At 72.0% G+C, this 57,003-nt stretch carries 48 protein-coding genes (2 of these 48 cut by a window edge); 17 read left to right on the top strand and 31 right to left on the bottom strand.

Features of this window, described 5'->3' with window-relative positions:
- Positions 1-207, top strand: partial view of an NAD(P)/FAD-dependent oxidoreductase gene (locus tag ASF18_RS07055; protein ID WP_056350433.1) — the end only. Its footprint begins 882 nt before the window's first position; 207 of the gene's 1,089 nt are visible here — the last part of the coding sequence; the start codon falls outside the window, past its left edge; it ends in the stop codon at positions 205-207.
- A gap of 240 nt (positions 208-447) precedes the next feature.
- Here ASF18_RS07055 and ASF18_RS07050 read toward each other — a convergent pair whose 3' ends face one another.
- The 4 genes from ASF18_RS07050 to ASF18_RS22835 all read right to left on the bottom strand — a co-directional run bounded on the left by ASF18_RS07050 (position 448) and on the right by ASF18_RS22835 (position 2,517).
- On the bottom strand, positions 448-873 hold the full coding sequence (locus ASF18_RS07050) for a GFA family protein (RefSeq protein WP_056350431.1): 426 nt from the start codon (positions 871-873) through the stop codon (positions 448-450).
- A gap of 82 nt (positions 874-955) precedes the next feature.
- A complete protein-coding gene (locus tag ASF18_RS07045) occupies positions 956-1,678 on the bottom strand; it encodes an FAD-binding oxidoreductase (protein ID WP_056350429.1) in 723 nt (240 codons plus the stop codon).
- Entirely contained in the window at positions 1,671-2,276 is a 606-nt protein-coding gene (locus tag ASF18_RS07040) for a sulfite oxidase-like oxidoreductase (protein ID WP_056350427.1), read from the bottom strand. Before ASF18_RS07040 ends, ASF18_RS07045 begins: the two co-directional genes overlap by 8 nt.
- A 76-nt stretch (positions 2,277-2,352) precedes the next feature.
- Positions 2,353-2,517, bottom strand: coding sequence for a YqaE/Pmp3 family membrane protein (locus tag ASF18_RS22835; protein ID WP_082487210.1), 165 nt, complete (start codon positions 2,515-2,517; stop codon positions 2,353-2,355).
- A gap of 174 nt (positions 2,518-2,691) precedes the next feature.
- Here ASF18_RS22835 and ASF18_RS07035 point away from each other — a divergent pair, with 174 nt between their 5' ends.
- Both ASF18_RS07035 and ASF18_RS07030 read left to right on the top strand, forming a co-directional pair.
- A complete protein-coding gene (locus ASF18_RS07035; RefSeq protein ID WP_056269750.1) occupies positions 2,692-3,660 on the top strand; it encodes a DUF2336 domain-containing protein in 969 nt (322 codons plus the stop codon).
- Positions 3,661-3,673: 13 nt separating this feature from the next.
- Positions 3,674-4,420 (top strand): hypothetical protein, encoded by a 747-nt coding sequence (locus tag ASF18_RS07030; protein ID WP_056350425.1) that lies wholly within the window; start codon positions 3,674-3,676, stop codon positions 4,418-4,420.
- A 60-nt stretch (positions 4,421-4,480) separates the two neighbouring features.
- Here ASF18_RS07030 and ASF18_RS07025 read toward each other — a convergent pair whose 3' ends face one another.
- The 5 genes from ASF18_RS07025 to ASF18_RS07005 all read right to left on the bottom strand — a co-directional run bounded on the left by ASF18_RS07025 (position 4,481) and on the right by ASF18_RS07005 (position 11,870).
- On the bottom strand, positions 4,481-5,755 hold the full coding sequence (locus ASF18_RS07025) for a DUF4167 domain-containing protein (RefSeq protein WP_056350422.1): 1,275 nt from the start codon (positions 5,753-5,755) through the stop codon (positions 4,481-4,483).
- A 473-nt stretch (positions 5,756-6,228) separates the two neighbouring features.
- Positions 6,229-7,095: a peptide chain release factor N(5)-glutamine methyltransferase gene (gene prmC / locus ASF18_RS07020; RefSeq protein ID WP_056350420.1), complete on the bottom strand. Its 867-nt coding sequence runs from the start codon at positions 7,093-7,095 to the stop codon at positions 6,229-6,231.
- 23 nt (positions 7,096-7,118) lie between these two features.
- Positions 7,119-8,204 carry a peptide chain release factor 1 gene (gene prfA, locus ASF18_RS07015; protein ID WP_056217096.1) on the bottom strand — a complete coding sequence of 362 codons (1,086 nt, stop codon included), beginning with the start codon at positions 8,202-8,204 and terminating at the stop codon, positions 7,119-7,121.
- 99 nt (positions 8,205-8,303) lie between these two features.
- Positions 8,304-10,568, bottom strand: coding sequence for a phosphoenolpyruvate--protein phosphotransferase (gene ptsP / locus ASF18_RS07010; RefSeq protein ID WP_056350418.1), 2,265 nt, complete (start codon positions 10,566-10,568; stop codon positions 8,304-8,306).
- A gap of 66 nt (positions 10,569-10,634) precedes the next feature.
- Complete coding sequence (locus ASF18_RS07005; protein ID WP_056350416.1) at positions 10,635-11,870, bottom strand: aspartate kinase; 1,236 nt, start codon at positions 11,868-11,870, stop codon at positions 10,635-10,637.
- A 221-nt stretch (positions 11,871-12,091) separates the two neighbouring features.
- On the opposite strand from ASF18_RS07005, the gene ubiG reads away from it, so the two are divergent.
- From ubiG to ASF18_RS06990, 3 genes are all read left to right on the top strand, one after another.
- Positions 12,092-12,874 carry a bifunctional 2-polyprenyl-6-hydroxyphenol methylase/3-demethylubiquinol 3-O-methyltransferase UbiG gene (ubiG, locus tag ASF18_RS07000; RefSeq protein ID WP_056269735.1) on the top strand — a complete coding sequence of 261 codons (783 nt, stop codon included), beginning with the start codon at positions 12,092-12,094 and terminating at the stop codon, positions 12,872-12,874.
- A gap of 50 nt (positions 12,875-12,924) precedes the next feature.
- Positions 12,925-13,485, top strand: a complete 561-nt coding sequence (locus tag ASF18_RS06995) for a YbhB/YbcL family Raf kinase inhibitor-like protein (protein WP_056350413.1) — start codon at positions 12,925-12,927, stop codon at positions 13,483-13,485.
- 71 nt (positions 13,486-13,556) lie between these two features.
- Positions 13,557-14,531 (top strand): NADPH:quinone oxidoreductase family protein, encoded by a 975-nt coding sequence (locus tag ASF18_RS06990; protein ID WP_056350411.1) that lies wholly within the window; start codon positions 13,557-13,559, stop codon positions 14,529-14,531.
- Positions 14,532-14,616: 85 nt separating this feature from the next.
- Here ASF18_RS06990 and ASF18_RS06985 read toward each other — a convergent pair whose 3' ends face one another.
- The 3 genes from ASF18_RS06985 to ASF18_RS06975 all read right to left on the bottom strand — a co-directional run bounded on the left by ASF18_RS06985 (position 14,617) and on the right by ASF18_RS06975 (position 17,250).
- Entirely contained in the window at positions 14,617-15,630 is a 1,014-nt protein-coding gene (locus ASF18_RS06985) for an adenosine kinase (RefSeq protein WP_056217114.1), read from the bottom strand.
- A gap of 290 nt (positions 15,631-15,920) precedes the next feature.
- A complete protein-coding gene (locus ASF18_RS06980; protein WP_056350410.1) occupies positions 15,921-16,247 on the bottom strand; it encodes a hypothetical protein in 327 nt (108 codons plus the stop codon).
- 76 nt (positions 16,248-16,323) lie between these two features.
- The gene (locus ASF18_RS06975; RefSeq protein ID WP_056350408.1) at positions 16,324-17,250 is read right to left on the bottom strand and encodes a protein-methionine-sulfoxide reductase heme-binding subunit MsrQ; all 927 of its coding nucleotides are present in this window, start codon (positions 17,248-17,250) and stop codon (positions 16,324-16,326) included.
- A 247-nt stretch (positions 17,251-17,497) separates the two neighbouring features.
- Here ASF18_RS06975 and ligA point away from each other — a divergent pair, with 247 nt between their 5' ends.
- Positions 17,498-19,957 (top strand): NAD-dependent DNA ligase LigA, encoded by a 2,460-nt coding sequence (gene ligA / locus ASF18_RS06970; protein ID WP_056350590.1) that lies wholly within the window; start codon positions 17,498-17,500, stop codon positions 19,955-19,957.
- 90 nt (positions 19,958-20,047) lie between these two features.
- The gene (locus ASF18_RS06965; protein WP_056350406.1) at positions 20,048-20,923 is read left to right on the top strand and encodes a 3'-5' exonuclease; all 876 of its coding nucleotides are present in this window, start codon (positions 20,048-20,050) and stop codon (positions 20,921-20,923) included.
- A 62-nt stretch (positions 20,924-20,985) separates the two neighbouring features.
- Here the strand turns inward: ASF18_RS06965 and ASF18_RS06960 are convergent, their stop codons facing one another.
- Positions 20,986-23,190, bottom strand: coding sequence for a 3-hydroxyacyl-CoA dehydrogenase NAD-binding domain-containing protein (locus ASF18_RS06960; protein WP_056350403.1), 2,205 nt, complete (start codon positions 23,188-23,190; stop codon positions 20,986-20,988).
- A 119-nt stretch (positions 23,191-23,309) separates the two neighbouring features.
- Here ASF18_RS06960 and ASF18_RS06955 point away from each other — a divergent pair, with 119 nt between their 5' ends.
- A complete protein-coding gene (locus ASF18_RS06955) occupies positions 23,310-24,110 on the top strand; it encodes an EAL domain-containing protein (RefSeq protein ID WP_056217457.1) in 801 nt (266 codons plus the stop codon).
- Between the two features lie 30 nt (positions 24,111-24,140).
- On the opposite strand, the gene ASF18_RS06950 is transcribed toward ASF18_RS06955, so the two are convergent.
- The 3 genes from ASF18_RS06950 to ASF18_RS06940 all read right to left on the bottom strand — a co-directional run bounded on the left by ASF18_RS06950 (position 24,141) and on the right by ASF18_RS06940 (position 27,944).
- Positions 24,141-24,641: a hypothetical protein gene (locus ASF18_RS06950; RefSeq protein WP_056217132.1), complete on the bottom strand. Its 501-nt coding sequence runs from the start codon at positions 24,639-24,641 to the stop codon at positions 24,141-24,143.
- 101 nt (positions 24,642-24,742) lie between these two features.
- Positions 24,743-25,951 (bottom strand): acetyl-CoA C-acetyltransferase, encoded by a 1,209-nt coding sequence (locus ASF18_RS06945; protein ID WP_056350401.1) that lies wholly within the window; start codon positions 25,949-25,951, stop codon positions 24,743-24,745.
- A 205-nt stretch (positions 25,952-26,156) separates the two neighbouring features.
- The gene (locus tag ASF18_RS06940) at positions 26,157-27,944 is read right to left on the bottom strand and encodes an acyl-CoA dehydrogenase C-terminal domain-containing protein (protein ID WP_056350399.1); all 1,788 of its coding nucleotides are present in this window, start codon (positions 27,942-27,944) and stop codon (positions 26,157-26,159) included.
- 284 nt (positions 27,945-28,228) lie between these two features.
- Here ASF18_RS06940 and ASF18_RS06935 point away from each other — a divergent pair, with 284 nt between their 5' ends.
- Both ASF18_RS06935 and ASF18_RS06930 read left to right on the top strand, forming a co-directional pair.
- Positions 28,229-31,579: a tetratricopeptide repeat protein gene (locus ASF18_RS06935; RefSeq protein ID WP_056350397.1), complete on the top strand. Its 3,351-nt coding sequence runs from the start codon at positions 28,229-28,231 to the stop codon at positions 31,577-31,579.
- A gap of 162 nt (positions 31,580-31,741) precedes the next feature.
- Complete coding sequence (locus tag ASF18_RS06930) at positions 31,742-32,179, top strand: DUF3429 domain-containing protein (protein WP_056217143.1); 438 nt, start codon at positions 31,742-31,744, stop codon at positions 32,177-32,179.
- Between the two features lie 129 nt (positions 32,180-32,308).
- Here ASF18_RS06930 and pdeM read toward each other — a convergent pair whose 3' ends face one another.
- The 3 genes from pdeM to ASF18_RS06915 are packed head-to-tail and all read right to left on the bottom strand — an operon-like array spanning position 32,309 to position 36,556.
- Positions 32,309-33,022: a ligase-associated DNA damage response endonuclease PdeM gene (gene pdeM / locus ASF18_RS06925; protein ID WP_056350395.1), complete on the bottom strand. Its 714-nt coding sequence runs from the start codon at positions 33,020-33,022 to the stop codon at positions 32,309-32,311.
- Positions 33,023-33,065: 43 nt separating this feature from the next.
- Positions 33,066-35,597: a ligase-associated DNA damage response DEXH box helicase gene (locus ASF18_RS06920; RefSeq protein WP_056350588.1), complete on the bottom strand. Its 2,532-nt coding sequence runs from the start codon at positions 35,595-35,597 to the stop codon at positions 33,066-33,068.
- The gene (locus ASF18_RS06915; RefSeq protein ID WP_056350586.1) at positions 35,594-36,556 is read right to left on the bottom strand and encodes an alpha/beta hydrolase; all 963 of its coding nucleotides are present in this window, start codon (positions 36,554-36,556) and stop codon (positions 35,594-35,596) included. Before ASF18_RS06915 ends, ASF18_RS06920 begins: the two co-directional genes overlap by 4 nt.
- Before the next feature lie 332 nt (positions 36,557-36,888).
- Between ASF18_RS06915 and ASF18_RS06910 the strand changes: the two genes are divergently transcribed.
- Entirely contained in the window at positions 36,889-37,236 is a 348-nt protein-coding gene (locus tag ASF18_RS06910; RefSeq protein ID WP_056350393.1) for a DUF6460 domain-containing protein, read from the top strand.
- Positions 37,237-37,307: 71 nt separating this feature from the next.
- Here ASF18_RS06910 and ASF18_RS06905 read toward each other — a convergent pair whose 3' ends face one another.
- The 6 genes from ASF18_RS06905 to ASF18_RS06880 all read right to left on the bottom strand — a co-directional run bounded on the left by ASF18_RS06905 (position 37,308) and on the right by ASF18_RS06880 (position 43,538).
- Positions 37,308-37,973: a L,D-transpeptidase gene (locus ASF18_RS06905; RefSeq protein ID WP_056217160.1), complete on the bottom strand. Its 666-nt coding sequence runs from the start codon at positions 37,971-37,973 to the stop codon at positions 37,308-37,310.
- A gap of 191 nt (positions 37,974-38,164) precedes the next feature.
- A complete protein-coding gene (gene nadC / locus ASF18_RS06900) occupies positions 38,165-39,028 on the bottom strand; it encodes a carboxylating nicotinate-nucleotide diphosphorylase (protein ID WP_056350391.1) in 864 nt (287 codons plus the stop codon).
- A gap of 68 nt (positions 39,029-39,096) precedes the next feature.
- Complete coding sequence (locus ASF18_RS06895) at positions 39,097-40,641, bottom strand: L-aspartate oxidase (RefSeq protein ID WP_056350389.1); 1,545 nt, start codon at positions 40,639-40,641, stop codon at positions 39,097-39,099.
- Positions 40,638-41,663 carry a quinolinate synthase NadA gene (gene nadA, locus ASF18_RS06890; protein ID WP_056269690.1) on the bottom strand — a complete coding sequence of 342 codons (1,026 nt, stop codon included), beginning with the start codon at positions 41,661-41,663 and terminating at the stop codon, positions 40,638-40,640. The genes ASF18_RS06895 and nadA overlap by 4 nt, the downstream gene beginning before the upstream one ends.
- A 154-nt stretch (positions 41,664-41,817) precedes the next feature.
- Positions 41,818-42,816 carry a hypothetical protein gene (locus ASF18_RS06885; RefSeq protein ID WP_056217172.1) on the bottom strand — a complete coding sequence of 333 codons (999 nt, stop codon included), beginning with the start codon at positions 42,814-42,816 and terminating at the stop codon, positions 41,818-41,820.
- 158 nt (positions 42,817-42,974) lie between these two features.
- Positions 42,975-43,538, bottom strand: coding sequence for a sugar O-acetyltransferase (locus ASF18_RS06880; RefSeq protein WP_056350387.1), 564 nt, complete (start codon positions 43,536-43,538; stop codon positions 42,975-42,977).
- Positions 43,539-43,693: 155 nt separating this feature from the next.
- Between ASF18_RS06880 and thiE the strand changes: the two genes are divergently transcribed.
- The 3 genes from thiE (at position 43,694) to ASF18_RS06865 (ending at position 45,956) form a co-directional block, all read left to right on the top strand.
- Entirely contained in the window at positions 43,694-44,404 is a 711-nt protein-coding gene (gene thiE, locus ASF18_RS06875) for a thiamine phosphate synthase (RefSeq protein ID WP_082487182.1), read from the top strand.
- Between the two features lie 29 nt (positions 44,405-44,433).
- Positions 44,434-45,240 carry a bifunctional hydroxymethylpyrimidine kinase/phosphomethylpyrimidine kinase gene (gene thiD, locus ASF18_RS06870; RefSeq protein ID WP_056350385.1) on the top strand — a complete coding sequence of 269 codons (807 nt, stop codon included), beginning with the start codon at positions 44,434-44,436 and terminating at the stop codon, positions 45,238-45,240.
- An 86-nt stretch (positions 45,241-45,326) separates the two neighbouring features.
- Positions 45,327-45,956: an XRE family transcriptional regulator gene (locus ASF18_RS06865; RefSeq protein ID WP_056217184.1), complete on the top strand. Its 630-nt coding sequence runs from the start codon at positions 45,327-45,329 to the stop codon at positions 45,954-45,956.
- Between the two features lie 28 nt (positions 45,957-45,984).
- Here the strand turns inward: ASF18_RS06865 and ASF18_RS06860 are convergent, their stop codons facing one another.
- The 5 genes from ASF18_RS06860 to ASF18_RS06840 form a co-directional block, all read right to left on the bottom strand.
- Positions 45,985-46,578: an ABC-type transport auxiliary lipoprotein family protein gene (locus tag ASF18_RS06860; protein ID WP_056269677.1), complete on the bottom strand. Its 594-nt coding sequence runs from the start codon at positions 46,576-46,578 to the stop codon at positions 45,985-45,987.
- Positions 46,579-46,681: 103 nt separating this feature from the next.
- Complete coding sequence (locus tag ASF18_RS06855; protein ID WP_056217193.1) at positions 46,682-47,764, bottom strand: MlaD family protein; 1,083 nt, start codon at positions 47,762-47,764, stop codon at positions 46,682-46,684.
- A gap of 68 nt (positions 47,765-47,832) precedes the next feature.
- Complete coding sequence (locus tag ASF18_RS06850) at positions 47,833-48,555, bottom strand: ABC transporter ATP-binding protein (protein WP_244472617.1); 723 nt, start codon at positions 48,553-48,555, stop codon at positions 47,833-47,835.
- Positions 48,556-48,680: 125 nt separating this feature from the next.
- Positions 48,681-49,823: an MlaE family lipid ABC transporter permease subunit gene (locus ASF18_RS06845; RefSeq protein WP_056217196.1), complete on the bottom strand. Its 1,143-nt coding sequence runs from the start codon at positions 49,821-49,823 to the stop codon at positions 48,681-48,683.
- Between the two features lie 60 nt (positions 49,824-49,883).
- Positions 49,884-51,059, bottom strand: coding sequence for an MFS transporter (locus ASF18_RS06840; protein WP_244472605.1), 1,176 nt, complete (start codon positions 51,057-51,059; stop codon positions 49,884-49,886).
- Positions 51,060-51,258: 199 nt separating this feature from the next.
- On the opposite strand from ASF18_RS06840, the gene ASF18_RS06835 reads away from it, so the two are divergent.
- Positions 51,259-52,383, top strand: a complete 1,125-nt coding sequence (locus tag ASF18_RS06835) for a hypothetical protein (RefSeq protein ID WP_056350383.1) — start codon at positions 51,259-51,261, stop codon at positions 52,381-52,383.
- Between the two features lie 82 nt (positions 52,384-52,465).
- Positions 52,466-52,930, top strand: a complete 465-nt coding sequence (locus ASF18_RS06830; RefSeq protein WP_244472604.1) for a DUF1489 domain-containing protein — start codon at positions 52,466-52,468, stop codon at positions 52,928-52,930.
- Positions 52,931-53,014: 84 nt separating this feature from the next.
- On the opposite strand, the gene ASF18_RS06825 is transcribed toward ASF18_RS06830, so the two are convergent.
- On the bottom strand, positions 53,015-57,003 hold the final stretch of the coding sequence (locus tag ASF18_RS06825; protein ID WP_056350381.1) for a hypothetical protein. The gene runs 4,072 nt beyond the window's last position; only the last 3,989 of its 8,061 coding nucleotides appear in the window; its start codon lies beyond the right edge, outside the window; the stop codon is at positions 53,015-53,017.

Raw genomic sequence — 57,003 nt, 5'->3', positions numbered from 1 at the left:
CTGCCCGACGGAGTGCTGACCCCGGACTATGCCGGCATCCGCCCGAAACTGACGGGACCGGGCGAGTCCGCTGCCGATTTCCGGATCGACGGCCCGGCCGAGCACGGGCTCCCCGGCCTGGTCCACCTCTTCGGCATCGAGAGCCCGGGCCTGACCTCGAGCCTGTCCCTGGCCGAGGAGGTCGCGGATCGGCTCGTCGGGGGCTGAGCGAAACGGCGCACGAGCCCGCGACGCTGCCGAGCGGGCCGCCCGCGCCAGCCCCGTCGCCGCGACGGCAGTCGATTCGCTCGACGCTGTGGCCTTGTTCCGCTGCGATCGTCGCCCGCTTCCACGCGCCCGCCCGCGCGCCCTGACCACCGGCACCATGCCTCGGGGCCTGGGGCATGCGTCCGGCCGCGACCGTCGGGAGGCGGCCGCGGCCGGATTCGTTGCGGCGGGGAGGGGCGACTAGCGCGCGGGGACGAAGCGCAGCGTGCCGGCCAGCCGGCTCGATCCGCCGGTGTCGTTCGGGTGGTTGACGCCATCGACCACCGGGACCTCGGCGAAGTCGAAGGGACTGAGCCCGTCGAGGCAGGCGACGTTGATGCCGTACTGGTCGGGATTCGAGCGGCGCTGGTGGTGCGTGTAGATCCCGCAGCGCGAACAGAAGAAGTGCTGCGCCATGCCGGTGTTGAAGCGATAGCGGGTCAGCAGGTCCGCGCCCTGCAGGATCTCGACGCCGCCGGTCTCGGCCGAGACGACGACCGCCCCCCGCATCCGGCAATACGAGCAGGTGCAGCGCCGGACCGTGTCGAGACCCTTGCTCAGCGTCGCACGGAACCGGACGCCGCCGCAGTGACACTGCCCCTCGCGCTGATCGAGCTGCGCTGACATGGCATCTTCCTCCGTCTGCCGAGACCTTCCGGGTCCGTGATCCGTGGCGGGACCGGGTCGGCCCGCGCCCCGCGATGGCAACTCAGCCGCCGAAGCGCTCGGTCCGGACGCGGGCGGGGTCCACCCCGGCGTCGAGGAGGAGGTCCGCCACCGCCCCGACGAAGGGATTGCCGCCGCAGAGATAGGCATGGCGCGGCGGTCCGAGCCGGTCCAGCGCCTCCGCGATCATCGCCGCGTCGACCCGGCGGCCGCCGGCGCGGGTCAGGTTGAGCATCAGCTGGAAGTGCGGTTCGTCGCGGGCGCGCACCGCCAGCTCCTCGGCGGCGATGATCTCGCCGGCGTCGCGCACGGAATAGAGGAGGAGGGCGGGTACCGCCGGCGCCTTCGCCGCGCGGTGGCGCAGCATCGACAGGAGGGGCACCACGCCCGACCCGCCGCCCGCCAGGAGAAGGGGCCCGCCGTCCTCGGGGCGCCAGACGAAGGAACCGCCGATCGGGCCGCGCAGCTCGATCGTGTCGCCGACCGCCGCCACCGCGTCGAAGAAGCCCGAGACCTCGCCGTCCGGCAGGCCCTCGATCAGCAGTTCGATGGTGCCGTCGCCGTCCGGTGGCGAGGCGATCGAGTAGCTGCGCTGGGCCTGGTAGCCGTCCGGGGCGGTGAGGCGCACGTCGACGTGCTGCCCGGCCAGCATCGGCCGATCGAAGGCGACCCGGAAGCGGTAGCTCTTCACCCGCCGCGTCACCGGCCGGATGGCCGTGAGGATCGCGGTCTGCCAGGGGAGGGGGCCCGGGGCGGGATCAATCACCGGTGAAGCGCTGTTCGCGCCAGGGATCGCCGTACATGTGGTAGCCGCGCAGCTCCCAGAAACCGCCCTCGTCCCGCTGGGTGAAGCGCAGGCCCTTCACCCACTTGGCGCTCTTCCAGAAATACAGGTGCGGCACCAGGAGCCGGGCCGGGCCCCCATGGTCCACCGGGATCGGCGCGCCGTCGTAGTGGGTCGCCACCATGCCCTTGCCGCCCGTCAGGTCGGCGACCGGCACGTTGGTGGTGTAGTCGTCGTAGCCTTCGGCGAGCAGGAAGGCGCTCGGCGCCGCGATGCCGGCATCGGCCAGGAGGTCGTCGAAGCGCACGCCCTCCCAGGCGGTGTCGAACTTCGACCACTTCGTCACGCAGTGGATGTCGCCGCCCCAGCGGCTGCGGGGCAGGGCGTTGAAGGCGTCCCAGCTCCAGCTCTTCAGGGGCCGCGCCCCCTCGCGCAGGGTGAACGACCAGGTCGCGAGGTCGATGCGCGGGTTGGGGCCGATCTGGAGCACCGGGAAGTCCTCGGTGAGGTACTGGCCGGGGGGCAGACGCTCGCGGGTCGCCTCGGGCGGCTTGCGCCCCGTGAAACCTCGTGTGCTCATGCTCCCCTCGCGCTCGTCAAACCGTTCGCGGCGACCGTGGCTCGACGATCAGCCCGCGCGGCAGGCTAGCATTCCCTCAGCGATCGCGCAGCACCAGCCACAGGGCGTGAATGGTGCCCGGCAGCACGCCCATCAGCGTCAGAAGGATGTTGAGAAGGAACTGCAGGCCGATGCCCGTGGTCATGAGGACCGCGATCGGCGGCAGGAAGATCGCGAGGATGATGCGGACGAGGTTCGACACGGTCACTCCGGGTAGGCGGCGCGCGCGGGAATGCGATCGCAACCGCCCAACCGCAACGGGATCGTCGCGGCCAGGTTCCCCCGCCGGGCCGACGGGAATTTCAGTTTCTTAATCTCTGCGTCCCCAGGATGGTCTGGACATTGCCGAAGGACGGACCGCGCAGGAATTCCGCGTATGATCGAAACCCTCATGCGCGATATCGAGCAGGTGGTCCGCTCCGGCGGCCTGCTCCAGCGCGGACGGGTGCTGCAACGGCTGTCGATGCTCTTCACGGAGCGGGCCGCCGGGCTGCGCGAGGCGCAGGTGGAGGTGTTCGACGCGGCGATGCTGCCCCTGGCCCGCGCGGTCGATGGGGCCGCCCGCGTCCTCCTGGCGGACGGCTTGGCGGATGTGCGCAACGCACCGCGTGCCGTGGTGCGCGACCTGGCCTTCGATCCGGACATCGCGGTGGCCCGGCCCGTCCTTCAGCGCTCGCCGCGCCTCGACGAGGCCGACCTCGTCACCGTCTCCGAATCGCGGGGGCAGGAGCACCTGCGGGCCGTTGCGCAGCGGCCGACGCTCGGCGAGCGGGTCACCGACGTCCTGGTGGCCCGCGGCGACCGGCAGACGGTGCACGTGGTCGCGGGCAATGCCGGCGCGCATTTCTCCGGCGCGGCCTACACCACGCTCGGGGAACGGGCCCGTGGCGACGCCGTCCTGCGGGCCATGCTGGTGACCCGCGCCGCGCCGCGGGGACAGCCCGCGGCGTTGGCGGCCGGCCTGCGGGGAAGCCAGACCCTTCCGCGCGCGACGGATGCGGATGAACGGCGCATCGACGACCTGGTCCGGGCCGGCGACCTCGACACGGCTTTGGCCGAGGTCGCGCGCCTCGCCGCGGTGTCGCCCGCCTTCGCCCGGCGCGCCTACGATGCGGCGGACCACGATCCCCTGCTGTTTCTCCTGCGCTCGATCCGCCTCGGGTTCGGAACCCTGAAGCTGTTCTTGCGGACCAAATCCGGCCCGGTGCGGCCGCCCGAGGCCTGGACCGGGATCCAGAGCGCGTTTCAGGCCCTGTCGGTGACCACGGCGCAGCGCGTGGTCCGCCTCTCGGCGCAGGCGGGCGGCGCGCCGGACGCGCGGGATCCGTCGGGCCCGGGCCGCTGATCCGGGGGCCCAAGTGCTCGTCGAACTCCTCCACCTCCTCGTCACGCCGGTGCCCTTCGCCCATCGCCGGAGGGGCCACCTGCGCGAGAGCGTCCTGCTGATGTCCCGGGGGCGCCGCTGCCGCAGCGCCTGGGCCCCCCATCTCGCCGCGGCGCGGGCCGCGATTCTGGATGCCTGCGACGGGCTTCCGCAGCGGCGCGTCGCCGTGGTGCTCGGCTCGGGCCTCCTCCAGGATGTCCCGCTCGCGGACCTCGCGGCGCGTTTCGCGCGCGTCGACCTTGTGGATGCCGTGCATCTCTGGCCGGCCCGCCTTCGGGCGCGGGCTCATCCCAACGTCCGGCTCGTCACCGCGGACCTCGCCCTCCGAACCGATCGGACCGATCGGCCCGATCCTTTGGCCGCCCTGTGCGGCGGCGCGGACGTCGACTTCGTGGTCTCGGCCAATCTCCTGTCGCAGTTGCCGATCCTGCCCCTGGACCGGCCCGGCTTCGTGCCGCCGGATCTCGGAAACCGGATCGTCCGGGCCCATCTCGACGGCCTCGCGGGTTTGCGGGCCCGGGTCTGCTTGGTCACGGACGTGGAACAGATCGAGGAGGACCGGACCGGACGCGTGACCGAGCGGCTCGACCTGCTGCACGGGGTGCGCCTGGGGACGCCCGACCGGCGCTGGACCTGGGACCTCGCGCCCTTCGGCGAGGCGACGCCCCACCGCCGGCTGATCCATCGGGTCGAGGCCTTCCTCGACTGGCGCAGCCCCTAGAAACGCGAAGAAGCCGCCCGTTGGGGCGGCTTCCAGCCGGTTCGCGCGGTGGGACCGCGCTTACTCGGTGACCGGTGTCGGATCGTCGGCGCCGACGACACCGTCAGAACCCTCGAACCGGGCGCGGCGGCGGCGGCGGGGCTTGGGGGCCGGTGCACCGTCATCCTGTGCCGCCGAGGTCGAGTCCTCGGGAGCGTCGTGCTGCCCCGCCGGCTCGGCGACGGGAACCGGACGCGGCGGCGTCATCAGGAAGGCGGGCAGGGCGGCCACGTCCTCGGCCGGACCGGCGGCATCCCGCTCGTCGCGGCGTCGGCTGCGCCGGGGCGGCGCCTCGTTCGCGCGGGCGGCCCGGGGCGCGTCCTGGCGACCAGATTCCTGTCGTCCGGAATCCTGGCCACCGAACTCACCGCGCGGGGCCTCGTTCACCGGACTCTCCGTGCGCCCGTTCTCGTAACGGGGCGCGTCGGAGCGGGCCGGGGCGGGACGGAAATCCTGTCGCGGCTGATCCTGACGATTGTAGTCCTGGCGAGGGCTCTCCTGACGAGAACTCTCCTGGCGAGGGCTTTCCTGGCGATTCTGGTCCGCCCGGAAATCCTGGCGGTTGCCGTCTTGTCGGTTCGAGTCCTGCCGGTTCGAATCCTGTCGCGTGTAATCCTGCCGGTTGCTGTCTTGTCGGCTGTTGTCTTGCCGGTTGCCGTCCGGGCGACTGAAGTCGTCGCGACGGTTGTTGTAGTCGGGCCGGTTGCCGTCGCGCTGATTGTCGAAGCGCTGCGGACGGTCGCCGCGATTGGCGAAGCGGTCACGGCGGTTCTGACGGTTGCCGTCCGAACCCGAATCCTGCCTGTTCGAATCCTGTCGGTTCGAATCCTGCCTGTTCGAATCTTGCCGGTTGTAGTCCGAGCGGGCGTTCTCGGGGCGGGACTCCGGGCGTGCGTCCTGCCGGGGCTCGTACGCCGTCGGCTGAGGCTGCTGGCTCGGGTCGCCGTAATCCTCGTTGTAGGCATTCGCGCCGTAGCTCGAGGCCGCGTAGCCCTGCGGGGCGCCCTGGCCCTCGTCGTCCCCCTCGTCGCCCTCGTCGTCGAAGCCGCGGGCGTAACCGCCGACCTGCTGACGGGTCTGTTCCTGGGCGCCGGAGATGATCCGGAAATAATGCTCGCCGTGCTGGAAGTAGTTCTCTGCTGCCACCGGGTCGCCGCTGGCCTGCGCATCGCGCGCGAGCTGGGCATACTTGTCGGCGATGTGTTGGGCGGTGCCGCGAATCTTGACGTCCGGTCCGTTGGACTCGTAGGAACGCGTAAGCGGATTGGGACCTTTGGGGCGGTTGCGACCGCGCATCCGTCTATTCTGGTTTGGTCTCATCGGTCTCGATTGACCCTCGTTCGTCTCGGAGCGTCTGATGATGCGGCGGGTTCCAGGCGGCCATGACGCGGCCTGTCATCAGGCTCGTCGCTGGCGCCGCGTGATCCGGGTCCGGTGTGTCCGTGATCGATTTCGCCGTGCTTGCCGTCTCTGTCCGTTGACCAAGGCGCGCTCTGAGCGTCCAGGCGTCCTTCGGTTTTCAGGCACGAAGTTGACCAAGCTCCTGCGCCTCTGCCCGCGCGCGCCAGCCTGATCGTGGGGGGACCGTCTAAGAGCGTCGCGGACCAAAGCCGCCACCCGTCTTACCACGACCCATCCTAATGGATCGTTCGCGATCTGCCTGGGACATTAGCGGCTCGCCGAGGGGGCAACAAGCGTTTTCTGCCTCGATACATCCAACGGGCGCAGTTTTTTCGCGTTTCCCGCAGGATTTTCGGGGCGACGTCCGCTCAGACCGGTCCGAAGCGGACGACGCGGGCGTGCCCGGCGAGATCGTGATGACGCACGGCGGGGGCGAGCCCGGCCTGCCTCCCGAGCATCCCGACGGCCTCGGCCTGATCGTAACCCACCTCGAAGGCGAGCGCGCCGCCGGGGGCGAGGCGGACCGGCCCGACGCTGAGGGCCTCCACGATGCTCCGATAGGCCCCGAGTCCATCCGGGCCGCCGTCGAGGGCCGCCATCGGGTCGTGACCCCTGACTTCGATGTCGAGCCCACGGATCGTGTCGCGGGCGATGTAGGGCGGGTTCGACACGATAAGGTCGAAGGCCCCGCCGAGACCCGCGGTCCAGTCCGCGCAGACGAAGGCCGCTCGGGTTCCGACGCCGTTCCGCACCGCATTCGCGCGGGCCTGGACGAGGGCCGCGTGGGAGCGGTCGAGGCCGATGCCGGTGGCGTTCGGCAACTCGCTCAGCAGCGCCACGAGAATGCAGCCGGAGCCGGTGCCGAGGTCGAGCACCCGCAGCGGGCGCCCGCGGTCGGGATGCAGGGCGAGGGCGGCCTCCACCAGGGTCTCGGTGTCCGCCCGCGGGACGAGGGTCTCGGGTGCCAGCCCGAAGGGCAGGCCCCAGAATTCCCAGGCGCCGACGATCCGGGCCACCGGCTCGCCGGCGACGCGTCGCGCGACGGCCCCTTCGAGCGTCGCGGCCCCCTCCGCGCCGAGGGGCCGGTGGCCCCGCAGGATCAGGTCGGTCGCGCTGAGCCCGAGGAGGTCGAGCAGGAGGAAGCGGGCGTCGCGCGCCGGCAGGCCGTGGGCGGCGAGCGCCTCGCTCATGCGCCGCAGGGCGTCGGTGCGGCTGAGCCCCGGGTCGAGGCGCATCGGCTCCGGCCCGTCCACGGGGCTCAGGCCATGCCCTCGGCGGCCAGCAGCTCCGCCTGGTGCTCGGTGACGAGGGCGTCCACGAGCTCGTCCAGCGCCACGCCGGCCAGGACCTCCTCGAGCTTGTACAGGGTCAGGTTGATGCGGTGGTCGGTGACGCGGGCCTGGGGGAAGTTGTAGGTGCGGATGCGCTCCGAGCGGTCGCCGGAGCCGACCTGCGACTTGCGGTCGGCGGCCCGGGCCGCGTCCTTGGCGGTGCGCTCGGCGTCGTAGAGCTTGGAGCGCAGCAGCGACATCGCCCGGGCGCGGTTCTTGTGCTGCGAGCGTTCCTCCTGGACGAAGATCACGATGCCGCTCGGCATGTGGGTGATGCGGATGGCCGATTCCGTCTTGTTGACGTGCTGTCCGCCGGCGCCCTGCGAGCGCATGGTGTCGATCTTCAGGTCCGCATCGTTGATGACGATGTCGACCTCCTCGGCCTCGGGCAGCACCGCCACGGTGGCGGCGGAGGTGTGGATGCGCCCCTGGGTCTCGGTATCCGGCACGCGCTGCACCCGGTGGGCGCCGCTCTCGAACTTGAGGCGCGCGAACACGCCCTTGCCCTTCACCTCGGCGATCACCTCGCGATAGCCCCCGACGGTGCCCTCGCTCTCGGAGATCACCTCGACCTTCCAGCCCTTGGCGTCGGCGTACCGGCCGTACATGCGGAAGAGGTCGCCCGCGAACAGGGCCGCCTCGTCGCCGCCGGTGCCGGCGCGGATTTCCAGGATGGCGCTCTTCTCGTCGGCGGAATCCTTGGGCAGCAGGATGAGCTGGAGGGCGCGGTGCGCCGCCTCCAGCCCGGCCTCGGCCTCCGGCTTCTCATCGGCCGCGAGCGCCCGCATCTCGGAATCGCTGCCCGGCTCGTCGATCAGCGCCTCGATGTCGGCGAGGTTCTGCGCCGCCGCGCGATAGGCGTGGATGGCGGCGACGACGCCCTCCAGCTCCGACAGTTCGCGCGACAGCTGCACGAAGGTATCGGAATCCGCCGAGCCGGCGCTCAGCGTGGCGGTGACGATGTCGTGGCGCGTCAGGATCGCGTCGAGACGCTCTGCAGGAATGGGGGTCATCGCCCGTGGAAAACTCTCATCTGAACAAGGGCTCGTCGGGCCGGAAGCCGGGTCGACGACGGGGCCGCGGCACGACCCATGGAAATAGGCACGCCGACGCTAGATGGGCACACCCTGCGCCTTCGCGAAGGCCGCGAGGGCCGGGCGGAGGGTGGCGCCGTCTCCGGCGCGGGTCAGTTCGGTGTCGAGCAGCGCCGCCACCGCCTTGACGTCGAGGCCCAGCACCATGGCCTTCACGGGGCCAATGGCGGCCGGCGACATCGAGAGGGCCCGGAATCCGAGGCCGATCAGCGCCATGGCCTCGAGGGGACGCCCGCCGATCTCGCCGCAGACGGTGACGGGGCAGCCGGCGGCGGCGGCGCGCTCGGCGATGACGCGGAAGGCGCGCAGGGCCGGGACGCTCAGGGTGTCGAAGCGGTCCGCGACCCGGCGGTTCTCGCGGTCGACGGCGAACAGGAACTGCATCAGGTCGTTGGAGCCCACCGACAGGAAGTCGGCGGCCCTGGCGATCTCGTCGATCTGGAACAGGAGGGAGGGGACCTCCACCATCACACCGAGCTTGCAGTCGCTCGGCAGGGCATGGCCGTGCCGGCGCAGATGCGCCTTCTCGCGCTCGACGATGGCCTTGGCGCGGGTGAACTCGTCCACCGTCGCCACCATCGGGAACATGATCTTCAGGGGCCGGCCGCCGGAGGCCTTGAGAAGGGCGCGGAGCTGCACCCGCAGCAGGGCCGGCCGGTCGAGGCCGATCCGGATCGCCCGCCAGCCCAGGGCCGGGTTCTCCTCCTCGAGGGCCGGCATGTAGGGCAGGATCTTGTCGCCGCCGATGTCGAGGGTGCGGATCGTGACGGGCAGGTCGCCGGTGGCCGCGAAGACGGCCTCGTAGAGCGCCTGCTGCTCGGCGGCCGAGGGCATGCGCTGGGCCACCATGAACTGCAGCTCGGTGCGGAAGAGACCGATGCCGTCCGCGCCCGTCTCGTGCAGGTGGGTCAGGTCGATAAGGAGGCCGGCGTTCAGCTGCAGGCCGATCGTCGTCCCGTCGAGGGTGACGGCCGGCACGTCGCGGAGCGCCCGGTACTGCTCCTGCCGGCGGGCGCGCAGGCGCACCATCTCGGCATAGGCCGCCTCGATCTCCGGACCGGGCCGGACCTGGATCTCGCCGGTGGCGCCATCGACGATGATCGCGTCCCCGGCATCGCAGAGGGCGGTGGCGTTGGCGATCTCGCCCACCGCCGGGATGCCCAGCGCCCGGGCCACGATGGCGATGTGGCTCGTCGGCCCGCCTTCCTCCAGCACGACGCCCCGGAGCGCCGTGCGGTCGTAGTCGAGGAGGGCGGCCGGACCCATCGAGCGCGCCACCAGGATCGCGTTCTCGGGCAGGACGCGCTGCGCGCCGTTGCCCTCGGCGCCGATCAGCGTGCGCAGCAGGCGGTTCGCCAAGTCGTCGAGGTCGTGCAGGCGGTCGCGCAGGTACGGGTCGCTCTGGCGCATCATCCGGGCGCGGTTGTCCGACTGGACGCGCTCGACGGCGGCCTCGGCGGTGAGGCCCGAATGCACGGCCTCGCGCATCCGGCGCAGCCAGCCCTTGTCGTGCGCGAACATGCGCACCGTTTCCAGCACCTCGCGGGATTCGCCGGTGCCGATGCTGTCGCCGCGCTCGACGAGGTCGTCGATGGCCGAGCGCACCTCGCCGATGGCCTGTTCCAGGCGCTCGACCTCGCGCTCGACGTTCTCGGCGATGAGCTGCTTGATGACGATACGCGGCTCGTGCAGCACCACGTGTCCGAGTCCGATGCCGTCGGCGAGGGCCACGCCGCGCTGGCTCACCGGGCGGCGCGCGGCCGAGCCGGCCCCCGGCGCCAGCGCCTGCAGCTCGCCCGAGGCGATCATCTCCGAGAGCACCATCGCGGTGGTCTGCAGCGCCTCGATCTCCTCCTCGGAATAGACCCGGTAGGTCTTGTTCTGGACGACGAGGACGCCGAGGGTGTTGCCGGCGCGCAGGAGCGGCACGCCCAGGAAGGCGTGATAGGCCTCCTCGCCCGTCTCCGGCCGATAGGAGAAGGCCGGGTGGGACTGGGCGTCGGAGAGCGACAGCGGCTCGGCGGTCTTGGCGATGAGGCCGACGAGGCCCTCGTCGGCCCGCAGCCGGGTCAGATGGACCGCCTCGCGGTTCAGACCCTCGGTTGCAAACAGTTCAAGAATGTTGTCATCGCTGAGCACATAGACCGAGCACACCTCCGCGATCACGTTGGCGGCGATCAGCGTGACGATGCGGTCGAGACGAGCCTGTGGACTGACCGGCTCCGCCATCGCTTCGCGGAGGCGGCGCAGAAGCAGGCGCGGGCCTCCGGGCGCAGCGGGCATGGTCTCCTCGATCCGGCTTCGGCCTCGTGTCCGGTTGGCGCGCAGGCGTTCGCGCGCCCCGGGTCTTCAGGCCTGGTCGAGGCCGTATAGCGAGTGGAGCGTGCGAACGGCAAGCTCCGTGTAGGCGGCATCGATCAGCACGGAGAACTTGATCTCCGAGGTGGTGATGGCCCGGATGTTGATCCCCTTCTGCGCCAGGGCCCGGAAGGCCTTGGCGGCGACGCCCGCGTGGCTGCGCATGCCGACGCCGATGGCCGAGACCTTCACCACGTCGGTGGCACCCTCGATCTGCGCGAATTCGATCGCGCCGCTCTGCGCGTCGAGGATCTTGCGCGCCCGGTCGTAATCGGCCGACGGGACCGTGAAGGTCATGTCGGTGGTCGATTGGTCGCCCGACACGGTCTGGATGATCATGTCGACGTTGATGTTGGCGTCGGCCAGCGGTCCGAAGATCGCGGCGGCGATGCCGGGGCTGTCCTTCACGCGACGAAGCGTGATCTGCGCCTCGTCCCGGGAGAAGGCGATCCCGGTGATGATCTGCTGTTCCACGATGTCGTCCTCGTCGCAGATGAGGGTGCCGGGCCGGGCGTTGTCCGGCGGATCGAAGCTGGAGCGCACCGTGGTGGGCACGCGATGGACCATGGCGAGCTCGACCGAGCGGACCTGCAGGACCTTGGCGCCCAGCGACGCCATCTCCAGCATTTCCTCGAAGGTCACGCGCTCCATGCGCTGGGCCTTCTGCACCACGCGCGGATCGGTGGTGTAGACGCCGTCGACGTCGGTGTAGATGTCGCAGCGCTCGGCGCCGATGGCGGCGGCGATGGCCACCGCGCTGGTGTCGGAGCCGCCGCGTCCCAGGGTGGTCACCCGGCCGGTGGCCTCGTGCATGCCCTGGAAGCCGGCGATGACCGCGACCTCCCCGCGCCGGAAGCCGGCATCGAGGCGGGAGCCGTCGATGCCCTCGATCCGGGCGGAGCCGTGGGCGTCCGAGGTCAGGATCGGGATCTGCCAGCCCTGCCAGGAACGGGCCTTGATGCCGTTCTTCTGCAGGGCGATGGCGAGCAGCCCGGCGGTGACGAGCTCGCCGGAGGCGACCACCGCGTCGTACTCGGCCTCGTCGTAGATCGGATTCGCGTCCTTGACCCAGGCGACGAGTTCGTTGGTCTTGCCGGACATGGCCGAGACCACGACGGCCACGTCGTAGCCGGCGGTGACCTCGCGCGCCACGTGGGCCGCCACGTTGCGGATGCGCTCGACATTGGCGACGGACGTACCGCCGAACTTCATCACCAGACGGGGCATGTTCTCACCAGACGGAGCCTGTCGCGCCCGCGACGCATCGCTTGAGCCGGGGATCGAGCGTGACCTCGGGATTCGGCGGGCCGCGGGACGGATTTCCCGGAACCCGCACGGCCTGCCGCGTCGCTTGGCTGCTGTACCGGACAGGGCTTCGGCGGGTACAAGGGCCGCCCGGGCGTGTCAACAATGGGACGCGCCCACCTCGCACGAGACATGCCGAGACGATGACCGGACCCACAGGCGCCTCCATCGACCGCGACGAGGTCGCCCGCTTCGAAGCCATCGCGGCGACCTGGTGGGACGAGGCCGGACCGATGCGGGTGCTCCACCGCTTCAACCCCGTCCGCCTCGCCTATATCCGCGACACGGCCTGCCGGCATTTCGGACGGGACCGCAACGCGCCCTTCGCCCTGGAGGGGCTGACCCTGGTGGATATCGGCTGCGGCGGCGGCGTCCTGTCCGAGCCCCTGGCGCGCCTCGGCGCCCGGGTCACCGGACTCGATCCGGCACCGACCAACGTCAAGGTGGCGCAGGCCCATGCCGACGCCGAGGGCGTGCCGGTGGATTACCGCGCCCGCACCATCGAGGATGTGGTGGCCGGGGGCGAGCGCTTCGACATCGTGCTCGCCATGGAGGTGGTGGAGCACGTGGTGGACATGCCGGCCTTCGTGGCGCAGGCGGCCCGGGCGGTGAAGCCCGGCGGCCTCCTGTTCGCCGCCACCCTCAACCGGACCTTGCGCTCCTTCGCGCTGGCGATCGTCGGGGCCGAGTACGTCCTCGGCTGGTTGCCCAGGGGCACCCATGACTGGGAGAAGTTCGTGCGGCCCGACGAGCTCGCCCGCGCCGTCGAGGCCGGCGGCCTCATCGTCACCGACACGACCGGGGTGGTGCTCAATCCCCTGGACGGCTCGTGGCGGGCGAGCCGCGACACGGCCGTCAACTACATGATCACGGCGCAGCGCCCCGGCGCATCCGGGCCCCCGGCCGCAGGCGGGCATTCGGCCTGAACCTTCGGGCGCGCACGCGGTTGGTCGGCGTACCCCGTGGGAGACCGACCTTGCTCGAAAAGATTCCGCACGCCGTGGGCGCCGCCCTGTCCGGCCTGAAGGCCGGGCTCGACAAGACCGCCTACCGGACCACCTTCGCCACCGTGCCCGAGGGCCTCGGCCTCACCAGCCTCGCCTTCGCGGACGGGACGGCGATGCTGGCGCGCTTCACCGCCGACGGGGCCGGCGCGTCACCGCCCCTGGCCTGGACCGGCCTGCCCCCCGGCACGGCGCGAATCGTCCTCCTGTGCGAGGATGCCGGCAGCCCCACGCCGAACCCGTTGGTCCACCTGATCGCCTGGAATTGCGATCCCGGCGCACCCCTGGCGGAGGGCGCGGCGAGCCAGGCCGAATCCGGCCTTGACCTCGGCAAGAACAGCTTCCTCAAGCCGGGCTGGCTGCCGCCCGACCCGCCCACCGGCCACGGTCCGCACGCCTACCTGTTCCAGGCCTACGCCCTCGACGGGGCGCTGGCGCTGCCCGAACATCCCGGCCGCGGCGCGCTGCTGGAGGCCATGGCGGGGCGCGTCCTCGCCAAGGGCTGCCTCGTCGGGACCTACGAACGCCCCTGACGGCGTCGAGCGCTTGCGCGGGCGGCTCCGTCGGTGCAAGCGCCGATACGACGACCAGGGGAGGTTTGAGCATGAAGGCGCTGCTGTGTACCCATCTCGGAGGTCCGGAGGATCTGGACCTCGCCGACCTGCCGGACCCGGTGGCCGGTCCCGGCGAGGCCGTGGTGCGCATCACCCTGGCGGCGCTCAACTTCTTCGACACCCTGATCATCGCCGGGCGCTACCAGGTGAAGCCCGAGTTGCCGTTCTCGCCCGGCGGCGAAGCCTGCGGCGTCATCGAGGCCCTGGGCGAGGGCGCCGCGGGCTTCGCGGTGGGCGACCGCGTCATCGTTCACCAGAAATACGGCACCTGCCGCGGGCGGATCGCCGTCGCCACCCGGCACCTCACGCCGGTGCCGGCCGGGGTCTCGGACGCGCAGGCCGCCGGGCTCACCATCACCTACGGCACCTCGCTGCATGCCCTGCGCGACCGGGCCCGCCTGCAGCCCGGCGAGACCCTCGCGGTGCTCGGCGCCTCCGGCGGCGTCGGGCTCGCGGCGGTGGAACTCGGGGCGATCATGGGCGCCCGTGTCATCGCCTGCGCGTCCTCGCCCGAGAAGCTGGCGACGGCGCAGGCCCATGGCGCCACGATGGCGGTGGATTACGCCGCCGAGAACCTGCGCGAGGCCCTGCGCACGCTGACCGCGGGGGCGGGCGTGGACGTGATCTACGACCCGATCGGCGGCGACTACGCCGAGCCGGCCCTGCGGTCGCTGGGCTGGAAGGGCCGCTACCTCGTCATCGGCTTCGCGGCCGGCGACATCCCGCGGATTCCGCTCAACCTGGCGCTCCTGAAGGGCATCGACATCCAGGGCGTGCACTGGGGCGTCTTCGTCGAGCGCGAGCCGGAGGCGCACCGGGCCAACCAGGAGCAGCTTCTCGCCTGGGTAGCGGAGGGGCGCCTCACCGCGAAGGTCCACGGCGAATACCCCCTCGCCGATTACGAGGAGGCCCTCGGCATCCTCAAGCGGCGCGAGGCCGTCGGCAAGGTGCTGCTGCGGCTGTAAGGGGAGGTCGCCCGAGCGGTTCGGCGGCCAGCCTCCCTCGTCCCGCGAAGGCGGACGGTGGGACGGTCCCGCCGAAGGGGCCGCCTCAGAGCAGGCCCTGCGCCTTGGCGAGGGCGACGAGGTCGTGCTGGGGCCGGGCGCCGATGTGCTGGATCACCTCTGCGGCGGCGAGCGCCCCGAGGCGGGCGCTGTCGCGGTGGTCGAGGCCGCGGGCATGGCCGGCGAGGAAGCCCGCCGCGAACAGGTCGCCCGCGCCCGTGGTGTCGACGAGCTCGTGGACCGGCGACGCGGACACGGCCTGCACGGCGCCCCCCTGGATCACGAGCGCACCGTCCGCCGAGCGGGTGACGAGGCCGAGCAGATCCCGACCGCGGGCCGCGCTCTCCTCGCGCAGGGCGCGGATCGCGGCCTCGGCGTCGTCGGTCTCGTAGAGGCTCTGCAGCTCGCCGATATTCGCGAACAGGATGTCGATGCTGCCGTCGCGGATCAGGCCCAGGAACTCCTCCCGGTAGCGCCCGACGCAGAACGCGTCCGACAGGGTCAGGGCCGCGGCGTTGCCGGCGTCGTGGGCGATGGTCACGGCCTTGCGGAACGCATCCTTGGCGGCCGGCGGGTCCCAGAGGTAGCCCTCGAGGTAGACCACGCGGGCGGCGGCCACGGTGGCCGCGTCGACATCGGCCGGCGACAGGCCCTGGCAGGCGCCGAGATAGGTGTTCATGGTGCGCTCGCCATCGGGCGTCACCAGGATGAAGCAGCGGGCGGTGGCCGGTCCGTCGGTGGCGGCGGCCACGGGGAAGCGGACGCCGGTCGCCTTGAGATCGTGGGCGAAGAGGCCGCCGAGCTCGTCGTCGCGGACCTTGCCGACGAAGCCGGTCTTCGCCCCGAGCATCGCCGCGCCCACCGCCGTGTTGGCGCCCGAGCCGCCCGACACGATGGTGGCCGGACCCATGGCGGCGAAGAGCGACTCGGCCCGCGCCTCGTCGATCAGCTGCATCGCGCCCTTCGGTACGCCCTGTGCCGCGAGGAAATCCTCCTCGGTGCGGGCGATGAGGTCGACGATGGCGTTGCCGAGAACGAGGAGGTCGAGGGATTCGGGCATCGGGCCGTCCAGTCTGGCGGTGAGCGGAAACTGCGCCGGGCTGTGGCACCGCCCCTGGCGGGGGTCAAGCGACGGCCGCCGCCAATGCGATCACCTGTTCGAAGCGTCACGGCGGAACTCCCCTCGCACCGCCCCGTCATCCCGGGGCCGCGCAGCGGAGGCCGGGATCCAGAACCATAGGTGGTGCAAAACCTTCCGCATTCGGCGTTTCTGGATTCCGGGCTCGCCTGCGGCGCCCCGGAATGACCGCGCACCCTGCGATGTGACCGTGCCGAAGGCGCCGCGCGTTCCTACTGCAGCGTCTTCACCTCGCACTGCGCGTAGTCGCTGCTCGCCTTCACGTAGGCGTTCAGCGCCTTGACGTAGGCTTCCGCCAGGGGCCGGAACGCGGCGGCCTGCTCGTTGTAGGCCTTGATCGCGTCGTTGTAGCTGTAGGCTTCCCAGCCCGGGCAGCCGCCTTTGGCGTCGAGGCAGGTGGGCTTGACCGGCAGCGGGGGCTTGGTCGGACGGGACGTCGCCGGGGGCGGCTCCGGCAGGGTACAGGCGGCGCGGGCCGCGTTCATCGACAGCAGGGTGCCGAGGCCGAGGGCCGCAGCCCGCAAGATCCGTGTCCGCATGCGGGCTTTCCCCTCCGTGACGACAGGCGCTACATGCGCGTGCGATCGACCGGGAGCAAGTCCGTGCCGGCGGCTGTCACCGCGCGGCCACGGCCTCCCGTGCCGCTACCTGTGCCGATGCCGGGGCGGGGCGTGAAGCCGGTGTGCGCTTCGGCTTGCCGCGTCCGCTCTTGTCCATCCGCGCCCGGACGGCATTGAGCACCGGCACCGCGAGGCCGAGGGCCAGCACCCACCAGGCCGGCCGGATGGTGTCCGGCATGTCGAGATTGGCCGAGAGGACGAGGCTCGCCGGGATGCCGCTCGCCACGCCGTACCAGGCCGCTTCGAGCAGTGCGGTCACAAGGGCGGCCCCTAGAGCGAGGCCCGCCAGGGTGAGCGGGTTGGTCGGCCAGCCGAAGCGCTGCATGGCGCGGTGACCCATCAGCAGCAGGAAGGCGCCGGTCCAGAAGACCGGATCGGACACGTCGATCTTGGCCTGCAGGTAGTAGTGGATCAGGCCCAGGATCGCGATGAGGTAGACGGACTTGTGAAGGCGCGGCCAAGCCTTGCCGAGGCGCCGGATCATCCCGTCCGTGGAGGTTACGCCGAGCACCACGAGGCCGAGAAGCGCCACGAAGCCGATGGTGAGATAGATCCGCGACGCGATCTCGGTGACGACCTTGGTCAGCACGAAGTTCTGGTCGACGACGTAGAGCAACAGGTGGATCAGCCCGTAGGCCAGCACCGTCAGGCCAAGCATGCGCCGGACCAGGATGAGCTTCGGCGCGTGGGCGATGCGGCGCAGGGGCGTCACCGCCAGCGACAGCATGAGGAAGCGCACCGCCCACTCGCCGGTACCATGAAGCAGCGCCGTGATGGGCTTCGCCCCGAGGGCATCGGCCGCGTAGGCGCCGGCGAGCCACAGGCCCGGGGCCAGGGCGAACAGGAAGGTGGCGAGCTTCAGGCCGGAGACGCGTCCGGCGCGGTCGCGCCAGGGCGCGGAGAAGGCGGGCAGGGCTGGCATGGCGATCCGGGATCGGGGAAGCGGTTGAATCGAAAGATAGGGGCCGGGGAGGATCCGTGAGGCGGCGCGGGGTCGCAGCCGGCCCCGACGAGCCACCGGGGCGTCGGGGTGTCGCGATGTATTCGCTCGGCGGCCGCGGGGGTTACAGGCCTGTGCAGAGCTTCGGGCAGCCCGGAACCTTGGCCGGTGCTGCGACGGTTGACGATTGCTATAAGCCGACGCCGCGCCAACGCTCATGAAGCCCCCCATGCCCGCAGACAGCCCCGCCGACAGCCTCGAGACCATGACCGCCGAGACGGCGCGGACCGAGCACGCGGACCTCTCCGAACGGATCGCCGAGGCCGATCGGCTCTATCACCAGGAGGATGCCCCCGAGATCACGGATGCGGCGTACGACGCCCTGCGCCGGCGCCTGGAGCAGATCGAGGCGCGGTTTCCGGATCTCGCCGGAACGGGGGCCGCCAGCGCGTCGGTGGGCGCCAAGCCCTCCGAGAAATTCGCCAAGGTGCGCCACGCGGTGCCGATGCTCTCGCTGGGCAACGCCTTCGCGGACGAGGAGGTGGCGGAGTTCGTGGCCCGCGTCCGGCGCTTCCTGAACTGGCCGGAGGGCGATCCCCTGGCCTTCACCGCCGAGCCGAAGATCGACGGCCTCTCCCTGGCCCTGCGCTACGAGGACGGGCGCCTCGTCACGGCGGCGACCCGGGGCGACGGCGAGGTCGGCGAGGACGTCACGGCCAATGCCCGCACGGTGTCGGACATCCCGCAGCGGCTCGCCGGGACGGACGTGCCGCCGGTCTGCGAGGTGCGCGGCGAGGTCTATCTCAGCCACGCGGATTTCGCCGCCATCAACGCGCGCCAGGAAGCCGCCGGGAAGGCCCTGTTCGCCAACCCCCGCAACGCGGCGGCCGGGTCGCTGCGCCAGCTCGACCCCGAGATCACCCGTTCGCGCCCGCTCAAGTTCTTCGCCTATGCCTGGGGCGAGGTGGTGCCGGCCTTCGACGGCACGCAGCACGGGGTGCTGGCGCGGTTTTCGGACTGGGGCCTGCCCGTCAACGACCGGACGAAGCTCTGTGCCGATTCGGACGCGATGATCGCGCATTACCGGAGCATCGAGGCCGAGCGCGCCGACCTCGGCTACGACATCGACGGCGTCGTCTACAAGGTCGACGACCTCGCCCTGCAGCGCCGCCTCGGCTTCGTCTCCCGCTCGCCCCGCTGGGCGCTCGCCCACAAGTTCGCGGCCCAGAAGGCGCTCACGGTGGTCGAGGACATCGAGATCAATGTCGGGCGCACCGGCTCCCTGAATCCGCTGGCCAAGCTGCGTCCGGTCACGGTGGGCGGCGTCGTGGTGTCGAACGCCACCCTGCACAACGAGGGCTACGTCCAGGGCGTCGGGGCCGACGGCGAGCCGATCCGCGACGGGCGCGACATCCGGGTCGGCGACACCGTCGTGGTGCAGCGGGCCGGAGACGTGATCCCGAAGGTGATGGACGTGGTGCTGGAGAAGCGCCCGGCCGGGTCGAAACCCTACGCCTTCCCGACCCACTGCCCCGCCTGCGGCAGCCGGGCGGTGCGCGAGATCAACCCGCGCACGGGCAAGCCCGACGCCGTGCGCCGCTGCACCGGGGGCTTGATCTGCCCGGCGCAGGGAGTCGAGCGCCTGAAGCACTTCGTCTCCCGCAACGGCTTCGACCTCGAGGGCTTCGGCCAGACCTATATCGAGGTCTTGTTCGAGGCCGGGCTGGTGCGCCAGCCCGCCGACCTGTTCCGCCTCGACTTCGCGCCGCTCAAGGCCGCCATCGTGGCGCGGCGCGAGGCGCTCTCCGCCGAGCGCCGGGCGGAGGGCACCCCCGCCCCCAAGAAGCCGACCAAGAAGAAGGGCGAGGAGGAGGACAAGGCGATCAAGAACCTCCTCGCCTCGGTGGAGGATCGCCGCAGCCTGCCCCTGAACCGCTTCCTCTTCGCCCTCGGCATTCCGGAGATCGGCGAATCCACCGCCAAGGCCCTGGCCAAGCGCTTTCCCGACATGCCCGCCCTGATGGCGGGCGTCGCCGCCGCGGCCGGCGACCAGGCCGGAGCGGACTGGATCGAACTCTCCGCCCTGTCCCGCATCGGACCGACCACCCGCGACCGCCTGCTGGAGCTGGGCTATCCCCGCGCGGGTGGCGAGCCGGAGGCCGGAGAGGACGAGGAGGCGGAGACCCAGCCGCAGGGGCGGGTGCGCCTGTCGGCCCCCCAGCGCGCCAGCCTCCTGAGCCATTACGGCGACGCGGACGCCATCGTGGCGGCCCTCGCGCGGGCGGCCGAGCAGCGCCCCGGCGATGCCTATTGCCACTTCGCCGACGACGGCGAGATCGGCCCGGTGGCGACCGATTCGCTCATCGCCTTCTTCGCCGAACCGCACAACGACGCGGCGGTCCGGGCCCTGCTCGCCGAAGTGAAGACCGAGCCGATGGCCGCCCCGGCCACCGCCACCGCCTTCGCCGGCAAGACGGTGGTGTTCACCGGCAGCCTGGAGCGGATGACCCGGTCCGAGGCCAAGGCCACCGCCGAGCGCCTGGGCGCCAAGGTCTCGGGTTCGGTCTCGGCCAAGACCGACCTCGTCGTGGCCGGGCCGGGCGCGGGCTCCAAGCTGACGGACGCCCAGAAGCACGGCGTCGAGGTCGTCAGCGAGGAGGCATGGCTGGCGCTCGTCGCCGGCGCTTGAGCCGGGATTCGTGGGCGCCTAGACTCGGGGGCGCCCGCATCCGCGGGCGCTTGGCCGCGTCCGGCCGGGACAGGGCCCCGCGATTCCCGCATGACCGTCATCGCCCTCGACTTCGAGACCGCCAACGAGCGGCGCGACAGCGCCTGTGCCGTCGGGCTCGCCTGGATCGCCGGCGGCCGGGTGGTCCGACGCGAATCCCGGCTGATCCGCCCGCCGGAGCTGCGCTTCTCGCCGGGCAACATCCGGGTCCACGGAATTCTGCCGGCGGACGTGCGCGGCCAGCCGGACTTCCCCACCGTGATGGCGGAGTTCCTGCCCGACCTCGCCTCCGGGCTGATCCTCGCGCACAATGCCGGCTTCGACCTCGGGGTGCTGCGGGCCTCCCTGGCCGCGCATGGGCACCGGCCCCCGGCCTTCGCCTATCTCTGCACCCTGCAGATCGCCCGGCGGGTGTTTCCGGCGGAGGAGGGCTGCGGCCTCGGCAAGGTGGCGGCGCGCCTCGGCATCCGCTTCGCGCACCACGATGCGGGCGAGGACGCCTATGCCTGCGCGGAGATCGCCCTGGCAGCCGTGCGGGAGACCGGCGCGCCGGACGTGCCCGGGCTGTCGCAGGCCCTCCGCCTGCCGATCACCACGGTCCCGGCGGGTCCCGATCTCGCCCTGCCTCCGCGCGGCCGGCCTGGCTCCCTGACCGAGCGGGCCCGCCTCGCCGCGGGCGCCCGTCCGGCCTCGGCGCCGGGCCTGCACTTCGCGGTGCGGGGTAGCAGCGGCAACCGCTACGCCGTGACCCTGGAGGATCGCACCGGCGGGCCTCACCTGCGCTGCACCTGCATGGCGGGCCGCTACGGCACCCGGTGCCGCCACGTGAAGGCGCTGCTCGCCGGCGACATCACCGACCTGCTCTCGAGCAACCACGACGACGTCGCGGTGCTGCGGGTCCGGATGACGGCTGCGTCGGTGGGGTGAGGCGGTTGCCGCCGCACCCGTCGTGAGGTCCGCCCGGAGTCGCGCCGGGCGGCGCCCCCGCCTTACGCCGCCTTCTTCGCAGCCGCGTCGCCGTAGAACGTGCCGCCGCGGGCAGCCATGTCGAGGAGGTTCTGCGGCACGGCGAAGCGCGGCCCGTGCTTGGCTTCCAGCCCCTGCGCCAGCGTCACGAAGGCCTGGGCGCCCATGAAGTCGATGTAGGACAGGGCGCCGCCCGTGAAGGGGGCGAACCCGAAGCCCAGGATCGAGCCCACATCCGCCTCGCGCGGATCGGTGACCACGCCCTCGCCGACGGTGCGGGCGGCTTCCAGGGCCTGCACCACGAGAAGGCGCTGCTTCAGTTCCGAGAAGTCGACCGCGTCCGGATCGATTCGGGTCGCCTGCAGGGCGGCGAGGCCCGGCCACAGGCGCTTGGGCGCGCCCTCGGGGTAATCGTAGAACCCCTTCCGGTTCTTGCGGCCGAGCCGACCCTCGCCCTCGACGAGGGTGGTGAGCAGCGCCTTCTGCGCCGGGTCGATGCCGTCGGCCCCGAGCTGCGCCTCCGTCGCCTTGACGATCTTCAGGGCGAGGTCGACCGCGACCTCGTCGGTCAGGGAGAGCGGGCCGACCGGCATGCCCGCCTGGCGGCCGGCATTCTCGATCATCGCCGCCGGGATGCCCTCGTTGAGCATCTTGTGGCCTTCCAGCAGGTAGGCGCCGACGCAGCGGTTGGCGAAGAACCCGCGCGCATCGTTGACGACGATCGGGGTCTTCTTGATCGCACGGACGTAGTCCAGGGCGGTGGCCAGCGCCGCGTCGCCGGTCTGGTCGCCCCTGATGATCTCGACCAGCATCATCTTCTCCACCGGCGAGAAGAAGTGGATGCCGACGAACTGTTCCGGCCGGGCCGAGGTCTTGGCAAGCCCGGTGATCGGCAGCGTGGAGGTGTTGGAGGCGAAGATCGTCTCCGGCCGGATCACGGCCTCGACCTTGGCGATGACCTCGGCCTTCACCGTCGGGTCCTCGAACACCGCCTCGATCACGAGGTCGCAGGCGGCGAGGTCGGCGTAGTCGGCGCTGGTGCGGATGCGGGCGAGGAGGGCATCGCGGTCGGCGGTCTTGGTCCGGCCCTTGTTGATCTGGTCGGTGACGAGCTTGTGGGCGTAGGCCTTGCCCTTCTCGGCCGCCTCCACCGACTGGTCGACGAGGACGACCTCCATGCCCGCCTGGGCGGTGACGTAGGCGACGCCCGCGCCCATGAAGCCCGCGCCGACGACGCCGACGCGGCCGACCTGGGTGGCCGGCACGCCCTTCGGGCGGCGCGCGCCCTTGTTCAATTCGCCCATGGAGAGGAACAGCGTCCGGATCATCGCGGCCGCCTCCTTGGTCCGCAGGATGTGGGCGAAGTACCGGCTCTCGACGCGTAGGGCCTGGTCCATCGGCAGCTGCAGACCCTCGTAGACGGAGGCCAGGATCGCCTTGGCGGCAGGGTAGTTGTCGTGCGTCTCGCGCCGGTAGATGGCGTTGGCCGGCGGCCAGATCATCATCCCGGCGGGCGAGTAGACCTTGCCGGAGGGCGCCTTAAACTTCGGCTGGTCCCAGGGCGCGACGGCCGAGCCGCCGGCGGCGATCCAGGCCTTGGCCTTGGCGACGATCTCGTCCTTGGCCGCGACCTCCTGGGCGAGGCCCATGTTGCGGGCCATCAACGGACGGATCTGCTCGCCCTTGAACAGCATCTGCAGGGCGTCGCCGGTCTGCATCAGGCGCGCGACGCGCTGGGTGCCACCGCCGCCCGGGAACAGGCCGACCTTGATCTCGGGCAGGCCGACGCGGGTCTTCGGATCATCGGACAGCACCCGGTAGTGGCAGGCGAGGGCGAGCTCGAAGGCCCCGCCGAGGCAGATGCCGTTCACCGCCGCCGCGAAGGGCTTGCCGCAGGTCTCGAGCTTGCGGAAGACGAGGCTGAGCTTGCGCGACTCCGCGAAGAAGTGGCGCATCGCCTCTTCCTCGCCGCGCTCGGCCTTCAAGGCCTCGTAGGCGCGGCCGAGGCCCTGGAGCATCGTCAGGTCGGCGCCGCCCGAGAAGTTGTCCTTGCCCGAGACGATGACGCAGCCTTTGATGGCGGGATCCGCCACGACGGCGTCCACCACCTGGCTCAGCTCGTCCATCACCGCGTCGGTGAAGACGTTCATGGAGCGGCCGGGCATGTCCCAGGTCGCCAATGCGATCCCGTTGGCGTCGGTTTCCAGTCGGAAGTTGGTGAGATTCATCGCTGATCCTCGAATGTGCGGCGGGTGAGCGGCTTCGGTGGGCAAGCTTAAGTTCTTGTCAAAACTTGCAGTGGCATCTCGAATTGCCGGGGGGCATGTTGCTGCGACAGGACAAGACCATGACTGCTCGGATCGGCTGCCAGGGCTGCCGCGAGGGAGCCGAACTCGACTTCACGTTCACGATGGCGTTCCAGCCGATTCTCGACCTCGCCGCCCAGCGCGTCTGGGGGTACGAGGCCCTCGTGCGTGGCCCGGGGGGTGAATCCGCCGCGTCGATCCTCGGCCGCGTGACGCCCGAGACCGTCTACCGGTTCGACCAGGCGGCGCGGGTCAAGGCGATCGAGCTCGCCGGCCGGCTGTTTCCCACCGACGACGCGACCCGTCTGTCGATCAACTTCATGCCGAACGCCGTCTACGAACCGGCGGCCTGCATCCGCTCGTCCCTGGAGGCGGCCCGCAAGGCGGGGTTCGCCCACGACCGGATCATGTTCGAGTTCACCGAGAACGAGAAGTTCCGCGACACCGCCCACGTCTCGCGCATCGTCGCCGAGTATCGCCGCCAGGGCTTCCTGACCGCCCTGGACGATTTCGGCGCGGGCTTCGCCGGCCTCAGCCTGCTGGCGAACTTCCAGCCCGACCTCATCAAGATCGACATGGATCTGCTGCGCGGCATCGACACCGACCAGCGTCGTCAGATCATCGTGGCGGGCATCATCGGCATCGCCCGCTCCCTGGACATCGCGGTGATCGCCGAGGGCGTCGAGACGGCGTCCGAGCTGGACACCCTGCGCGACCTCGGTGCGAACCTGTTCCAGGGCTACCACTTCGCCAAGCCCCACCTGGAGGCGCTGCCCCCGGTCCGCGGCTTCCCGGTGGCCGGCTCTCCGGCGGGCGGGTTCCCCCGCGCGCATGTGGCGTGAGCCGGCCATCGGGATCCCCGCCGGTCCGCCTCAGCGCGCCGGCATCGGCATCGGCGCACCGGGGGCACCCGCCGCACCGTTGGCCGCGGAATCGCCGGCCGAGGCGATCGCCAGCATGTTCAGGAGCTTGGTCACCGAGGCCTGCGAGATCGTGGTCACGGTGGAGGCTGGATCGGCATTGACCGCCTGGAACTTCTGGTAGGTCTTGTCGCCGTAGATTTCGGTGAGGTGCTTCAGTTCGTCGAGGCTGAACTTCTCGGCATAGGCCTTCGACAGGCCGTCGAGCATCGTCTCGCGCTGCTTGTCGAACTCGGCGCGGATCTCCTTGCGCACGGCCTCGGCCTTGTCCTCCTTCATCGGCGCCACGGTCTTCTCGAGGGCGCCCGTGAAGCCGACCTCCAGGTTCTTGATCGTGGTCTTCTGCACCAGGTCCTTGGCGACGGCGATGCGCTCGGCGGCATCGTCGGCGCGGGCGGCCATCGGCAGGCAGAGGGCCGTGGTCAGGCAGAGGGTGGCGAGCAGGCGCGTCATCTTGGCGTGTCCTCAGAGATTCTTGTCGTGAGCCCGGCGCCGGGTGGCGGCGGGCGCCGCCCTCTACCCCACTTGGCCCGCGTTTGGGAGGCGGCGCAGGCTCACACCCGTTCGATGATGGTGGCGGTGCCCATGCCGGCGCCGATGCACAGGGTCACCAGGGCGCGCTCCTTGCCGGTGCGCTCCAACTCGTCGAGCACGGTGCCGAGGATCATCGCGCCGGTGGCGCCCAGCGGATGGCCCATGGCGATGGCGCCGCCGCAGACGTTGATCCGGGCCGGGTCCAGGTCGAAGGCCTGCTGGAAGCGCAGCACCACCGCGGCGAAGGCCTCGTTGACCTCGAACAGGTCGATGTCGGACAGGCTCATGCCGGCCCGCGCCAGGACCTTCCGCGTCACGTCCACCGGGCCGGTGAGCATGAGGGCCGGGTCCGAGCCGATATTGGCGAAGGCGCGGATGCGGGCGCGGGGCTTCAGGCCCGCGGCGCTGCCGGCCTCACGCGATCCGATCAGCACGGCGGCGGCCCCATCGACGATGCCCGACGAGTTGCCGGCGTGGTGGACGTGGTTGACGGTCTCGACGTCCGGATGGGCGTCGATCGCCACGGCGTCGAAGCCACCCATCTGGCCCATCTGGACGAAGGAGGCCTTGAGCTGGCCAAGCGACTGCATGTCGGTGGCGGGCCGCATGTGCTCGTCGTTGGCCAGGAGCGTGATGCCGTTGATGTCGCGCACCGGCACGACCGCGTCGGCGAAGCGGCCCTCGGCCCAAGCGGTGGCCGAGCGCTTCTGCGATTCGACCGCGTAGGCGTCGCAAGCGTCGCGGCTGAAGCCGTATTTCGAGGCGATGAGGTCGGCCGACACGCCCTGGGGCATGAAGTACGACTTGATCGCGATGGCGGGATCCACGGGCCAGGCGCCGCCGGAGGCGCCGAGGCCGACGCGGCTCATGGATTCGACGCCGCCGCCCACCGTCAGGTCGTGCTGCCCGGCCATCACCTGCGCGGCGGCGAAGTTCACCGCGTCGAGGCCCGAGGCGCAGAAGCGGTTAATCTGCACGCCCGGCACGTGCGTGCCGTAATCGGCCACCAGGGCCGCCGCCCGGGCGATGTCGCCGCCGGCCTCGCCCACCGGATCGACGCAGCCGAGCACCACGTCGTCGACGCGGCGCGTGTCGAGGTCGTTGCGCTCCTTGAGGGCGCGCAGCGCCACCTCGGCGAGGCGCAGGGCCGTCACCTCGTGCAGCGACCCATCGGGCTTGCCGCGGCCCCGCGGGGTGCGGACGTGGTCGTAGATGAAGGCCTCGGGCATGCGCGTTTCCCTGTTGTCCGCCCGTTCGGGGCGACGGCGTTCAAAAATCCGGTCCGGATCCGTCAGTCCGGGGCCGCGACGCGGAGCCCGGAAGCCAGAACCGCAGGTCGTGGCGAGGTCGCCCGCGCCGGCAGTTCCGGATTCCGGGTTCGCCCTATGGGCGCCCCGGACCGACGCGGCGTCTTCGGATCGCGGTCGTCCCGGTCTAAAACGCCTCGGCGCCGAGCGCCATCGTCGTCTCGGCGCCGGCCTTGATCCGCACCAGCCGGGTCGCGGTCTCGGGCAGCATCCGCTCCATGTAGAAGCGGCCCACCACCAGCTTGGCGGCCATGGCGTCCGAGGCGGCTTCGGCTTGGCGGGCCAGGGCGGCCTTGGCGATGCGCGCCCACATGTAGCCCATGGCCACGAGGCCGAGGAGGTGCATGTAGTCGGTGGCGCCGGCCCCCGCATTGTCGGGCTTCGTGAAGGCGTTCTGCATGAACCACATGGTGGCGCCCTGCAGGTCGTTGAGCCCGGCCTGGAGGGGGGCGACGTAGGGCGTCATGCCTTCGTCCTCGCCGTGGTCCTTGAGGAAGGTCTGCACCTCGCCGAGGAAGCTCATCATGGCCCGGCCGCCGTCCTTGGGCAGCTTGCGCCCGATGAGGTCCATGGCCTGGATGCCGTTGGCGCCCTCGTAGATCATCGCGATGCGGGCATCGCGCACGAACTGCGACATGCCCCATTCCTCGATGTAGCCGTGGCCGCCGAACATCTGCTGGGCCTCGACCGAGTTGGCGAAGCCCCGGTCGGTCAGCACGCCCTTCACCACCGGGGTCATCAGGCCCATGTGGTCCTCGGCGGCCTGCCGTTCGGTCGCGTCGTCGGACCGGTGGCCGATATCCGCCTGGAGGGCGGTCCAGAGCACGAGGGCGCGGGCGGCCTCGTTGAAGGCGCGGATGCCCATCAGGGTCCGGCGCACGTCGGGATGGACGATGATCGGGTCGGCGGCCTTCTCGGGCGCCTTGGCGCCGGTGAGGGCGCGGCCCTGGAGCCGGTCCTTCGCGTAGGCGACGGCGTTCTGGTAGGCGACCTCGGATTGTCCGAGACCCTGGACGCCCACCGCGAGGCGGGCCTCGTTCATCATCACGAACATCGCGTTCAGGCCGCGATTCTCCTGCCCGACGAGCCAGCCCTTCGCCCCGTCGTAGTTCATCACGCAGGTGGAATTGCCGTGGATGCCCATCTTGTGCTCGAGGGAGCCGCAGGAGACGGGATTGCGCGCGCCCAGCGAGCCGTCGGCTTTCACCAGGACCTTCGGCACCACGAAGAGCGAGATGCCCTTGGTGCCGGCCGGCGCGCCCTCGATGCGGGCGATGACGAGGTGGATGATGTTCTCGGAGAGGTCGTGCTCGCCGGCCGAGATGAAGATCTTGGTGCCGGTCAGGCTGTAGGAGCCGTCGCCGTTGGGCACCGCCTTGGTCTTGAGGAGGCCGAGATCCGTGCCGCAATGGGGCTCGGTCAGGTTCATGGTGCCGGTCCAGGCCCCTTCCACCATCTTCGGCAGGTAGAGCGCCTTCTGCTCTTCCGACCCGTGCACCAGCAGGGCCGCCATCGCGCCCTGGGTCAGGCCGGGATACATGCCGAGGGCGAGGTTGGCCCCGGAGGCGAACTCCTGGATCGCGGTGTTCAGGGTGTGCGGCAGGGCCTGCCCGCCATAGGCCTCGGGCATCGACAGGCCCATCCAGCCGCCGCCCGCATAGGCGTCGTAGGCGGCCTTGAAGCCCTGCGGGGTCGTGACGCTCCCGTCCGGATGCCGGGTGCAGCCTTCCCGATCGCCGACGGCGTTCAGGGGGGCCAGGACGGTCTCGGCGAGCTTGGCGCCCTCGTTGAGCACCGCCTCCATCACGTCGGGAGAGGCGTCCGAGAAGCCGCGCAGGTTGTCGTAGCGGTGGAACCCGAGCACGTCGTTCAGCAGGAACAGGACGTCCTCGACCGGTGCCTTGTAGCTGGGCATCGCGCATCATCTCCCGGAAACGGTTGCGTTCCTGGTCGGACTTCCGGCCGCCGGCGCACCTGATGGTTCACATATAAACTAATCCGCGGCGGACGAAAGGGGGGCGCGCGGGGTGCCAACGGGAATCGGTCATCCGCCACCAATCGGTCAGGCCTTAACCGCCTGTTTACCAAGACTACCAAATGTCGGGGCGGACGGATCTGCCGTTAACCCCTCCCTCGCTTTTCGTGTGGCGGGGGGCGCTCGCGGATCGAACCATGGACTTCGCCGGGTCAGGTTGGACGATGACACGCAACGCGACGCTCGACCTCGAAGGCTTCGATCCGGACGTTCTCGAAGCGGCACGGGATGTCGCCCGCCGCGCCGGCATTCCGGTCGAGACCTGGATCGCCTCCATCGTCGATCCCCGGGCGCTCGCGGACAAGGCTGAGCCCGAATCACGGAGCGCGCAACCGCATCCGGCCCCGGTCGCACCGGCCGAGCCGACCCCCGTCGCCGCCGCACCGGCGCCGGTCGAGGTCCGGCCTTCGAGCGCCGCGCCCACCGGGCCGACCGGCAAGAACGCGGCCCTCACCGAGATGATGCGTCGCCTGGACGGCATCGACCAGCGCATCGGCGCCGAGGCGCCCGTGCCGCCGGCGCCCGCCGCCCCGAAGGTCGAGCCGGCCAGCCCGCCGCCCTCCGAGATGGCCCAGCGCCTCGCGGAGATCGAGCGCCGGATGACGGAGATCGGCGCGCAACTGGCCGCGCCCCGTCCCCTCGGCCGCCGCGGCCGCCCGGTCGTGACCGAGATCCGCGACGCGGTCACGGAGATCCGCCAGCGCCAGCGCGAACTGGACGGTACGCCCGCCGCGCCCGCCCAGGCCGCCGCCCCGGCCCCGGTCTCGAACGCCGCCCCGACCCTGGCCGCCCCCGTCATCGCCGAGCTCCAGAGCGAGACGGTGCGGCTGCGCGAATCGATCGGCAGCCTCGCCAGCAGCCGCGACGTCGGCGCGCTGGAGACGGCGATGCAGACCCTGGCGGCCGGTGTCGAGAAGGCGCAGGCCCCCGGCGACCTCGCCGCCATCGCGGCCCCCATCGAGGCGATCCGTGTGCAGGTCGAGCGCCTGGCCGAGGACGTCGCCGACAACGTTCACGCCCGCGTCGCCGCCGATGTCGAGCGCCTGGCCGCCAAGATGAACGGCACGTTCCAGGGCGCGCCCTCCGGCATCGCCGAGCAGGACGTGGTCGCGGGGCTGTTCCGGGAACTCGACGAGATCCGCCGCCTGATCGGCGCCCTCGCCGGACCCGAGCGGATCCAGAGCCTCGCCAACGGCCTCCAGGCCATCAGCACCCAGATCTCGCAGCTCCAGGCCGGCATGCCCGGCGAGACCGCCAGCATGGCGGAGCTCCGCCCCCTGCTGGAGGAGATCCGGATCGGCCTGCGTTCGAACGCCGAGGCCGGCATCGGCGAGCAGATCCAGGAGATGGGCGCCAAGCTCGACGCCCTGCGCGGCGCGGGCCCCATGGCCGCCCACCAGGATTCGGACGTCATCCTGCACCGGATCGATGCCCTGTCGGAGAAGGTCGACCGGGTCAGCATCAATCCCGTGGGCGACCTGATCGGACGCCTCGAAGACATTGGCGCGACCCTGCGCCGGCCGGCACTGCCCGACGAGAACCTCGCCTCGATCCACGGCATGCTGCACGAGCTGACGGTCAAGCTCGATCGCATCGGCACGGGCGAGGGGCCCCGCGACGAGGGCCTCGACGCCCTGGAGCAGCAGGTCCTGGCGCTGGCCGAGCGCATCGACACCCGGGACGCCGATCCGGCCCTGGCCGGGCTCGAGCGCACCATGACCGACCTCCTCGACCAGGTCTCGGCCCTGCGGGCCGAGGCGCCGATGGAGGCCGCCGTCGAGCGCGCCGCCCGCAACGCGGTCGCCGAGACCATGGGCGCGGCCGCCGAGACCGGCGAAGTCGCCCTCCTGCGGGCCAGCCTCGCGGATCTGCGCGCGCATCAGGTCGCCTCCGAGCAGCGGATGCAATCGACGCTGACCGGGGTCTACTCCGCCCTGGAGCGCCTGGTCGGCCGGATCGGCACCGGCGACACGGATGCCGCCCTCCTGACCGGCGCCCGGACCCCGCGGGACGCGTCCGCGAAGGACATCCTGGCCCGGGAGATGCTGGCGCGGGATCTGGCGTCGCGGGACACGGCCAAGGAGTCCCTCCGGGAGCCGGGCGCCGAGCATCTCGCCGGGGGGGCACCGTCGCGCCGGCCGGATGCGGCCCGGACCGAACGCCCCCTGGTCTCGGGTCCCGATCTTCCGCTGGAGCCGGGCGCCGGACGCCCCGGCCGTGAGCGCCCGGGCAGCCGGGTCGAGGCGAGCGAGGCCGCGGGCGCGGCCGACAGCGACATCAAGACCAGCTTCATCGCCGCCGCCCGGCGTGCCGCGCAGGCGGCGCAGGCAGAGGCCGCCGGGCAGGCCGAGGCGCAGGAGGGCGACGGTGTCCGCACCGGTCCCGACGCCGCGCGCCGCGACGGTCGCCTCGCGCGCTTCCGCGAGGGCATCGACCGCCGCCGCAAACCGCTCCTCCTCGGCCTCGCCGCAGTGGTGCTCCTGCTCGGTGCTCTCCAGGCCGTGACCGCCCGCCGGACCGCGGACACCGCGTCATCGGGGACCGAGCCGGTCGCGACGCGCTCGGCGCCCGCCGACATCGCGGCGGCGGCACCTGATGCCGGCCCCGCAGCCGAGGCGGCCGCCAAACAGCCGGACGCCAAGACCCAGGACGCCAAAGCGCCGGATGCGAAGGGCGCGCCGCCCGCCCCGGCCGATCCGCAGACGACGCAGAGTCTCTCCGAAAGCCCGCCCGCCAAGGGCACGGTGCCGGCCGTGGCCGCTCGGTCCGCGGTGCCGCGCGTGACGACGATGGCCGGACTGACCGCGGACCTCGCGGCGGTGCCGCCGAACCTGGTGAAGCTGCGCCAGGCCGCCCTCGGTGGCGACGGCGCCGCCGCCTACGACCTCGGCATGCGGGCGGCCGAAGGGCGCGGCATGACGCGCGACCCGGCGCTCGCCGTGAAGGTGTTCGAGCAGATCGCCGCCAGCGGCTTCGCGCCGGCGCAGTACAAGCTCGGGAGCCTGTACGAGAAGGGCGTCGGCGTGACCCGCGACCTGGCTCAGGCGAAACTCTGGTACGGCCGTGCCGCCGAACTCGGCAATGCCCGCGCCATGCACAACCTCGCGGTGATCTACGCCGAGAACCCGGTGGCCGGCGGCAAGCCCGACTTCGCCACCGCCTCCCTCTGGTTCAAGCGCGCGGCCGAGCTCGGCGTCCGCGACAGCCAGTACAACCTCGCGGTTCTCTACGCCCGGGGGATGGGCGTGCAGCAGGATCTCGGACAGTCCTTCCTGTGGTTCTCGGCCGCCGCCGCGCAGGGCGACGAGGACGCCGCGAAGAAGCGCGACGACGTCGCCTCGAAGCTCGACGCGAAAGCCCTGGGTGCCGCGCGGGCGCAGGTCACGGCCTTCAAGCCTAAGGTGCCGGAGCCCGCGGCCAACGAGATCCCGGCCCCGCTGCCCACCGAGAACTCAATGAGCCTGCTCGGTGCGGCGCCGCCCTCCGGCAACGTTCCGCCGGCCCGCCGGATCTGAGCGGCCGCGCGGGGGATGCGAGCTTCTGACGCCCTCCCGCTTTTGCGCCGAACCCCCGGTTCCCGGCGTTGTCGCAGCGGTGATCGCCGGACCGTCGTGATCGGGTGACCCATTTCGAAGCGCAGGTCGCCTCCATCGGGCGGCCCGACAAGCGGAGAGCCGATGGCGCGCGTGACGACGGTTCCACCGGCCGCCCTGATCCTGGGGATCGCCGGGCTGATTCCGTTCCTAGGCTTCGCTCTCCTCGCCTATAGCGGCTCCGATGGCGGCCTCGGCACCATCGGCCTCAGCCCCCGCCTCATGCTCTCCACCTACGGCGCCGTCATCGCATCGTTCCTCGGCGGCATCCGCTGGGGCGCGGCGGCCGCGCGCAATTCGGGCGGCGCGGACTACGCCATCGCGATCCTGCCCTCGCTGATCGCCTGGGCGGCCCTCGCCGCCCCGATGCCCTGGGATCTGCGCATCCTCGGCATCCTCGTGCTGGCCTGGGGCCTCATCGACCAGGACCTGCCGCGCCGCGGCCTCGTCCCGGTCTGGCTCGGCCGCCTGCGCCTGGCCCTGTCGGGAGTCGCCGGGGTCTCGCTGCTCATCGCGGCCTGAATCCCGCTCGGCTCCTCGCACCGTGTCCGGTCGATCGCTTCGGTTGGCTCGCTCGGAACGGGCCCCGTCTCCCGAAAGGAGAGGGGACCGGCGCACTGAAAACGCCGGAGGTCTCGGCCAGAGAGAGGCTCAGTCCTTGCTCAGCATCGCCTTGCCGATGGCGAAGACGCGGCCGTCGCCGAGGAGGTGCGCCGTGAAGCCGGCCGGAAACAGCGGCTCGAAGGCGGCGTTGCGCACGTTGAGCCCCCCCGCATAGGCGCCGAAGGCCGGCATGATCAGCCGGCGCCCGTCGGTGACGAAGCAGCGTCGGCGCACGGCCCGCCCGCGCATCGCGACCTTTCCGCAGGGATGCAGGTGGCCGGAGACTTCGCCCTCCGGGGCATCGACGGTCGGTTCGTGCCGCAGGGTCAGGGCGCCCACCGTCAGCGTCTCGGCGTAGCGGCCGCCGACGCCCTCGCTGACCGCATGGTCGTGGTTGCCGGCGATCCAGACCCAGTCGCGCCCCTCCTGCAGGGCCGCGACCATGGCGCGGTCGCCCGGCTCCATGCGCTCCGGTCCGCGGGAATCGTGGAAGGAATCGCCCAGCGCGACGACGCAAGCGGGGTCGAGCCGCGCGATCACTTCGTGCAGGCAGGCCAGGGTCTCGCGGGTGTCGTAGGGCGGCAGGAACTGCCCGGAGCGGGCCGCATAGGCCGAGCCCTTCTCCAGGTGGAGGTCGGATACCACCAGGGTGCGGTGCGGGGCGAGCCAGAGGCCGCCGCAGAGGTCGAGGGCGAGGGTTTCGCCGGCGAGGGTCAGGCCGGGGGCCCTGATGGTCTTCTCAAGTCTCTGGCCGAGCGCCAAAACCGCGTCCTCTGCGTTCGGGGCAGGGCGTTTCACCACGCGCTCAGGCCAGCGCTTCTTCGAGCAACTGCGCCTCGGCTTCGGCCAGAATCTCGTCGGCGCCCTCGCCGTAGACCCGTTCGCGCCCGATCTCGAGCATCACGGAGACGGAGAGCGGCGAGACGCGATCGAGCGCCTTGTGGATGATTCGCCCCTGGATGCGCCTCAACATCATACCGAGGCGCTTCACGTCGAGGAGTCCGGTTGCCGCATCCTGCCGCGCCGCCTTGAGCAGGAGGTGGTCCGGCTGGTGCTTGCGCAGCACGTCGTAGACCAGATCGGTGGAGATCGTGACCTGCCGGCCGGTCTTGGCCTGGCCGGGATAGCGCCGCTCGATCAGCCCGGCGATCACGGCGCATTGCCGGAAGGTGCGCTTCATCATGGCGGATTCGTCGAGCCAGGCCTCGAGGTCGTCGCCCAGCATGTCCTCGGCGAATAGGGTCTCGAGGAAGTCCGGTTCCCGGCCGATGCGTTCGCCGACATCGCGGTTGAGCCAGATGGCGATGCCGTAATCGTTGGCGGCAAAGCCCAGGGGCCGCATCCGCGCCCGTTCCAGGCGGCGGGTGAGCAGCATGCCGAGGGTCTGGTGCGCGAGCCGCCCCTCGAAGGGAAAGGCCGTCAGGTAGTAGCGCCCGGCGCGGGGAAAGGTCTCCACCAGCAGTCCCGTGGGACCGGGCAGGACCGAGCGGGTCCGCTGCTGCAGGAGGTAGTCCGAAACCTGGCGCGGCAGCCGGTCCCATTCGAACGGATCGGCGATCAGGGCACGCACCCGCGCCGCCAGGAAGGTCGAGATCGGGAACTTCGCCCCCGCATAGGACGGGATCGCCGGGTCGGTGCCCGGCCCCGCGCGGGTCGCCAGGGCCTCGTCCTCGGACAGGCCCTCGAAGCGCAGCACCTCGCCGGCGAACAGGAACGTGTCGCCCGGCGTAAGGGTGTCGGCGAAGTCTTCCTCGATCTCGCCCAGCACCCGGCCACCGCGGGGCAGGATCGCGCCCGGCTTGCCGCGCACGCCGCGGGCGAGCCGGACCTTCACCTTAGCGGATTCGACGATGGTGCCGACGTTCATCCGGTATTGCTGGGCGATGCGGGCATCGCGCACCCGCCACAGGCCGTCCGGCCCGCGCAGGATCTTGGCGAAGCGCTCGTAGGCCCGCAGGGCGTAGCCGCCGGTGGCGACGTAATCGACCACCGCCTCGAAATCCTCCCAGGACAGGGTGGCGTAGGGGGCGGCCGAGACGATCTCGGCGTAGAGCTGCACCGCGTCGAAGGCATCGGCACAGGCCATGCCGAGGACGTGCTGGGCCAGCACGTCGGGGGCGCCGAGGCGGGCGTCGGGCGTGTCCTGGGCGGCGGCCTCCACGGCGTCGAGGGCGGCCTGGCACTCGAGCATCTCGAACCGGTTGGCCGGCACGAGATAGGCCTTCGACGGCTCGTCCATGCGGTGGTTGGCGCGGCCGATGCGCTGCATGATCCGGCTCGCCCCCTTGGGGGCGCCGATATTCACCACGAGGTCGACGTCGCCCCAGTCGATGCCGAGGTCGAGGGTGGCGGTGCAGACGATCGCCCGCAGCTGGCCCGCCGCCATGGCGGCCTCGACCCGCCGGCGCTGGGTGGCATCGAGCGAGCCGTGATGCAGGGCGATGGGATAGTTGGCGTCGTTGATGCGCCAGAGTTCCTGGAAGGTGTACTCGGCCTGGAGCCGGGTGTTGACGAAGACCAGCACGGTGCGGTGCCGCCCGATCAGGTCGTAGATCGCCGGCATGGCCTGCCAGGCGGTATGGCCGGCCAGGGGCAGGGTGAGGCCGGTCTCCAGCATGTGGAGGTCGGGGGCGGCGCCGCCCTTCACCACCACGAGCTCGGCCATGGCCGGGCCGCCCTCTTCCGCTTCGGTGGAGGAGGGGGGGTGTTGCGGAACGAGATACCGTCGCAGCTCGTCCGGCTCGCGCACGGTGGCGGAGAGGCCGATGGCCGTGAGCCCGGGGCTGAGGCGGTGCAGGCGCGCGAGCGCCAGGGACAGGAGGTCGCCGCGCTTCGAGGTGACGAGGGCGTGCAGCTCGTCGAGGACGACGCAGGACAGGCCGGCGAAGAGGTCCGCCGCCTCGCGATGGGCGATGAGCAGGGCGAGCTGCTCCGGCGTGGTCAGCAGGATGTCGGGCGGTCGCGCGATCTGGCGGGTGCGCTTGTGCGAGGGCGTGTCGCCGGTGCGGGTCTCGACGCGGACGGGAAGGCCCATCTCGGCGATGGGCGCATCGAGGTTGCGGGCGATGTCGACGGCCAGCGCCTTCAGGGGCGAGACGTAGAGGGTGTGCAGGCCCCGCGGCTTCGCCGAGGCCGGCCGGTCCGCCAGCGCGGTCAGGCTCGGCAGGAAGCCCGCCAGGGTCTTGCCCGCGCCCGTCGGCGCCACGAGGAGCGCCGAGCGGCCGCCCCCGACGATGTCGAGGAGTTCGAGCTGGTGGGGCCGGGGCGTCCAGCCGCGCGCGGCGAACCACGCGGCGAAGCGTTCCGGCAGCGGGGATGCGACCGCGCGCTTGCTCAGGCCAGGGCCATCAGGAAGCGGTCGATCAGCTCCAGCGCCCGCTCGGTCATCGCCCCGGGATAGCGCACGAAGATGTGGCAGCCGCCCGGATAGATCGCCGTGTGTCCACCGTTGCCGGCGGCCGCCCAGCGGGCCGACATGTACAGCGTGTCGTCGAGGAGCGGATCGTGGGTGCCCACGGTGAACAGGGCCGGCGGCAGGCCCTTCAGGTCGGCATAGACCGGGGAGACGTCGGGCCGGCGCCGGTCGATGCCCTCGCGGACGTAGTCGTTGGCGAAGTTGGTGAGGTCCCGGGTGTTCACCACCAGGCGCTCGTCGCCCCAGTTGCGCACGCTCGGGGTGAGGCCGAGGTCGAAGAAGCCGGCATTGAGGTTCGCCCCCCGGAAGGCGCGGGGCAGGCCGTGCCTGTCGCGCAGACGCAGGAGCACCATCACGGCGAGCTGCGCGCCGGCCGATTCGCCTCCGATGGTCAGGGCGGAGATGCCGAACTCGGCCCGACCGGGACCCGCGAGCCAGAGGGCGGCGGCCTCGCAATCCTCGAGGGCCGCCGGGTAGGGGTGCTCGGGCGCGAGGCGATACTCCACCGACAGGCAGACGAAGCCGCAGACGTCCGCGATGCGTTCCAGCCACGGGTCCTGCTCGTCGGCCGAGCCCCAGACCCAGCCCCCGCGATGGATGTGCAGGTAGGCGCCGCGCAGCTTCGACCATTTCCGCGCATCGGGGCGGATGACGCGCAGCTGCAGGGGGCCGGCGGGCCCGTCGATGGTCAGGATCTCGGCCCGGGCGCTGCGCGGCATGGCCGGCGAGGCCTGCGTGCCCTGGCGGCGGCGCGCCCGGACCTCGGTGATGGGGATCGACCAGGGATCCGCCTGCGCGGCATGCGCGGCCACGATCTCGGCGTTCAGGCGCTGGGTCTCGGGGTCGATCATCGCCGGATCGAACAGGGCGTGGTCGATCATGGAGCGGTTCGTTTCATGGACGGGTCAGTCTGCGGGGCGAGGGTCGGTCGGGGACGACGCAGATCGCATCGTTAAGATGGGACCCTGCACGCGACGGTGCCATCCGTCCCCCGTGCGAAAACGCCGAACGCTCTCGCATGTGTCGTGTTTCGTGCAAACTGTGTCGCCCGCGTCACGGTTCCGCCGGGTTCGCCGGGTTGAGAGGCGGCACCGCCCGGCCCGAGGGCACGGCCCGAAGACCCGGCCGAGAGCATGGTCAAGAACACCGCGAAGAACACCGCCAAGAACCCGGCCAAGGACACGGCGAAGAACATGGCCAAGGATAGGACCCGATGACGCTCGACCACGATCCGCGCCGCCCGCCGTCCTACGGGGGGCAGCCCTATGCCGGCGCACCGATCCCGGAGCCGGGCCGGCGCTCGGCCCTGCGGCGCTTCCTTGGCGGCTCGCCCGCCGCCGTCTTCATGAAGCTCCTGTTCCTGTCGGTGCTGGTCGGCGCCGTGATGGCGACCCTCGGCGTCACCCCCGGCCTGCTGTTCTGGCACGCCTACGACGCGGTGCGGACCCTGATCGACCTCGGTCTCGCCACCTTCCACGATTTCGGCCGCTGGATCCTGGCCGGCGCGGTCGTGGTGGTGCCCCTCTGGCTCCTGTCCCGCTTCTTCGCGGTGTCGAAGTAGCGCGTCGCCCACGAGAAAGGGGCCGGTGTGTCCACCGGCCCCTCGGGAAAGTCAGGACGCGTACGGCGCGTTCAGCGCTGGACGATGACTTTCGCGCCGACCTTGGCGCGGGTGTAGAGGTCGGCCACGTCGTCGTTGGTCATGCGGATGCAGCCCGAGGACACGGCGGTGCCGATCGTCTCCGGCTCGTTCGAGCCGTGGATGCGGTAGATCGAGTTGCCGAGATACATGGCGCGGGCGCCGAGCGGGTTCTCGATGCCGCCCTTCATGAAGCGCGGCAGATCGGGGCGGCGGCGCAGCATCTCGGCCGGGGGACGCCAATCGGGCCACTCGCGCTTCATGGTGATGGTCTGCACGCCACCCCAGGTGAAGCCCGGGCGGCCGACGCCGACGCCGTAACGCAGGGCCTTGCCGTCGCCGAGCACGTAGTAGAGGCGACGCTCGCCGGTGGAGACCACGATGGTGCCCGGGGCGTAGCCGCCGGCATAGGCGACTTCCTCGCGCTGGATCGCCGACATCTGCGGCACGGCCGAGGACGGAGCCATCGGGTCGGCGACGGGCAGGGAGGCGTTGGCGGTGGGGAGCGCGACGGGCTCGTTCTGCGGCCGCACCCGGATGACCAGGGCGTTATCCAGCGGCTGACGGGTGAGCGGGTCGATCTCGTAGGCGGCGGCGGGCGACGCCCACGCGCCCAGCGCGCAGACGAGCCCGGTCAGGGCGGGGGCGAAACGGCGCATCGGAGCCTCTCAAAGGCGAACGTAGTCTGTGGAAACGACTTGGAAAACTTGACGCACGTTACGGTGCGAAGTGTGCCCAAGACGTAAACGCTCACGCTTCAAAGCCAAGCCGAATTTGCACTGCAACGACGCTTGCCGCCGCGTCGTGATTTCATGGCAACACCGTGGCACCTTGGCCGTGCGGGCGTCCCTCAGATGGCGTCAAGGCCGAGGTCGATGATCGGCGCGCTGTGGGTGATCCAGCCGCACGAGATCAGGTCGACGCCGGAAGCCGCCACCGCGCCCACGGTGTCGCGGTTGATCCGGCCCGAGGCCTCGGCGATGGCCCGCCCGTCGATCATCGCCACCGCCTCCGTGAGCTGCTGCGGGGACATGTTGTCGAGGAGCACCGCGTCGGCCTTCACCGAGAGCGCCTGCGCGAGCTGCTCCAGGGTATCGACCTCCACCTCGATCTTCACGAGGTGGCCGGCATAGGCCCGGGCGCGCATGATCGCCGGCACGATGCCGCCGGCGACGGCGACGTGGTTGTCCTTGATCAGCACGGCATCGTCGAGACCGTAGCGGTGGTTCGAGCCGCCCCCGGCGCGCACCGCGTGCTTCTCCAGGGCGCGCAGGCCCGGGGTCGTCTTGCGCGTGCAGACGATGCGGGCCTTGCCGTGGGGCCGGGCCGCCTCGACGAGGGAGGCGGTCGCGGTGGCGACGCCGGATAGGCGGCACAGCAGGTTGAGGGCGACGCGCTCGGCCGTGAGGATGGCCCGGGCCGGGCCGGCCAGGCGGATCACCACGTCGCCCGGCTTCACCCGGGTGCCGTCGCCCCGCTCCACCGTGACGGCGACGCTCGGATCGATCAGCCCGAAGGCGATCATCGCGGTGTCGACCCCGGAGATCACCCCGTCCTGGCGGGCGGCGATGACGCCCTCCAGGCGGGCGCTGGCCGGCACGATGGCGTCGGTGGTGATGTCGCCGGCCCGTCCGAGGTCTTCCAGCAACGCCGCGCGGACGATGGGCTCCACCATCAGGCGGGGCAGGGCAGGCAGCTCTGAGGGATCGGACATGGTCCAGCTTCCGGGATGGAGGACGAGGGCCGGCCCCGCCCCTGGGGACCGGACCGGGTTCGCGAGGCTCAGGCGGCGGCGACGGCCCGGCCGGGCGCGACCGCCTCGGCCATCGCCCAGAGGTCGGACAGCGCCAGCTCGGTATGCACCGGCGCCTCCTGGGCGGGATGATCGCTGCGCCAGTGCGCGCCGCGGCTCTCCCGCCGCGACAGGGCCGAGGCCGCGATGGCGAGGCCGGTCAGGGCGACGTCGCAGCCGCCCCGCGCCGCCGGGGCGAGGTGGCGCACGGCCTCGGCGAGACCGTCCGCCGCGCGCACAACGCCCACCTGCCGCTCCATCATGGTGCGCAGGGCGTCGGGGTCGCCCTCGCTCCGGGGCGTCGCGGCCTCGGCGCGGGCCTGGCCCGGGGCCGGAACGGCGGCGGCGGCCTCGGCGATCGCCGGGGCGAAGGCCATCGCTTCGAGCAGCGAGTTGCTGGCGAGCCGGTTGGCGCCGTGCAGCCCGGTCGAGGCGACCTCGCCGCAGGCGAACAGGCCCGGCACGGTGCTGGCGCCGGTCGCGTCCACCTTCACGCCGCCCATATGGTAGTGCGCGGCCGGCCGGACCGGGATCGCCTGGATTCGCGGATCGATGCCGGCCGCGGCGCAGAGGCCGGCAACCGTGGGAAACCGCGTGGCCATGCGGGCGCCGAGATCGCCGCGACAATCGAGGAAGACCCGCGCGCCGCGGGCCTGCGCCTGGAAGATGCCCCGCGCCACCACGTCCCGCGGGGCGAGATCGCCCCCGGCGATGCCCGCCATGACGGGCGCGCCGGTCTCGTCGATAAGCCGCGCCCCCTCGCCGCGCAGGGCTTCGGTGGCCAGGGGCATCGGATCGGCGCCGGTGGCGATGGCGGTGGGGTGGAACTGCACGAACTCCATGTCGCGCAGCACGGCGCCGGCCCGGACCGCCAGGGCGAGGCCGCGCCCGGTGGCCCCCCGCGGGTTGGTGGTCGAGGCATAGAGCGCCCCGACCCCGCCCGTGGCCAGAACGACGGCGCGGCCCGGCAGGGAGAAGCGCACGCCGTCGCGCTCGCAGACCACGCCGGCCACGGCGCCGCGGGCATCCCGCATCAGGTCGCGGGCCGAGGCCACGAGGATGGTGACGGAGGGCGTGCGCGCGACAACCCGGACCAGGGTTTCGAGCACCATCCGGCCGGTGGAATCCCCGCCGGCCCGGACGATGCGGCGGCGGGAGTGTGCCGCCTCGAGGCCGAGAGCGAGGGCGCCGGCGGCGTCCCGGTCGAAGGGGGCCGCGAGGCCGACGAGCCAGTCGATCAGGCCGGGGCCGGCCTCGGCGACGCGCAGGGCCACGTCGGCCTCGGTCAGCCCGGCCCCCGCCGCCACCGTGTCGGCGGCGTGCAGGGCCGGCGCGTCGTCGCTCCCCACGGCGGCGGCGATGCCGCCCTGCGCCCAGCCGGTGGCGGTGCCGAACCCGAGGGGCGCGGCGGTGACCAGGGTGACGGGGCGCGGCGCGAGGCGCAGGGCCGTGGCGAGGCCGGCGATGCCGGCGCCGACCACGATGATCCGGTCCGAGCCCGGAAGCGCGAAGGAGACCGGGGCGTGCGCGTTCATCGCGTCCGCACCGCGAGCATGCGCTCCACCGCCATCCGGGCGCGCTCGGCGAGGGCGGGCTCCACCGTGACCTCCTCCGTCATGGTCTCCAGGGCGTGACGGATGTTCTTCAGGCTCATGCGCTTCATGTGCGGGCACAGGTTGCAGGGCTTGATGAACTCGATGTCCGGATTGGCCGCCGCGATGTTGTCGCCCATGGAGCACTCGGTCACGAGCACCACCTGCTTGGGGCGCTTCTCCAGGACGAAGTTCATCATCATCGCGGTCGAGCCCGAGAAGTCGGCCTCGGCGACGACCTCCGGCGGGCATTCCGGGTGCGTGATGACGGTGACGCCCGGATAGCTCTCGCGCACCTCGCGGATGTCGGCGGGGGTGAACTGCTCGTGCACCTCGCAATGGCCGGCCCAGGTCAGGATCTCGACCTCGGGCACCATCGCCTGGACGTTCTGCGCCAGGAACTCGTCCGGGATCATCAGCACGCGCGGTGCGTTCAGCGAGCGCACCACCTCGACGGCGTTGCCGGAGGTGCAGCACAGGTCGGATTCGGCCTTCACCGCCGCCGAGGTGTTGACGTAGGTGACGATCGGAACGCCCGGGTACTTCGCCCGCAGGCCGCGTACGTCCGCCGCCGTGATCGAGTCGGCCAGGGAGCAGCCGGCCCGGCTGTCGGGGATCAGCACCGTCTTGCCCGGGTTCAGGAGCTTGGCCGTCTCCGCCATGAAGTGGACGCCGGCGAGCACGATGACGTCGGCATCCACGGTCACGGCCTCGCGGGCCAGCGCCAGGCTGTCGCCGACGATGTCCGCCACCGTGTGGAAGATCTCCGGCGCCTGGTAGTTGTGGGCCAGGATGACGGCGTTGCGGGTCTTCTTCAGTTCGAGGATCGCGGCGACGTCCTCGGCCAGGGCGGGCCACTCGATCGCCGGCACGTGACGGCTCACGCGGGCGTAGATGTCCGGCAGGGGAAAGCCCGCGGGGAGGCCTCGGGAAGCCGGGCCGATCGGGAGACTGGTCGCCGCCATTGACGCGTCCTCACTTATGCTCAAACTGAGCATTGTGCCGACTAACGTAGGCGGCCCCGATCGCCTTGTCCAGATATACAGGGTTTGAGCATAACGTTTTTGCGATGCGAAAATGACGCTGCACCGCGAATGTCATTCGGGTCCGGTAGGGGGGTCAGGCGGGGCGGCGGACCGGGCGCAGGCGGAAGCCCGGGGCCGGGCGCTCCAGCAGAACCTCGCGGCGGAAGCGCACCAGGCGGGCCGGGCGGCCGGTCGCGCCGCTGGTGACGTCGTCGGTTTCCTCCACCAGACCCTGTTGCGCCACGAGGCGGCGGAAGTTCTGCTTGTGCAGGTTGGTGCCGGACAGGGCCTCCACCGTGCGCTGCAGCTGGAACAGCGTGAAGGTCGGGGGCATCAGCTCGAACACCACCGGGCGGTACTTGATCTTGCCCCGCAGGCGGCCGATCGCGGTGGCGAGCACCCGGCGATGGTCGAGGGCCATGGGCTGGCCGGTGATCGCGAGGTCGTCTTCGCGGGCCTCGCCGGACTGGCCCTGCGCCTCCGGGATCAACCCGGCCTCGAACAGCAGCTCGTAGCGCTCCAGCACCCGCTCCTCGTTCCAGGCGCCGCCGCAGAGGCCGAAGGTCAGGCCGAGGCGGTCCTCCCGCCGGCGGCGCAGCTTCGGGTCGGGGGCCTGCTCGGCCCAGGCCAGGAGCTGGGTCTCGATCTCGCCGAGGGATTCGGGCCGGCCCTCCCGCCAATCCTCCCAGGGCAGGTAGCGGTACCAGTTGCGCCAGGAGGCCTCCGCCAGTCCGCCGGGACGTACCTCGCGCACCAGGGCGAGATAGGCCACCGACAGGGAGTGCAGGCCGCCGGCATCGTCGCCCTGCCGGTCGCGGTCGCCGAAGGTGTAGAGCTGCTCGACGTAGCCGAGGCGCTGGTGGGTCTGGCGCTCGACCCAGGCGCGCAGGCCGCGCTCCAGCGTCGGGTGCTCGGGCACCAGGGGCCCCGCCGGGAGGCCGTCCGAGCGGCCCCTGGCCTGGCCTCCGACCTGGACCGTGAGGGCGCGCGGCTCGCCGTCGGTGGCGGCGACGATGACGGCCACGAGCCCGACGGCGGAGGGATTGGAGAGCGCCCCCTCCGAATCCCGCTGGGTCTCCTCCGCCGTGGTCACGCGCCCCGATCCCCGCCGCTATCCGTCTGGTCCGCCTTGCCTACCCCTGCTCATGGCACATCGCGGCGGCGTGATGAATGTGGAAAAACCGCCGCGGCGCATTCGTCCCAAGGGGGGTATCGGTGCATGCGCCCCCAGTCGGGATCGGGGCGGACGCCTCAGGGCTGGCTGCGGGGCAGGGCGCGGGCGGGGTTGCCCACCACCGTGGCGCCCTCGGGAACCTCGCGGGTGACGACGCTGCCGGCGCCGATGATGGCGTGGTCGCCCACGGTGATGCCGGGGAGCAGGATCGCGCCGCCGCCGATCCAGACGTTGCGGCCGATCCGGATCGGGCGGGCGAATTCGAGGCCGGCCTCCCGCGGGCCGGGCTCGCGCGGATGGTCCGGCGTGAGGATCTGGACGCCGGGCCCGATCTGGGTGCGGTCGCCGATGCTGACCGGGGCGCAATCGAGGATGACGCAGCCGAAGTTCAGGAAGACGTGGGCGCCCAGGCTGATGTGCAGCCCGTAATCGCAGTGGAACGGCGGCCGGATCACCGCGCCGTCGCCCACCGCGGCGAGGCGTTCGCGCAGGAGGTCGCGGCGGATCGCGGGGGTCTCCGCCAGGGCCGCGTTGTAGCGTTGCATCCAGACCTTGCAGGCATGGCTGTCGGCGTGAAGCTCCGGGTCGTCGGGATCGTAGATCTCGCCGGCGAGCATCTTCTGCTTCTGCGTGCGGTCCATGCGCGGAGCGTGTCCCTGTCTGGCTGGCTGGCGGTCGGGTTCGGGGGTGGCAACGCGACACCGCGCCGGAAAGCTCCGCCCTTGCCGGAGCTTCCGATCGCGGCGGCGCAGCCCTACAGTGCGGCACACCAGCGACGGAACCGGGGAAACGCAGCGTGATCGGACGGGACGAAGCCATCGGACGGAGCCGGCCGGTCGACCTACGGCTCTACGGCCTCCTCGATACCGGCGTCTCCGGCACCGACGGCGCGCGCCTCGCCGCGATGGCGGCGGAGGCCGTGCAGGGCGGGTGCACGCTCCTGCAGTACCGGGAGAAGGCGATCGCGGATGCCCGGGCGGCCCTGGCCCGCATCCGGGCGATCCAGGCGGCGCTGGCGGGCACGGGGGTGCCGCTCCTGATCAACGACCGGGTCGACCTCGCCCTCGCCGCCGGAGTCGAGGGCGTGCATCTCGGGCAGAGCGACCTGCACCCGGCCGAGGCCCGCCGCCTGCTCGGCCGCGCGGCGCTCATCGGCCTCACCCTGAAAACCGGCACCCAGGCCGACGAGCTCTACCGCCTGCCGGTAGACTACGCCTGCATCGGCGGGGTGTTCGCGACGACGAGCAAGGACAATCCCGACCCGCCGGTGGGACTCGACGGCCTCGCCCGCATCGTCTTCCGGGGGCGCCTCGCCCGCGGCGCCGCCTTCCCCCTCGGGGCGATCGCCGGCATCGATTCCAGCAACGCGGCGGCCGTCATCGAGGCCGGGGCCGACGGGATCGCGGTGATCTCCTCGCTCTTTTCCGGCGAGTCGGTGGCCGGGCGCGCCCGCGACCTGCGCTTCCGGGTCGATTCGGCCCTCGCCGCGCGGGGCGTCGCGGCCTAAGCTGCGGAAAACGCCAGGATCTCCAAGCCATGACCTTCATCGTCGTCACCATCGCGGGATCCGATTCGAGCGGCGGGGCCGGCATCCAGGCCGACCTGAAGACCTTCGCGGCCCTGCGGGTCTACGGGGCGAGCGTCATCACCGCCCTGACCGCGCAGAACACCCGCGGCGTCCAGGCCATCCACGACGTGCCGGCCGATTTCGTGACGGCGCAGATCGACAGCGTGTTCTCCGACCTCGCCGTCGGGGCGGTGAAGATCGGGATGCTGTCGCAGGTGGCCACCATCGAGGCGGTGGCGGCCGGCCTCGCCCGCCACGCGGGCCGGATCCCGATCGTGCTCGATCCCGTGATGGTGGCGACCTCGGGCGACCGGCTGATCTCGGAGGCCGCGGTGGAGGCCCTGCGCCGCCACCTCCTGCCGCTGGCCGACCTCGTCACACCCAACCTGCCGGAGACCGCGACCCTGATCGGCGAACCCACCGCCGAGACCGAGAACGCCGCCGTGGCCCAGGGGCGCCGCCTCCTTGCCATCGGGGCCAGGGCCGTCCTGGTGAAGGGCGGCCACGGCGAGGGCGACGAGAGCGTCGACCACCTGATGCGCGGCGACGGCACGCTCCGGCGCTTCGCCGCCCCGCGCATCCGCACCCGCAACACCCACGGAACCGGCTGCACCCTGTCGTCGGCCGTGGCCGCGGGCCTCGCCCGGGGCCTGCCGATGGTCGAGGCGGTCGCGCAGGCCAAGCGCTACGTTTCCGCCGCCATCGCGGGGGCGGACGGTGTTCCCGTCGGGCACGGCCACGGCCCGGTGCACCATTTCCATGCCCTCTGGGTCTGACCGCGCCTTGCGTCGCCCCGCCGTTTGCGTTTGAAGTACCGCACAAGCGTCCGGTTAACGGAACGGACGCGCGGATCTCGGAACAGATGGACGACCAGGTGACGACGCCCGAGCGCGGGCGGCAGCGGGACATACTCACCGGGGCGCAGGTGCTCTCCGGGCAGCTCGGCAAGACGATCCAGCGCCTGCGCAAGGCCTACAACCTGTCGCTGTCGGAGCTGGCCGAGCAGTCCGGGGTGGCCAAGTCGATCATCAGCCAGATCGAGCGCAACGAAACCAACCCGACCCTGGCCACCATCTGGCGCCTGAGCCAGGCCCTCGACGTCTCGATCGAGCGGGTGCTCGCGACGAGCGACGAGGAGCCCTTCATCGAGAAGACCTCCCGCGCCGATACGCCGATCCTGGTCTCGGACGACGGCAGGGTCCGCCTCGCCATCATCGGCTGGATCAAGACCGTCGAGTGGCTGCAATGGTACGACCTCACCGCCGATCCGGGCGGCGTGCTCGATTCCGACCCGCACCAGCGCGGCTCGGTGGAATCGCTGACGGTGACGTCGGGCCTGCTCGAGGTCGAGGTCGCCGGCACCGTCCAGCGCGCCCGGGCCGGCGAGACCCTGCGCTACCGCTGCGACCGGCCGCACACCGTGCGCTGCATCGGGCCGGAGCCGGCCAAGGCCATCATGGTCGTCATCATGAAGGCGGCCGTGATGGAATGAGGCCGGGAGGGCGTCGGCCCCACGAGCCTCAGCGGCCGGAATTCACCCAGGCCACCATCTCGCCCAGCACCCGCGCCAGCGCGGCATCGAGGCCCACGGCGGCGGTCCCGGCATCGACCTTCTGCACCGGCACGCGGGCGGTGAAGATCCGCGCCGCGATCACCTTGCCCGTGCCCTCCGCAATGATCTTGGCGGAGATGTCGACCACTGCCTCGCCGGAACCGGCGGCGATGTCGAAGGCCCGGATCTCGCTGATGAGCTGGTAGTCGGACACGATCTTGTCGCCCGGGCGGCTCACCGACTTCAGGCGGCCGGAATTCTCCAGGCTCTGGATCAGCCGCGTCTGGATCAGGCGCGGCAGGCGGTCGGCCCATTGGCCGCCGCCGAGGAAGGACAGGGCTCCGCCCGGCTCGCGCACGATGATGCGGTCCGCCTCGAAGGGCTGGATGCCCACGGGCTCGGCCACGCTGAACGACCGAGCCGCGCCGACGGCCCGCCCGCTGGGGGGCAGCGCGGCGAGATCGAAGGTGAGCGGCACCGCGCCGCCGCCGCAGCCGCCGAGGCCGGTGGCGAGAAGCATCGCGACGAGCGCGGGGGCCGTCTGGTGAAGTGTCATACGCATTCCGGAAACCCGTCGCCGCACTGACGCACAGCGTGGCGGTAAACTAACTCAAGTCCGGAATGTTGCCGTGCGCCGCAGCACGCATGGCCGGGGAGCGGTTGCTTCAACGACCACCGTTGTATTCCGGCAACGATGGCTTGCCGCCGAAGATGACCTGCGACGGATCCCGCTCGAGGCTCTTCACCGTGCGGTTCAGGGTGTTGAGCGTGCGCTGGCCGTCGGTCGAGAGCGCCTCCACCTCGCGCCGTCCGGTGCCGCTCAGGCGGTTGAAGCTGGTGGCGATGTTCGAGGTCCGCTTGTCGAGGTTCTCGGAGAGGGTCCGGAAGGCCCGCCCGGCGTCGCGGACGGAGATCGCCGCCTCGCGCACCTCGGTGAAGGTGCTGGTGCCGGCCGAGCCGGAGGCCGAGCCGAGGAAGCCCTCGGCCCCCTTCAGGACGGCATCGACGCGGTCGGCGGAGGCGTTGAGCTTGGCCGCCAGGGACCGGGCGTCCTTGAGGGCGCCCTCGATGTCCGGGCTCCCGGCGGCGAGGGCGCTCGAAAACCGCTCGGCATTGTCGATCACGCGATTCAGCTTCTGGCCGTCGATCGCCTTCACGAGGCCGCTCACCGCCGGCCCGGCCTCCGCGAGGGTCTTCGAGAAGGTTTCCACGTTGGCCAGGGTCCGGGTGATCGCGCCCTCGTTGCCGGCCACCACCTTGTCGAGGCGCTGGAGCACGTCGTCGGCGCGCTGGGCGATCTGCTTGGCCGCCGCCATCATGTCCTGGATGTCGGAGCTGTCGGCGAAGATCGTCGGCATCTGGTCGCCCGAGCCCGGCGTCAGGGCCGGGGCGTCGGCGTTGCCGCCCGACAGGGAGATCGTCGAGACGCCGGTGAGCATCGCCGAATCGAGGCGGGCGCGGGTGTCGGCGCGCAGGGGCGTTGTGCGCTCGACCTCCACGATGGCGACGACGCGGCGCGGGTCCTGCGGCAGCAGGCGCACGTCCATGACCTCGCCGACCTTGATGCCGTTGAAGGCCACGGTCGAGCCCTTGGCGAGCCCGCCGACGCTGCCGGAGAACACGATGCGCACGGCCTGCCGGACCTGGCTCCGGGACCCGCCCTGCAGCCAGAAGACGAAGCCGAAGGCCGCCACCAGGACCGCGAGGGTGAAGGCGCCGATCAGCGCGTAATTCGCACGAGTCTCCATCGGATCAGCAATACCTTGACGGGGTGGGGCGCGGGCGGTGCGCGGCGGCACGCCATGGGCGGCGGGCGTCAGGCCGGCGCATGAGGCGTGCCGGGCGAGACGACCGCGCGCCCGCGCTTGCCGTGGAAGTAGGCGCGCAGCCAGGGATGGTCGCTTGCGAGCATCTCAGCGATCGTGCCCTGCGCGATGATCTGGCCGTCGCCCAGGGCCGCGATGCGGTCGCAGGCGGTGTAGAGGCTGTCGAGGTCGTGGGTGACCATGAAGACGGTGAGGCCCAGCGTCCGCTTCAGGGTCGCCACGAGCTCGTCGAACTCCCCGGCGCCGATCGGGTCGAGGCCCGAGGTCGGCTCGTCGAGGAACAGGATCTCGGGGTCGAGGGCGAGGGAGCGGGCGAGGGCCGCGCGCTTGATCATGCCGCCGGAGAGTTCGGAGGGCAGCTTGTCGGCGGCATCCGGCTTCAGCCCGACCATCTCGATCTTCAGGCGGGCGAACTCGTCGAGGAGGCGGTCGGACAGGTTCAGATGCTCGCGCATCGGCATCTGGATGTTCTGCTTGACGGTGAGCGCCGAGAACAGCGCGCCCTGCTGGAAGAGCACGCCCCAGCGCTGCTCGATCTGGCGCCGCCGGGTCACGGTGAGGCCGTCCACGTCCTCGCCGAACACCTCGATGGTGCCGGCCCGCTTCGGCACGAGGCCGAGGATCGTCCGGGTCAGGACCGACTTGCCCTGGCCGGAGGGGCCGACGAAGCCCAGGATCTCGCCGCGCCGGATGTCGAGGTTCAGCCCCTTCATCACGATCTTGCTGCCGAAGCCGACCACGAGATCGCGCACGCGGATGATCGGCTCCGGCGCGACCGCGGGCGCCGGATGGCTGAGGCTCGTCTGCGGGTGCGGGGCGGACACGTTCGGGCCGAGCCTCAGAAATCGATCGCAGCGAAGAAGACGGCGAACAATCCGTCGAGGACGATCACCATGAAGATAGACTTGACGACTGAGGCCGTGACGTGGCGGCCCAGGGACTCGGCCGAGCCCTCCACGGCGAAGCCCTCGATGGTCGCGATGATGCCGATGATGAGCGCCATGAACGGCGCCTTGATCAGCCCCACCGCCACGTGGTGCAGCGAGACCGCGGCCTGCAGGCGCGCCAGGAAGGCGTCGACGGTCATGCCGCCGTAGAGCGAGGCGGTGAGGCCGCCGCCGGCCAGGGCCGCCAGGGAGGCGAGGAAGGTCAGGATCGGCAGGCCGATCACCAGGGCGAGGATCCGCGGGACGATCAGGATCTCGATGGGATCGAGTCCCATGACCCGCAGGGCGTCGACCTCCTCGCGCATCCGCATCGAGCCGATCTCGGCCGTGAAGGCCGAGCCGGAGCGCCCCGCCACCATGATCGAGGTGAGCAGCACGCCGAGTTCGCGCAGGATCAGGAGCCCGATCAGGTTCACGACGAAGCTCTGGGCGCCGAAGCGCTGGAGCTGGAAGATGCCCTGCTGGGCGACGATGCCGCCCACGAGGAACGAGATCAGCACGATGATCGGCACGCCCCGGAAGGCGACCTGCTCGATCTGGTTGACGAGGGCGGTTCCCCGGAAGGTGCCGGGGCGGGCCGCGACCCGGATGCAGGCGGTGACGACCTCGCCGAAGAAGGCGAGCCCCGTGACGAAATCCGACTTCGCGCCGACCACGCGCCGCCCGAGATCGTCGAGGAAGCCGAAGAGGCGGCCGCGCCGGGGCGGCGGCGGTTCGGCGGGGCGCAGCTTCACCTCGCTCAGAAGGATGCGGTGCTCGGGCGTCGCGCCCGCATAGGCCAGGCGCCCGCCGGCGGCCTCGATCTCCGCGCGGGTCCGCTCCAGCACCCAGGCGCCGAGGGTGTCCAGGCGGGCGACCCCGCTGAGATCGACGAGGAGGGCCGTGCCGGCGGCGCTGCCGGCGATGCGCGCGGCGGCGACCTCCACGGCCGCGCCCTGGTCGGCGGTCCAGCGTCCGGACAGGCCGACGCGACCGCCCGCGAGGATCGCGGCGTCGGCAGCTTCCGGAAGGGTCCTAATCTCGGCTCTAGCCAATGACGCCGCACTCCATGCCGCGGTCACGGTACACCGATCCGGGTTACCGGACGGTCAAGGTTAATCGGGTTGTCCTGCCCCCTGACCCACAATCGTGGTGCTGTGAAGGCTGAACGCGCGGGCGGCCTGCGCGGCGCGTGCCGCGAGGCACAAGCCGATGCCGGCCAGGGGCGCCATCAACACGAAGGCGAGAGGCCCGCCCCCGGCCTGGTAGGCGGCGCCGGTCATCAGGGTGGCGCTGGCCGAGGCGAGGGCGCCCGCGGAACTGACCGTGCCCTGGGCCCGCCCGCGGGCGCCGTCCGGGGCGAAGCGCGACACCGCCGCCATGGCGCCGAGCTGCGTCGCCCCGAAGGTGAGGCCGTGCAGGACCTGGAGGGCGATCACCGCCCCGAGGCGATCCCCGAACGCGGCCATGCCGAACGCCCGCAGGAGGGCGGCACCGCCGCCGAGGCCGAGCAGGACGAAGGGGTTGCGCCAGCGCGCAGGCAGGCGGCCCACCAGGGCGAAGAGCAGGATCTCGGAGGCGACGCCGATGGCCCAGAGGGTGCCGATCCACGCAGGGGCGATGCCGTGGGTGCTCCAGTGGATGCTCCCGAAGGCGTAGATCGCCGCGTGGCTCGACTGGATCAGGGCCGCCGCCCCGATCGAGAACCACAGGACGCGGGGCAGGGCGGGCCGGCCGGCCTCGGGGTGGCGGGGCGGGACCGGGGGCGCGTCGATGCGGGCCGCCGCCACGACCCCGGCGGCGATCAGCGCCAGCACGGTGAGGAGGAGGGGCACGGCGAGGCGCTCGCCCATCGCCCCGAGGGCGGCGCCGCCGGCGAAGTTGGCGAGGAGGAAGCCGATGGAGCCGGCCATCCGGATCCGCGCGTAGTCGAGCCGGCGGCTCCGGCGCACGGCCCCCAGGGTGAGGTAGTCGATGCTGGGCACCAGGGGGGCGGCCGCGACGGCATTCAGCGCGATGAGGAGGGCGAGCACGGGCCAGCCGAGGGCGGCGCCCGTGGGCATCAGCCCGTAGGTTCCGGCCAGGACCAGGCTGCCGGCGAGCAGGATCCGCGGCGCGGCGATCCCCCGGTCGATCAGCCCGACCAGGGGGGCGGTGGCGACGATGCGGATCGCGATCGGCAGGGCCAGCAGGGCGCCGATGACGGCCGCGTCGAGCCCGAGGGCGTTGAGCCAGACCGGCATGAACGGCATGGCGATGCCGATCTCGACGAAGACGACGGCGTAGAGCACCGACAGCCGAAAGGCGTTCGGCTCCGGGGGAGCAGGAGAAGGGTCAGACACAGCGACCGGACTGGGACGAGGTGGGCCTGTGGGAACGTCGCGTCAGGCGGACGCTGCGTAAAGCCGGCGTTAAAACGATCCTGTCAACCTGAGACGGCTTGGACCCGGCCATCGCGTGCCGGCCCCCGCGGCCAAGGACACGTACTTGATGTCGAGTTCCCATTCGCTGACGTCCCTCGACATCTCGGAATACGATCGCATCGAAGCGGCGATGACCGAGAGCGAGCGCGGTCGCTGGTTCCTCGACGCCTATCTCCGCCGCAACCGCACCAGCGACACCGGGATCCTCCTCGACGCGATCGCCCGCCTGGAGAGCGTGGTCACCCGCGATCGCGAGAGCAGCCAGATGGGGCGCGTGCGCGGCGACCTCATGGACATGGCCCACGCCATCGCCCGCACGAAGGCCGAGATCGCCGCCATCAACGCACCCGAGCAGGATCAGAGCCGGCTCGGCGGCGCCTCCGCGGCCCTCGACGCCATCGTGCGCTCCACCGAGAACGCGACCTCCGATATCCTCAGCGCCGCCGAGCACGTGCAGGAGGCCGCCTGGACCCTGCGGGAATCCGGCTCCGACGCCGCGATCTGCGACGAGCTCGACCGGCGCGCCACCGCCATCTACACCGCCTGCTCGTTCCAGGATCTCACCGCCCAGCGCACGGCGCGCATCATCCACACCCTGCGCTACCTCGAAGAGCGCCTCGCCGCCATGATGGCGATCTGGGGCGATGCCCTCGATCCGGTCCCGGCGGGCCCCGGGGGGTCGAGCGCGCCCGAGGTTCAGGCCGACCTCTGCCAGAGCGACGTCGACCGCTACATCGACATGGACGGATCGTCCGCGGAGCCGGTGCCGCCCGTGGCCTTCGCCCGGGCGCCGCTGTCGGACGACCCGTCCGCCGAGGACGACATCGTCTTCCTGGAGGCGACCGACGCCCTGGCGGACAGCGCCTCCGCGACGGCGCCCCCGGAGGCGTCCGCGCGTGCGGACGACCCGCACGCCGAGGACGCACCCTCGCCCGGCGAGGCCGCCTTCGCTGTCTCCGAAGCGGCCGAGCCCGCGGCCCCGGATGCGGCCGAGGCGATGGTCGCGCCGGAGGAGCCCGAGGCCGAGCCGAGCCCGACGGGTGAAGACGAGGACGCTCCGGCCGGGGATCTGCCCGAGACGCTGCCGACGGCGACGATCCGGGTCTCGGAGCAGGCGCAGACCGACATCGCGACGGCCTTCGCCGAGATCGATGCGCTGTCCGAGGACGAGAAGCGCGCGCTCTTCTCCTGAGGACCGAACCCGTGAGCGGCGCGGGGTCGCGCCGTCCACGGAAGGAGGCGCGCGGCTGCGGCGCGGCTGCTACAACGCCGCCATGCCCGCCGTCATGCCCGCCGCCCAAACCCTGCACCTGCTGAAGCTCTGCGTCGGTCCCGCCAGCATCGGCGATCTCGAGGCGCGCATCGCCCACACCCGCGCGGCGGCCCTGCGCGAGGGGCGCGATCCCGCCCCGGTGCACACCACCCGCATGGTGCCGACCCGCGCCGCCGAGATCGTCGGGCGCGGCTCGATCTACTGGGTCATCAAGGGCACGCTGCTGTGCCGCCAGTCCATCACCGCCATCACGCCGTTCACGGATGCGGACGGGATCGGCCGCTGCCGGCTGATCCTGCAGCCCGACGTCACCGCCGTGTCGCCGCGTCCCTGCCGGCCGTTCCAGGGCTGGCGCTACCTGAAGGCGGAGGATGCGCCGGCCGACCTCGACGCCCGCACGGCGGGCGGGCTCGCCGAGATGCCGGAATCCCTGCGCCGCGAACTCGCCGGCCTCGGCCTGATCTGACGCGCGCCGGTCCGCGACGGAAAAACCCCCGCCCTCCGGGGGGAGGGCGGGGGTCCGTTCGTCCGGTCCGGAGCGTGCGGAGCCCTACGCCCCGTCGAAGCGGCCGCTGGCATGGGCCAGCATGGTGTAGACCTTGCCGGTCTCCGAGGTGAGGTAGGCATCCGCCCGCGAGGAGTCGCGGTCGTTCTTCGAGACGTCGCCGAGCAGGCGCTCGAACTCGCCCACGTAGCGGTCGACCGTGCGCTGGAAATCGTCGTCCGCGGCGTAGCGGCGGCGCACCTCCTCGAAGGTCTGCCGGCCCTGGGCCGTGTAGATCCGCCGGTCGAACAGGTTCGGCTCGCCCCGGCGATAGCGCTCCCACAGCTCCACCGCGGTCTGGTGGTCGATCATCTTGGCGATGTCGCTGGAGATCGTCTCGAGGGCGGTGCGCCCGCGCTCGGCGGCGTTCTTCTGGGCTTCCGCCTGCTGCGTCGTGGCCGCAGCCGGCGCGTCCGGCGCCGGGTCCGCATCCTCGTCGAGGGAGGCCCGCGTCAGCAGGTCGGAGAGCCAGCCGCGGCCTTCGCCCGGCCGGGCCTCGGCGCGGGACGCCGGGCCGGTCCGTCCCGCCGCGGGGGCGGAGACGAGGTTCATCGACGTGCCGGGGCGGCCCGCCGGAGCCGCGGCCTTCGCCGCCGTTGCCGCGGCCGGCTTGGCCAGGGCCGCGACCGGCTTGGCCGGGGCGGCCTTCGCCGGAGCGGTCGCGGCGGGAGCGGGGGCCGGCGCCGGGGCGGCGGGGCGCTTCGGCTCCGACACCTGCGGAACCGCCGCGTCCACCGCGCGGCCCGCGCTCTGGACCAAGCCGGAAAGCTCGGTCAGGGCCTTGAGCTGCTCGGAGACCACCCGGCGCATCTCGCCGGTGGCGTCCTGCGTGTCGCGCGGGATTTCCAGCACCCCGCGCTGGAGGTCGGCCCGGGTGGCATCGAGCTCGCGCCGGATCTCGGCCGCCATCTCGCGCAGGCCGGAGACGGAGTCCCCGAAGCGGCCGGAGGCGGTTTCGAGGACGCCCATCATCTGCTGCGACGCCGCCTCGATGGCGGTGCGCACGGCCTCGGCGGTGCGCCCGCTCTCGCTGTCGGCGCTGGCGCGCAGGCCCTCGAACGCAGCGGCGACGGCGGTCCCGGCGCCCGCGGCGGTCTCGGACAGGCTGGTGCCCAGGGCCCGCGCCCGCTCCTCGGCGGCGCGCAGGGTCTCGCCGATCATCGCGTCGAAGCGCGCGGTCTGCGCGTCGAGGGTGCCGGAGCGCTCCTCGATCCGCGACAGCACGCTGGCGATGGCGGCCTCGCGCTCGCCCAGACGGTCCGCGAGGCGGCTCTCGGCGCCCTGGATCTGGCCGGCCGCGCCCTGCAGCTGCCCGGCGGCGCCTTCGAGGTGGCCGACGGCCTGCCGCAGGGTCCCCGCATGGGTGCGGCCGATCTCGTCGAGGGCACGGCCGCGCTCGTCGAGGGAGGCCGCCAGCTCGGCGGCGTCCCGCAGGGCGCCCTCGGCCACGTTCCGGAGAAGGTGGACCTGCTCGGACACGCCCGCGCTGGCCCGATCCGTCTCGCTGGCCACGGCCGCCAGGCCGTCGCGGATGTCGGCGATCCGGTGCGAGAGGCCCGCCTCGATGTGGCCGAGGTTCTGGCCGGTTCCCGCCAGGAGCTCGCGCAGGGCGTCGTTGGCCCCGTCGATCCGCTCGAGGATGGCTGCGAGTTCGCCGCGCATCTGGGCGTTGGCGTCGTTCAGGGAGGCGATGGCCCGGGTCGCACCGCCGTCGATGGCCGAGAGCAGCGTCTCGGCGGAGGCGCGGGACTGGGCGGCCAGGGCTTCGGTGCGCTCGCGGATGGCGGCCACCAGCGGCGCGCCGCTCTCCTGCAGGGCGCGCTCGATGGCGTCGCCGCGCAGCGCCAGGGCTTCCACGAGCTGGGCCGCCGGTCCGTCCACGATCTCGCGCAGGCGCTCGGACTGGTCCGTCAGCTGGGCGACCACCGCGTTCCCGCGTCCGTCGAGGGTCTCGACCAGGGCACCGCCCCCCGTCTCGATGGCGCGGGTGATGGTCTCGGCGCTCTCCGCCAGCCGGCGGGCGAGGGCTTGGCCACGGGCCTCCATGAGTCCGGCCAGGGCCGTCGAGCGACGGTCGAACGCCTCGGTCATGGCGCCGGTGCCGGTGTCGAGCAGGGCCGCCACGGCCTCGTTGCGCTGGTCGAGGGCCGCGGCCAGGGCCTGGCTGTGCGCCTCGGCGAGGGCCGCGTGGCGGTCGACCCGCGCGTCGAAGGCCGCCAGCATCGCCGCGGTGCGCTGGTCGACCAGGGACGCGTAGGCGTCCTGGCGGTCGTCGAAGGCCGTGGCCAGGGCGTCGCCGCGCGAGGCGACGAGGGTGGCGAACACCTTCATCCGGGTGTCGATGCGGCTCGTGAAGGCCTCCGACCGGTTGTCCACCGCCTCCGTCAGGGCCTGGCCCTGCGTGTCGATGGTGCGGGCGAACTCCGCCGCGCTGGCCTCCACGAGGCCGCCGAGGGCCGTGAGCCGCTCGTCGAACATCGCCGCGAGGGCGCTGCCGCGGTCCTCGGCCTGCTGGGCCAGGACGTTGGCGCGGTGATCCACGGTCTCGTCGAGGGTCCGGAGCTGGCTGTCGAAGACCGAAGCGAGGGTGTGGGTCCGCTCCGCGACGCGGTCGGCCAGGGCGCCGGCGCGTCCATCCACCAGGCTCTCGAGGGCACGCAGGCGCTCGTCGAAGATCGCCGCGAGCGCGAGGCCGCGCTCCTCGGTCTGGCGGGAGAGGCTGTCGGCCCGGTGCTCGACCGTCTCGTCGAGGGTCCGGAGCTGGGTGTCGAACACCGAGGCGAGGGTGCGGGTCCGCTCCTCGACGCGGTCGGCCAGGGTGCCGGCGCGCCCGTCCACCAGGCCCTCCAGGGCCCCCAGGCGCTCGTCGAAGATCGCCACGAGGGCGCGGGTCCGGTCGTCCGCCTGTGCGGCGAGGCCGGTGGCGCGCTCCTCGAAGAGGGAGACCAGGGTCTGCGCCATGGCCTCGGCCTGCTGGCGCAGGGCGCCCGCCCGTTCATCCACCACCTGGTCGAGGGCACCGACCCGCGTGTCGATGAGCGAGACCAGTGCCTGGGCGCGGGCATCGACTTCGTCGGACAGGGTGCCGGTGCGGTGGTCGACGAGGCGGTCGAGGGCGCCGAGCCGCTCGTCGAACAGGGTGGTGAGGCCGCGCGTCTGGGTCTCGACCCGGTCGGTCAGGGCCTCGGCGCGGCCGTCGATCAGGCCGTCGAGGGCACTCAGGACTTCGTCGAACAGGCCGCGCAGGCCCTGGGCCCGGGCGTCGAGCGACTGGGTCAGGTGGTTGCCGCGGCCGTCGACGATCGCGTCGAGGGCGCCGATGCGCTGGTCGAGGAGGGCCGTCAGGGCCTCGGTCCGGCCCTCGAGGGTCTCGGTCAGCTGCGCGCCGCGATGGTCGACGAGCTGGCCCAGGATGTTGATGCGATGGTCGAACAGGTTGGCGAGCGCGCGGGTGCGCTCGTCCACGGCCTGGGCCATCTCGCCGCTCCGGCGCTCGACCACGTCGTCCAAGCTTCCGAGGCGCTGGTCGAACTGCTCGACCAGGCTCTGGGCCTGAGCCCCCAGCGTCTCGGTAAGGCGCCTGCCGCGGGTGTCCACGAGCTCGTCGAGCACACCGATGCGCTGGTCGAAGGTCTCCGCGAGGGCGCGGGTCCTGGCCTCGACCGAGTCCGCGAGGCTGCCGCCGCGACGGTCGACCACCTCGTCGAGGTGCTCGATGCGCTCGTCGAAGAGGGTGGCCAGGGCCTGCGTCCGCGCCTCGACCGCCTCGGCGGCACTGCCGAGGCTGGCCGCGATGGTGTCCACGAACGCCCGGCCGCGCTGGTCGAGCGTGTCGTGCAGCGGCGCGATGCGGTCGCTGAAGTTGGAGCCCAGGGAGCTGGCGTGGTTGTCGAGCAGCGCCCGGATCTCCCCCGTGCGGTCGTCGAGCAGCTGGTGGACCGTGCGCACGCCCTCGTCGAGGAGCGAGCTGATGTCGGAGGTCCGGCGGTCGAGGG

It is taken from the genome of Methylobacterium sp. Leaf89 (genome assembly GCF_001422215.1).
Classification (GTDB): Bacteria; Pseudomonadota; Alphaproteobacteria; order Rhizobiales; family Beijerinckiaceae; genus Methylobacterium.
Note: the sequence above shows the minus strand (reverse complement) of the source record. Positions and strands in the feature narration are given on the sequence as shown.

Coding starts and splice junctions, on each gene's coding strand:
- ASF18_RS07050 (WP_056350431.1), bottom strand. CDS start 873: ATGTCAGCGCAGCTCGATCAGCGCGAGGGGCAGTGTCACTGCGGCGGC.
- ASF18_RS07040 (WP_056350427.1), bottom strand. CDS start 2,276: ATGAGCACACGAGGTTTCACGGGGCGCAAGCCGCCCGAGGCGACCCGC.
- ASF18_RS07035 (WP_056269750.1), top strand. CDS start 2,692: ATGATCGAAACCCTCATGCGCGATATCGAGCAGGTGGTCCGCTCCGGC.
- ASF18_RS07025 (WP_056350422.1), bottom strand. CDS start 5,755: ATGCGCGGTCGCAACCGCCCCAAAGGTCCCAATCCGCTTACGCGTTCC.
- prmC (WP_056350420.1), bottom strand. CDS start 7,095: ATGCGCCTCGACCCGGGGCTCAGCCGCACCGACGCCCTGCGGCGCATG.
- prfA (WP_056217096.1), bottom strand. CDS start 8,204: ATGACCCCCATTCCTGCAGAGCGTCTCGACGCGATCCTGACGCGCCAC.
- ptsP (WP_056350418.1), bottom strand. CDS start 10,568: ATGCCCGCTGCGCCCGGAGGCCCGCGCCTGCTTCTGCGCCGCCTCCGC.
- ASF18_RS07005 (WP_056350416.1), bottom strand. CDS start 11,870: ATGCCCCGTCTGGTGATGAAGTTCGGCGGTACGTCCGTCGCCAATGTC.
- ubiG (WP_056269735.1), top strand. CDS start 12,092: ATGACCGGACCCACAGGCGCCTCCATCGACCGCGACGAGGTCGCCCGC.
- ASF18_RS06990 (WP_056350411.1), top strand. CDS start 13,557: ATGAAGGCGCTGCTGTGTACCCATCTCGGAGGTCCGGAGGATCTGGAC.
- ASF18_RS06985 (WP_056217114.1), bottom strand. CDS start 15,630: ATGCCCGAATCCCTCGACCTCCTCGTTCTCGGCAACGCCATCGTCGAC.
- ASF18_RS06980 (WP_056350410.1), bottom strand. CDS start 16,247: ATGCGGACACGGATCTTGCGGGCTGCGGCCCTCGGCCTCGGCACCCTG.
- ASF18_RS06975 (WP_056350408.1), bottom strand. CDS start 17,250: ATGCCAGCCCTGCCCGCCTTCTCCGCGCCCTGGCGCGACCGCGCCGGA.
- ligA (WP_056350590.1), top strand. CDS start 17,498: ATGCCCGCAGACAGCCCCGCCGACAGCCTCGAGACCATGACCGCCGAG.
- ASF18_RS06965 (WP_056350406.1), top strand. CDS start 20,048: ATGACCGTCATCGCCCTCGACTTCGAGACCGCCAACGAGCGGCGCGAC.
- ASF18_RS06960 (WP_056350403.1), bottom strand. CDS start 23,190: ATGAATCTCACCAACTTCCGACTGGAAACCGACGCCAACGGGATCGCA.
- ASF18_RS06955 (WP_056217457.1), top strand. CDS start 23,310: ATGACTGCTCGGATCGGCTGCCAGGGCTGCCGCGAGGGAGCCGAACTC.
- ASF18_RS06950 (WP_056217132.1), bottom strand. CDS start 24,641: ATGACGCGCCTGCTCGCCACCCTCTGCCTGACCACGGCCCTCTGCCTG.
- ASF18_RS06945 (WP_056350401.1), bottom strand. CDS start 25,951: ATGCCCGAGGCCTTCATCTACGACCACGTCCGCACCCCGCGGGGCCGC.
- ASF18_RS06940 (WP_056350399.1), bottom strand. CDS start 27,944: ATGCCCAGCTACAAGGCACCGGTCGAGGACGTCCTGTTCCTGCTGAAC.
- ASF18_RS06935 (WP_056350397.1), top strand. CDS start 28,229: ATGACACGCAACGCGACGCTCGACCTCGAAGGCTTCGATCCGGACGTT.
- ASF18_RS06930 (WP_056217143.1), top strand. CDS start 31,742: ATGGCGCGCGTGACGACGGTTCCACCGGCCGCCCTGATCCTGGGGATC.
- ASF18_RS06915 (WP_056350586.1), bottom strand. CDS start 36,556: ATGATCGACCACGCCCTGTTCGATCCGGCGATGATCGACCCCGAGACC.
- ASF18_RS06910 (WP_056350393.1), top strand. CDS start 36,889: ATGACGCTCGACCACGATCCGCGCCGCCCGCCGTCCTACGGGGGGCAG.
- ASF18_RS06905 (WP_056217160.1), bottom strand. CDS start 37,973: ATGCGCCGTTTCGCCCCCGCCCTGACCGGGCTCGTCTGCGCGCTGGGC.
- nadC (WP_056350391.1), bottom strand. CDS start 39,028: ATGTCCGATCCCTCAGAGCTGCCTGCCCTGCCCCGCCTGATGGTGGAG.
- ASF18_RS06895 (WP_056350389.1), bottom strand. CDS start 40,641: ATGAACGCGCACGCCCCGGTCTCCTTCGCGCTTCCGGGCTCGGACCGG.
- nadA (WP_056269690.1), bottom strand. CDS start 41,663: ATGGCGGCGACCAGTCTCCCGATCGGCCCGGCTTCCCGAGGCCTCCCC.
- ASF18_RS06880 (WP_056350387.1), bottom strand. CDS start 43,538: ATGGACCGCACGCAGAAGCAGAAGATGCTCGCCGGCGAGATCTACGAT.
- thiD (WP_056350385.1), top strand. CDS start 44,434: ATGACCTTCATCGTCGTCACCATCGCGGGATCCGATTCGAGCGGCGGG.
- ASF18_RS06865 (WP_056217184.1), top strand. CDS start 45,327: ATGGACGACCAGGTGACGACGCCCGAGCGCGGGCGGCAGCGGGACATA.
- ASF18_RS06860 (WP_056269677.1), bottom strand. CDS start 46,578: ATGCGTATGACACTTCACCAGACGGCCCCCGCGCTCGTCGCGATGCTT.
- ASF18_RS06855 (WP_056217193.1), bottom strand. CDS start 47,764: ATGGAGACTCGTGCGAATTACGCGCTGATCGGCGCCTTCACCCTCGCG.
- ASF18_RS06850 (WP_244472617.1), bottom strand. CDS start 48,555: ATGAAGGGGCTGAACCTCGACATCCGGCGCGGCGAGATCCTGGGCTTC.
- ASF18_RS06835 (WP_056350383.1), top strand. CDS start 51,259: ATGTCGAGTTCCCATTCGCTGACGTCCCTCGACATCTCGGAATACGAT.
- ASF18_RS06830 (WP_244472604.1), top strand. CDS start 52,466: ATGCCCGCCGTCATGCCCGCCGCCCAAACCCTGCACCTGCTGAAGCTC.